The 56,476-nt window shown below is 62.2% G+C and carries 50 protein-coding genes and 2 tRNA genes (2 of these 52 only partly in view); 32 read left to right on the top strand and 20 right to left on the bottom strand.

The window, feature by feature from the left end; all coding sequences use genetic code 11:
• Positions 1-1,510, top strand: partial view of a methyl-accepting chemotaxis protein gene (locus ACFPWW_RS23235; RefSeq protein ID WP_112705600.1) — the 3' portion only. Its footprint begins 335 nt before the window's first position; only the last 1,510 of its 1,845 coding nucleotides appear in the window; the start codon falls outside the window, past its left edge; it ends in the stop codon at positions 1,508-1,510.
• Here the strand turns inward: ACFPWW_RS23235 and ACFPWW_RS23230 are convergent.
• Positions 1,483-1,728: a hypothetical protein gene (locus ACFPWW_RS23230; protein ID WP_377313362.1), complete on the bottom strand. Its 246-nt coding sequence runs from the start codon at positions 1,726-1,728 to the stop codon at positions 1,483-1,485. The two genes, ACFPWW_RS23235 and ACFPWW_RS23230, sit on opposite strands and share 28 nt — an antisense overlap.
• 90 nt (positions 1,729-1,818) lie before the next feature.
• Here ACFPWW_RS23230 and ACFPWW_RS23225 point away from each other — a divergent pair, with 90 nt between their 5' ends.
• A complete protein-coding gene (locus ACFPWW_RS23225; RefSeq protein WP_112705601.1) occupies positions 1,819-2,688 on the top strand; it encodes a LysR family transcriptional regulator in 870 nt (289 codons plus the stop codon).
• An 11-nt stretch (positions 2,689-2,699) separates the two neighbouring features.
• On the opposite strand, the gene ACFPWW_RS23220 is transcribed toward ACFPWW_RS23225, so the two are convergent.
• The 3 genes from ACFPWW_RS23220 to aceA all read right to left on the bottom strand — a co-directional run bounded on the left by ACFPWW_RS23220 (position 2,700) and on the right by aceA (position 5,446).
• Positions 2,700-3,800 (bottom strand): helix-turn-helix transcriptional regulator, encoded by a 1,101-nt coding sequence (locus ACFPWW_RS23220; RefSeq protein WP_377313360.1) that lies wholly within the window; start codon positions 3,798-3,800, stop codon positions 2,700-2,702.
• A gap of 106 nt (positions 3,801-3,906) precedes the next feature.
• The gene (locus ACFPWW_RS23215) at positions 3,907-4,143 is read right to left on the bottom strand and encodes a hypothetical protein (protein WP_112570867.1); all 237 of its coding nucleotides are present in this window, start codon (positions 4,141-4,143) and stop codon (positions 3,907-3,909) included.
• Between the two features lie 13 nt (positions 4,144-4,156).
• A complete protein-coding gene (aceA, locus tag ACFPWW_RS23210) occupies positions 4,157-5,446 on the bottom strand; it encodes an isocitrate lyase (RefSeq protein ID WP_377313358.1) in 1,290 nt (429 codons plus the stop codon).
• A gap of 180 nt (positions 5,447-5,626) precedes the next feature.
• Here aceA and ACFPWW_RS23205 point away from each other — a divergent pair, with 180 nt between their 5' ends.
• The 5 genes from ACFPWW_RS23205 (at position 5,627) to ACFPWW_RS23185 (ending at position 11,217) form a co-directional block, all read left to right on the top strand.
• The gene (locus ACFPWW_RS23205; RefSeq protein WP_377313356.1) at positions 5,627-7,021 is read left to right on the top strand and encodes a helix-turn-helix domain-containing protein; all 1,395 of its coding nucleotides are present in this window, start codon (positions 5,627-5,629) and stop codon (positions 7,019-7,021) included.
• Between the two features lie 127 nt (positions 7,022-7,148).
• On the top strand, positions 7,149-8,246 hold the full coding sequence (locus tag ACFPWW_RS23200; RefSeq protein ID WP_377313354.1) for a polyamine ABC transporter substrate-binding protein: 1,098 nt from the start codon (positions 7,149-7,151) through the stop codon (positions 8,244-8,246).
• Positions 8,247-8,336: 90 nt separating this feature from the next.
• A complete protein-coding gene (locus ACFPWW_RS23195; protein ID WP_112570874.1) occupies positions 8,337-9,479 on the top strand; it encodes an ABC transporter ATP-binding protein in 1,143 nt (380 codons plus the stop codon).
• Positions 9,480-9,483: 4 nt separating this feature from the next.
• Positions 9,484-10,395: an ABC transporter permease subunit gene (locus tag ACFPWW_RS23190; protein ID WP_112570876.1), complete on the top strand. Its 912-nt coding sequence runs from the start codon at positions 9,484-9,486 to the stop codon at positions 10,393-10,395.
• Positions 10,396-10,398: 3 nt separating this feature from the next.
• The gene (locus ACFPWW_RS23185) at positions 10,399-11,217 is read left to right on the top strand and encodes an ABC transporter permease subunit (RefSeq protein ID WP_112570878.1); all 819 of its coding nucleotides are present in this window, start codon (positions 10,399-10,401) and stop codon (positions 11,215-11,217) included.
• Between the two features lie 291 nt (positions 11,218-11,508).
• On the opposite strand, the gene ACFPWW_RS23180 is transcribed toward ACFPWW_RS23185, so the two are convergent.
• Positions 11,509-13,407, bottom strand: a complete 1,899-nt coding sequence (locus ACFPWW_RS23180; RefSeq protein WP_112754810.1) for an AsmA family protein — start codon at positions 13,405-13,407, stop codon at positions 11,509-11,511.
• Positions 13,408-13,568: 161 nt separating this feature from the next.
• Here ACFPWW_RS23180 and ACFPWW_RS23175 point away from each other — a divergent pair, with 161 nt between their 5' ends.
• A complete protein-coding gene (locus ACFPWW_RS23175) occupies positions 13,569-15,521 on the top strand; it encodes an acetoacetate--CoA ligase (protein WP_377313352.1) in 1,953 nt (650 codons plus the stop codon).
• 263 nt (positions 15,522-15,784) lie between these two features.
• Here ACFPWW_RS23175 and ACFPWW_RS23170 read toward each other — a convergent pair whose 3' ends face one another.
• Positions 15,785-19,429, bottom strand: coding sequence for an ATP-binding protein (locus ACFPWW_RS23170; RefSeq protein ID WP_377313350.1), 3,645 nt, complete (start codon positions 19,427-19,429; stop codon positions 15,785-15,787).
• Between the two features lie 214 nt (positions 19,430-19,643).
• On the opposite strand from ACFPWW_RS23170, the gene ACFPWW_RS23165 reads away from it, so the two are divergent.
• From ACFPWW_RS23165 to ACFPWW_RS23155, 3 genes are all read left to right on the top strand, one after another.
• Positions 19,644-20,093, top strand: a complete 450-nt coding sequence (locus ACFPWW_RS23165; RefSeq protein ID WP_112570886.1) for a phasin — start codon at positions 19,644-19,646, stop codon at positions 20,091-20,093.
• 132 nt (positions 20,094-20,225) lie between these two features.
• Positions 20,226-20,302: transfer RNA gene (locus ACFPWW_RS23160), tRNA-His, on the top strand.
• Between the two features lie 223 nt (positions 20,303-20,525).
• Positions 20,526-20,765 carry a helix-turn-helix domain-containing protein gene (locus ACFPWW_RS23155; RefSeq protein ID WP_112570888.1) on the top strand — a complete coding sequence of 80 codons (240 nt, stop codon included), beginning with the start codon at positions 20,526-20,528 and terminating at the stop codon, positions 20,763-20,765.
• A gap of 85 nt (positions 20,766-20,850) precedes the next feature.
• On the opposite strand, the gene ACFPWW_RS23150 is transcribed toward ACFPWW_RS23155, so the two are convergent.
• Positions 20,851-21,732, bottom strand: a complete 882-nt coding sequence (locus tag ACFPWW_RS23150) for a LysR family transcriptional regulator (RefSeq protein ID WP_112570890.1) — start codon at positions 21,730-21,732, stop codon at positions 20,851-20,853.
• A gap of 12 nt (positions 21,733-21,744) precedes the next feature.
• Entirely contained in the window at positions 21,745-22,059 is a 315-nt protein-coding gene (locus ACFPWW_RS23145; protein WP_112754978.1) for a putative quinol monooxygenase, read from the bottom strand.
• A 173-nt stretch (positions 22,060-22,232) separates the two neighbouring features.
• On the opposite strand from ACFPWW_RS23145, the gene ACFPWW_RS23140 reads away from it, so the two are divergent.
• The 10 genes from ACFPWW_RS23140 (at position 22,233) to ACFPWW_RS23095 (ending at position 32,802) form a co-directional block, all read left to right on the top strand.
• Entirely contained in the window at positions 22,233-23,729 is a 1,497-nt protein-coding gene (locus tag ACFPWW_RS23140; protein WP_112570894.1) for a CoA-acylating methylmalonate-semialdehyde dehydrogenase, read from the top strand.
• A gap of 168 nt (positions 23,730-23,897) precedes the next feature.
• Positions 23,898-24,956 carry a YjgN family protein gene (locus tag ACFPWW_RS23135; protein WP_377313347.1) on the top strand — a complete coding sequence of 353 codons (1,059 nt, stop codon included), beginning with the start codon at positions 23,898-23,900 and terminating at the stop codon, positions 24,954-24,956.
• Positions 24,946-26,001, top strand: a complete 1,056-nt coding sequence (locus ACFPWW_RS23130; RefSeq protein WP_377313345.1) for a M48 family metallopeptidase — start codon at positions 24,946-24,948, stop codon at positions 25,999-26,001. The genes ACFPWW_RS23135 and ACFPWW_RS23130 overlap by 11 nt, the downstream gene beginning before the upstream one ends.
• 111 nt (positions 26,002-26,112) lie before the next feature.
• The gene (gene rirA, locus ACFPWW_RS23125) at positions 26,113-26,592 is read left to right on the top strand and encodes an iron-responsive transcriptional regulator RirA (protein WP_112570900.1); all 480 of its coding nucleotides are present in this window, start codon (positions 26,113-26,115) and stop codon (positions 26,590-26,592) included.
• Between the two features lie 349 nt (positions 26,593-26,941).
• Positions 26,942-28,537 (top strand): ABC transporter substrate-binding protein, encoded by a 1,596-nt coding sequence (locus ACFPWW_RS23120; protein ID WP_112570902.1) that lies wholly within the window; start codon positions 26,942-26,944, stop codon positions 28,535-28,537.
• An 87-nt stretch (positions 28,538-28,624) separates the two neighbouring features.
• The gene (locus ACFPWW_RS23115) at positions 28,625-29,629 is read left to right on the top strand and encodes an ABC transporter permease subunit (protein WP_112570904.1); all 1,005 of its coding nucleotides are present in this window, start codon (positions 28,625-28,627) and stop codon (positions 29,627-29,629) included.
• A 9-nt stretch (positions 29,630-29,638) separates the two neighbouring features.
• Positions 29,639-30,529 (top strand): ABC transporter permease subunit, encoded by an 891-nt coding sequence (locus ACFPWW_RS23110; RefSeq protein WP_377313343.1) that lies wholly within the window; start codon positions 29,639-29,641, stop codon positions 30,527-30,529.
• Position 30,530: 1 nt separating this feature from the next.
• Positions 30,531-31,382 (top strand): ABC transporter ATP-binding protein, encoded by an 852-nt coding sequence (locus ACFPWW_RS23105; protein WP_112570908.1) that lies wholly within the window; start codon positions 30,531-30,533, stop codon positions 31,380-31,382.
• Positions 31,382-32,224: a dipeptide ABC transporter ATP-binding protein gene (locus ACFPWW_RS23100; protein WP_112570910.1), complete on the top strand. Its 843-nt coding sequence runs from the start codon at positions 31,382-31,384 to the stop codon at positions 32,222-32,224. Before ACFPWW_RS23105 ends, ACFPWW_RS23100 begins: the two co-directional genes overlap by 1 nt.
• Before the next feature lie 41 nt (positions 32,225-32,265).
• Positions 32,266-32,802, top strand: a complete 537-nt coding sequence (locus ACFPWW_RS23095) for a gluconokinase (RefSeq protein WP_112570912.1) — start codon at positions 32,266-32,268, stop codon at positions 32,800-32,802.
• On the opposite strand, the gene ACFPWW_RS23090 is transcribed toward ACFPWW_RS23095, so the two are convergent.
• From ACFPWW_RS23090 to ACFPWW_RS23080, 3 genes are all read right to left on the bottom strand, one after another.
• Positions 32,792-34,039, bottom strand: coding sequence for an NAD(P)/FAD-dependent oxidoreductase (locus ACFPWW_RS23090; protein ID WP_377313341.1), 1,248 nt, complete (start codon positions 34,037-34,039; stop codon positions 32,792-32,794). The two genes, ACFPWW_RS23095 and ACFPWW_RS23090, sit on opposite strands and share 11 nt — an antisense overlap.
• A gap of 77 nt (positions 34,040-34,116) precedes the next feature.
• A complete protein-coding gene (locus ACFPWW_RS23085; protein WP_377313339.1) occupies positions 34,117-34,620 on the bottom strand; it encodes an isoprenylcysteine carboxyl methyltransferase family protein in 504 nt (167 codons plus the stop codon).
• Positions 34,617-35,669, bottom strand: a complete 1,053-nt coding sequence (locus ACFPWW_RS23080; protein WP_112571051.1) for a type III polyketide synthase — start codon at positions 35,667-35,669, stop codon at positions 34,617-34,619. The genes ACFPWW_RS23085 and ACFPWW_RS23080 overlap by 4 nt, the downstream gene beginning before the upstream one ends.
• 173 nt (positions 35,670-35,842) lie before the next feature.
• On the opposite strand from ACFPWW_RS23080, the gene ACFPWW_RS23075 reads away from it, so the two are divergent.
• From ACFPWW_RS23075 to ACFPWW_RS23065, 3 genes are read left to right on the top strand one after another with little or no spacing between them, the layout of a single operon-like run.
• Positions 35,843-36,379, top strand: coding sequence for a tetratricopeptide repeat protein (locus ACFPWW_RS23075; RefSeq protein WP_112706112.1), 537 nt, complete (start codon positions 35,843-35,845; stop codon positions 36,377-36,379).
• Between the two features lie 49 nt (positions 36,380-36,428).
• Positions 36,429-37,034 (top strand): RNA polymerase sigma factor, encoded by a 606-nt coding sequence (locus ACFPWW_RS23070; protein WP_112754833.1) that lies wholly within the window; start codon positions 36,429-36,431, stop codon positions 37,032-37,034.
• Positions 37,031-37,825, top strand: a complete 795-nt coding sequence (locus ACFPWW_RS23065) for an anti-sigma factor family protein (RefSeq protein WP_377313337.1) — start codon at positions 37,031-37,033, stop codon at positions 37,823-37,825. The genes ACFPWW_RS23070 and ACFPWW_RS23065 overlap by 4 nt, the downstream gene beginning before the upstream one ends.
• A 30-nt stretch (positions 37,826-37,855) precedes the next feature.
• On the opposite strand, the gene ACFPWW_RS23060 is transcribed toward ACFPWW_RS23065, so the two are convergent.
• The 4 genes from ACFPWW_RS23060 to ACFPWW_RS23045 all read right to left on the bottom strand — a co-directional run bounded on the left by ACFPWW_RS23060 (position 37,856) and on the right by ACFPWW_RS23045 (position 43,077).
• Positions 37,856-38,512, bottom strand: a complete 657-nt coding sequence (locus ACFPWW_RS23060) for a hypothetical protein (RefSeq protein WP_377313335.1) — start codon at positions 38,510-38,512, stop codon at positions 37,856-37,858.
• A gap of 292 nt (positions 38,513-38,804) precedes the next feature.
• Positions 38,805-39,362 carry a hypothetical protein gene (locus ACFPWW_RS23055; protein ID WP_112570926.1) on the bottom strand — a complete coding sequence of 186 codons (558 nt, stop codon included), beginning with the start codon at positions 39,360-39,362 and terminating at the stop codon, positions 38,805-38,807.
• A 92-nt stretch (positions 39,363-39,454) separates the two neighbouring features.
• Positions 39,455-42,877, bottom strand: coding sequence for a DEAD/DEAH box helicase (locus ACFPWW_RS23050; protein ID WP_377313333.1), 3,423 nt, complete (start codon positions 42,875-42,877; stop codon positions 39,455-39,457).
• A 126-nt stretch (positions 42,878-43,003) separates the two neighbouring features.
• Positions 43,004-43,077, bottom strand: a tRNA-Gln gene (locus ACFPWW_RS23045).
• A 245-nt stretch (positions 43,078-43,322) separates the two neighbouring features.
• Here ACFPWW_RS23045 and ACFPWW_RS23040 point away from each other — a divergent pair.
• Together ACFPWW_RS23040 and ACFPWW_RS23035 are read left to right on the top strand one after the other, a co-directional pair.
• Positions 43,323-44,876 (top strand): Ppx/GppA phosphatase family protein, encoded by a 1,554-nt coding sequence (locus ACFPWW_RS23040; protein WP_377313331.1) that lies wholly within the window; start codon positions 43,323-43,325, stop codon positions 44,874-44,876.
• Positions 44,877-44,878: 2 nt separating this feature from the next.
• The gene (locus tag ACFPWW_RS23035; RefSeq protein ID WP_112570938.1) at positions 44,879-45,583 is read left to right on the top strand and encodes an RlmE family RNA methyltransferase; all 705 of its coding nucleotides are present in this window, start codon (positions 44,879-44,881) and stop codon (positions 45,581-45,583) included.
• 27 nt (positions 45,584-45,610) lie between these two features.
• Here the strand turns inward: ACFPWW_RS23035 and ACFPWW_RS23030 are convergent, their stop codons facing one another.
• Positions 45,611-47,032 (bottom strand): DHA2 family efflux MFS transporter permease subunit, encoded by a 1,422-nt coding sequence (locus ACFPWW_RS23030; RefSeq protein WP_112759318.1) that lies wholly within the window; start codon positions 47,030-47,032, stop codon positions 45,611-45,613.
• Between the two features lie 558 nt (positions 47,033-47,590).
• Between ACFPWW_RS23030 and guaB the strand changes: the two genes are divergently transcribed.
• The 5 genes from guaB (at position 47,591) to ACFPWW_RS23005 (ending at position 52,184) form a co-directional block, all read left to right on the top strand.
• Positions 47,591-49,075 carry an IMP dehydrogenase gene (gene guaB / locus ACFPWW_RS23025; protein ID WP_112570942.1) on the top strand — a complete coding sequence of 495 codons (1,485 nt, stop codon included), beginning with the start codon at positions 47,591-47,593 and terminating at the stop codon, positions 49,073-49,075.
• 2 nt (positions 49,076-49,077) lie between these two features.
• A complete protein-coding gene (locus ACFPWW_RS23020; RefSeq protein ID WP_112570944.1) occupies positions 49,078-49,626 on the top strand; it encodes a hypothetical protein in 549 nt (182 codons plus the stop codon).
• A gap of 261 nt (positions 49,627-49,887) precedes the next feature.
• Positions 49,888-50,304 (top strand): MAPEG family protein, encoded by a 417-nt coding sequence (locus tag ACFPWW_RS23015; RefSeq protein WP_112570948.1) that lies wholly within the window; start codon positions 49,888-49,890, stop codon positions 50,302-50,304.
• A gap of 104 nt (positions 50,305-50,408) precedes the next feature.
• On the top strand, positions 50,409-51,284 hold the full coding sequence (locus ACFPWW_RS23010; RefSeq protein ID WP_377313328.1) for a dienelactone hydrolase family protein: 876 nt from the start codon (positions 50,409-50,411) through the stop codon (positions 51,282-51,284).
• Between the two features lie 258 nt (positions 51,285-51,542).
• A complete protein-coding gene (locus ACFPWW_RS23005; protein ID WP_377313326.1) occupies positions 51,543-52,184 on the top strand; it encodes a TetR family transcriptional regulator in 642 nt (213 codons plus the stop codon).
• Positions 52,185-52,190: 6 nt separating this feature from the next.
• Here ACFPWW_RS23005 and ACFPWW_RS23000 read toward each other — a convergent pair whose 3' ends face one another.
• Entirely contained in the window at positions 52,191-53,150 is a 960-nt protein-coding gene (locus ACFPWW_RS23000; RefSeq protein ID WP_112571053.1) for a LysR substrate-binding domain-containing protein, read from the bottom strand.
• Positions 53,151-53,356: 206 nt separating this feature from the next.
• On the opposite strand from ACFPWW_RS23000, the gene ACFPWW_RS22995 reads away from it, so the two are divergent.
• Positions 53,357-53,656, top strand: a complete 300-nt coding sequence (locus tag ACFPWW_RS22995; RefSeq protein ID WP_377313324.1) for a DUF1127 domain-containing protein — start codon at positions 53,357-53,359, stop codon at positions 53,654-53,656.
• An 85-nt stretch (positions 53,657-53,741) separates the two neighbouring features.
• On the opposite strand, the gene ACFPWW_RS22990 is transcribed toward ACFPWW_RS22995, so the two are convergent.
• The 3 genes from ACFPWW_RS22990 to ACFPWW_RS22980 form a co-directional block, all read right to left on the bottom strand.
• Positions 53,742-54,617, bottom strand: coding sequence for a DUF937 domain-containing protein (locus tag ACFPWW_RS22990; protein WP_377313322.1), 876 nt, complete (start codon positions 54,615-54,617; stop codon positions 53,742-53,744).
• A gap of 94 nt (positions 54,618-54,711) precedes the next feature.
• On the bottom strand, positions 54,712-56,085 hold the full coding sequence (locus ACFPWW_RS22985) for a glutamate--cysteine ligase (protein WP_112704649.1): 1,374 nt from the start codon (positions 56,083-56,085) through the stop codon (positions 54,712-54,714).
• Between the two features lie 143 nt (positions 56,086-56,228).
• On the bottom strand, positions 56,229-56,476 hold the 3' end of the coding sequence (locus ACFPWW_RS22980; RefSeq protein ID WP_377313320.1) for a 16S rRNA (uracil(1498)-N(3))-methyltransferase. 490 nt of this gene lie beyond the right edge of the window; the window shows 248 of its 738 coding nt (coding positions 491-738); the start codon falls outside the window, past its right edge — the gene reads right to left on this strand; the stop codon is at positions 56,229-56,231.

The raw sequence follows: 56,476 nt of genomic DNA, 5'->3' as shown, positions 1-56,476 counted from the left end.
TTATGTCCGCGTCTCCACCAACCTGAAGAAGGAAAACGGCGATCGCGCCGTCGGCACCAAGCTCGCCGCCGATCATCCCGCCCAGCCCGTGCTGGCGCAGGGCAACGCCTATTACGGTCCGGCAGACCTCTTCGGCCGCAAGTTCATGACGGGCTATTTCCCGGTCAAGAACCCGTCGGGCGCCACGATCGGCATCCTCTTCATCGGCATACCCATGGAAGTCTATTACGAGCGCATGAACCAGCTGCAGACCCTGGTTCTGAGCGTCGGCGCGGTAGTGATGCTGCTCGTCGGTGTGCTCGCCTTCTTTGCGATCCGCCGCTCCGTAAAGCCGATGCAGGCGCTGACGTCGAGCGTGCATGCCATTTCGTCCGGCGATCTCGTCAGCGCCGTCCCCTGCGTCGACAAGAAGAACGAATTCGGCGAGATCGGCCGCGCGCTTGCTCTCTTCCGCGACGGCGCGGCAGCCCGCCAGGAGCTCGAAACGCAGGCCGCCGAACAGCGTGCCCTCAACGATGCCGAGCGAAGCCGCAACGACGCCGAAAAGCGCACGCTGGACGGCCAGATCGATTTCGCCGTCAACCAGCTTGCGGCCGGTCTCGGGCGCCTGTCGCAGGGCGATGTCTCGCAGACCATCGAAACGCCCTTCGTCGGCCGCCTCGAACAGCTGCGGATCGATTTCAACTGTTCGCTCGAGCGCCTTCAGGATACGCTGACCCGCATCCGGGCGAGCGCCGCCTCGATCCAGCGCAACAGCGGCTCGGTCTCGGCCTCGGCGGACGAGCTTTCCAAGCGCACGGAATCCCAGGCCGCAAGCCTGGAGGAAACCGCCGCCGCCGTTGAGGAAATCACCGTCACCGTCCGCTCGTCGGCCGAACGCGCCCATGAGGCAAACAACGTGGTGGCCGCAACCAAGCGCACGGCCGACAGTTCCGGCACTGTCGTCGGTGACGCGGTCGCCGCCATGGGCCGTATCGAAGACGCCTCGCAGCGCATCGAACAGATCATCGTCGTCATCGACGACATTGCCTTCCAGACCAACCTCCTGGCGCTGAATGCCGGTGTCGAAGCGGCCCGCGCCGGTGAAGCCGGCAAGGGCTTTGCCGTCGTTGCCCAGGAAGTCCGTGAGCTTGCCCAGCGCTCGGCCAATGCCGCCAAGGAGATCAAGGCGCTCATCGAACAGTCGACCCGCGAAGTGAATGCCGGTTCCGAACTGGTGCAGAAGACCGGCAGCGTACTCGCCTCGATCAGCCACGAGATCATCGCGATCAGCGGCCATGTCGAAACCATAGCCACCGCAAGCCGCGACCAGTCGGCCGCCCTTCAGGACGTCAACAGCTCCGTCAACGCCATGGACCAGATGACCCAGAAGAACGCGTCGATGGTGGCCGAAGCCACGCAGGCAAGCCGCCAGCTGGCGGAAGAGGCCGACATGCTGATGGCGCTCATCGACCAGTTCCGCCTTGCCGGAACGCCTGCCGCTCAGGGTCGTGCGCGGCAGGCGGCCTGAGCTGCGCATCGGTCTTCGCCGGGCCGCGCCTTCGCGCGGCCGGCGCTCGCGCCTGCCGGCGATGTCAGCCAGGCGACGAAGCGTGTCGGATAGCTGCTGCCGGCCTCGTTGTAGAAGGCGTCTTCTTCCTTCATCCGCTCACGCGCCGTGGACGGCGGGCACAGGCCTGCGCGTTGCATCCGGCTGCCGATCGAGGCGATTATGAAAAAGTCGATCATCACGATGTCCTTTCGTTTCGTGGACATCGATTGATCTACACATCAAAATTCGCTTTCTGAACAGGCAAGATCCCGCTATGTTTTTCACTCATGAAAAACAGCAATTGGGATTCCTATCAGCTTTTCCTGCAGGTTGCCCGCACCGGCGGGCTGACGGGTGCGAGTGCCGCCACTGATTTGAGCCCGGCGACGATCGGCCGGCGCATGCTCGACCTGGAGCAGGAACTCGCTCGCACGCTCTTTCACCGCAGCCAGACCGGCTACCGCCTGACGGCCGATGGGCAGACGCTCGTCGACCATTTGCTGGAAATGGAGGCGGCCGCCCGCAAGGTCGAAGCGTGGCGGCAATCCTCCGAGCGGGGCGTCACCGTCAGGATCACAGCCGGCACATGGATCTCCTGGTTGCTGACCGAGAATTTTTCGGCGATCCGCATGCCGGCCGATACGTTCGCCATCTCCCTGACGATCGGGGAAGCGCGCGCGAATCTGAACTACCGCGAAAGCGACATCGGCATCCGCGCCTTCGAGCCGGAGGAAAGCAATCTCGCCGCCCGCCTGCTCGGCGAAGTCGCCTATGCCGTCTACATCAGGCGCAACGCCGGCCAGGACGACAACAGATGGATCGCCGTCGGTGAGGAGGATGCCATCTCTTCCTATCTGCGCTGGCCCTACAGGCAGGCCGGGTCCGCCATCGTCGCAACCGTCAATCGCCCGCGCTCGCTGCCGGATCTCGTGCGGGCGGGGGCGGGAAAGGCCGTGTTGCCCTGTTTCGTCGGCGACCTCGATCCCGAACTCGAACGCTGCGGCGGCGAGCTGCCGGAACTGCGCCACCGTCAATGGATCGTCATGAATGCCGAGGATCGACACCGCCCGGAAATCCGCACCGTTGCCGACCGGATGACGAAACTCCTGAAAAGCTATACCGACCTCTTTGCCGGCAAACGCGCCAGCCGCGGCTAGCTCGAAAGGCGCTACGGCATCAGCCGGCGCACCAGCCCCACCTGGCTGTTCACGCCGAGCTTCGAATAGATGTTCTTCAGATGCGAGCGCGCGGTTTCGTAGCTCACATCGTTCGTTCGGGCCACTTCGCGCAGCGACAGGCCGGCCGCAATGCCGGCGGCGATCCGCATTTCCGCTGCCGTCAGCTGGTCGATGCGGGGCAGGGCGTCGTTGAGATCGGGGCGCAGCGGCAGGCTTGTCCGCTCGATGATCATCGCCACCGTCGGACCTTCGAGAAATTCGGTGATGAAATCCGACTGCATCTTCACCAGCGTGCATTTGAAACTGGTGTTCTTCGTCCTGATCAGCGTGCTGGCCGGCGAAACTGCCTGCAGGCGATGGCGCAGCAGGGCCGACAGGCGGGAGGCAAGCTCGCCGTCGTCGATCATGATCCGCCCGGTCGACGTCACGCCGATCGCTTCGCCCTCGGCGATCATCCGTTCGGCCGCGCCGTTGATGGAGCGAATGGCCTGATCCTCGCCGATATAGACGATGCCGACGCCGATCGCATCGAAAAGCGCCAGCCCGTTTTCATTGTGGTGCGGATCGCTGTGTTCGCGGCGGATGAAATCGAAGGCGCGACGCAGATGCGGCGCCAGATCGCTGAGAAGTTCGGCGTTGCCGCGATTGAAATCCGGATCGGAAGACGACGTCAGCGTCGAAAGATTGAAGGAGCGCCCGCGCTCGCGCATGATCGTCACGCCGACGCTGCTCTCGCAGCCGATCCAGCGAAGGTAATCGTTGTAGAATTCCGTCTTCTGCAGCTGATCGTGCGGCAGCATCTGGTCGGCGATCACGCCAAGGCCGATCGGCCGGGTGGCGGCGCGGGGCATCCAGGGATTGATGGACGCATAGTAGCGGTTATAGGCCTCGGTTTCCTTTTCCGCCAGACCGGACGACAGGGAGAGACCGCCGGTGCGCGCCACGGCGTCGTGGAAGAACAGCGTCGATTTGGCATCCGGCATCGTCGCGGTGAGGACGTCGAGGAAGGCTTGCCACGTCGTCTCGCCAAAAAGCGCGCCGTAGATAAGATCGGTCAGAACTTCGAGTTTTGCGTGCGGCGAACCGGGCATATGCAGTTCCGTTCGAATATGCACTCAATTATGCCGCGACTCCGCCGTGGTGACAATTGCGTCAAATAGCGTAGGCCCGGTGGAATACACCACCGGGCCTCTACCCTCAGTTTCTGTGGGCGACGATGACAGGGATCAGAAGATCGCCCCAGTTGCCGTCGCCGCCATGATGCCGGGCGGAGCGCACCAGCTCGACCGAAACACCGGAATCGACCGCTTTCATGACCGACTGGTTGAGCCTGTGCAGGTCGTTGGCGAGCATGCGGATCACGCTCTGCTGGTTGTCGGTCATGCTGCTTGCCTGCTCTTCCGTCCGTTCGCGGACGCGTGCGATGGATGCCATATCGGTTCCTCCTCTATTCGGCAGCCGGTTTGAATTGAGCCTGTTCGGTCGATTCCCGCATGGCCGTGGTCGAGGCGCGGCCGCCCGTTATCGCCAGTGACACGGCGTCGAAATAGCCGGTGCCGACTTCACGCTGATGTTTGGTGGCGGTGTAGCCATGCGGCTCGGCGGCGAATTCCGCCTGCTGCAGTTCGCAATAGGCCGCCATCTGCCGCTCGCGATAGCCGCGGGCAAGTTCATACATCCCGTAGTTCAGCTGGTGGAAGCCGGCGAGCGTGATGAACTGGAACTTGTAGCCCATGGCTCCGAGCTCGCGCTGGAACTTCGCGATGGTCGCGTCGTCGAGGTTCTTCTTCCAGTTGAAGGAGGGCGAGCAATTATAGGCGAGAAGCTTGCCGGGATGCGCCCTGTGGACGCCTTCGGCAAAACGCCGCGCCTGTTCCAGGTCCGGTTTCGACGTTTCGCACCAGATGAGGTCGCAATGGCTGGCATAGGCGACGGCGCGTGCGATACAGGGCTCCAGCCCGCTGCGCACCCGGTAGAAGCCTTCGACCGTGCGGCCGGCATCGTAATCGACGAAGGGCTGGTCGCGCTCGTCGATGTCGGACGTCAGAAGTTTCGCCGCCTCCGCATCGGTGCGGGCGATGACGAGCGTCGGCACGCCCATGATATCGGCCGCAAGCCGCGCCGCGTCGAGATTGCGGATATGGGCGGCGGTCGGGATCAGCACCTTGCCGCCGAGATGGCCGCACTTCTTCTCCGCTGCCAGCTGGTCCTCGAAGTGAACCCCGGCCGCCCCCGCCTCGATATAGGCCTTCATGATCTCGAAAGCGTTGAGAGGCCCGCCGAAACCGGCCTCGGCATCGGCGACGATGGGCGCAAACCAGGTTTCGACCGAGAGCCCGCTGCCTTCGGACTTTTCGATCTGGTCGGCGCGCTGCAGCGTTCGGTTGATGCGTCTGGCAAGCTCCGGCCCGGCATTGGCGGGATAGAGCGATTGGTCCGGATACATCGCCGATGCCGTGTTGGCGTCGGCGGCGACCTGCCAGCCCGAGAGGTAGATCGCCTTCAGCCCGGCGCGCACCATCTGCATGGCCTGGTTGCCGGAGAGCGCCCCGAGCGCGTTGACGAACGTCTCCTCGTGCAGAAGCCGCCAGAGCCGCGCGGCCCCCATTTCGGCAAGCGTATGGCTGAGCGTCACCGAGCCGCGCAGCCGCTCGACATCCTCTGCCGAATAGGGCCGCTCGATGCCGTCGAAACGTCCGTCCGGTGCGTTGCGGATGAGTTTGTAAAAATCTGTCATGCCAATCTCCTCTTTGGCGTCCAATGTTTGAGCGCTGATGACAGAGTTTACAAATCCGGGCGAATGATCCAGAAAAACCTTTGATTTCAGGAGAGAAAAGAGGTTAGGATGAGGAGGATTTACAGGCTGGTTCTGTCATTTTGTAAAATATTGTAAATCGCGCGGTGTAAAGGATGTGATATGGCGGAGCGGAAGATATTTGCGGGGCCGAAGGTCAGGCGCATCCGCAATGCGCTGGCGCTGACCCAGACCGCCATGGCGGAAGCACTGGAGATTTCGCCTTCCTATCTCAATCTCATCGAGCGCAATCAGCGGCCGCTGACGGTGCAATTGCTGCTGAAACTCTCCGCCGTCTATCGCATCGACCTCGACGAACTGCAGGGCGAAACTGCCGGCAGCCTCGGCCAGCTGAAGGAAGTGTTCGCCGATCCCCTTCTGTCGGGCGAATTGCCGGGAGATCAGGAACTGGTCGAGGTGGCCGATGCCGCGCCGAATGCGGCCGGCGGCATGATCAAGCTCTACCGCGCCTACAGGGAACAGGCCATGCGGCTTTCCGACCTGACGGCCCTGATGGCAGGCGAGGGGCCTGCGCCTGTCGCTCCCGGCCGCCTGCCGCTGGATGAAGTGCGGGAGGCGCTGGAGCGCCGCTCCGCCTATTTCGCCAATATCGAGGCGGCGGCGGAACGCTTCGCCAGCGGACTTGCCGCCGGCGCCGGCCTGAAGGATTGGCTGAAGAGCGAACGCGGCATCAATGTGAGAGTTCTGCCCGTCCATGTCATGCCGGATCTTCGCCGCCGCTTCGATCGTCATTCGATGCGCCTTTTCCTGTCGGAACGGCTTTCGCCGGCCGACCAGGCGCAGGAAATCGCGATCGAAGTGGCAAGGCTCGCCCTCAGGCCGGAGATCGAAGCCGCGCTTGACGAATTGCCTTTGTCATCGGACGAGGGGCGGCGCCTCGCCCGTTTCGAGCTGACGCGCAATGCGGCGCTGGCCCTGTTGATGCCTTATGGCGCCTTTCTTCTTGCCGCGCAGAATTGCCGCTATGACATCGATCTCATCCGCGCCCGCTTCGCGGTCTCCTTTGCCCAGGCGGGATGGCGCCTTGTCATGCTGCAGCGCCCCGGTGCTTCCGGCATTCCCTTCTTCTGCATGGAGATCGATGCCGCCGGCCATGTCGTCAGGAGGGCAGGTGCTCAGGGTTTTCCGCAGGCGCGTTTCGGCGGAAACTGTCCCAAGCTCAATGTGCACGCAGCCTTTCTCGAACCGGGCAGGGTGCTGGCCGAGACGGTCGCCATGCCTGATGGCGCAACCTTCCTCACGGTTGCGCGCGCTCTCGAAGGCCCGATCGTCGAATTTGGCGAAAGGGCACGGCGCACGGCTCTCCTGCTCGGTTGCGATGCCGCGCTCAGGGACAGCCTGGTCTACGGCCGAAGCGAGCTTTCGCCGGTGGCGATCGGCCCCGCCTGCCGCCTTTGCGAGAGGCGCGGCTGCCTTTCGCGGGCCGAGCCGCCGCTGACGCGCCCGCTTGCGCTGGACGAGGCCGCCGCCGGCCTCGGAGCCTTCGATTTTCAGTGATTGTGAAATGATTGACACTGCAGGATTTTACGCTTGTAGGCTCCGAAATTCCTTTCTAGTCTGCTGTTAAACCAGAGGGAACGAAGAGGTGTCCGGGGGCGCGATACCTTTACAAACAGGAGATACCATGAGGTCAAGAAAAGCCAACCTGACGGCAATCGCCGTCATCGCTCTCCTCGCCGCTGCGCCGGCCTTCGCCCAGGAGCGCGTCGTCAATGTCTACAACTGGTCCGATTATATCGACGACAGCATTCTTGCCGATTTCACCAAGGAAACCGGCATCAAGGTTGTCTATGACACGTTCGACTCGAACGAGACCGTGGAAACCAAGCTGCTTGCCGGTGGCACGGGTTATGACGTCGTTGTCCCGACCGCCGACTTCCTGCAGCGCCAGATCCAGGCCGGCGTCTTCCAGAAGCTCGACAAGTCCAAGCTGCCGAACCTTTCCAACATGTGGGATGTGATCCAGCAGCGCACCGGCGAGTATGATCCGGGCAACGAATATGCCGTCGACTACATGTGGGGCACGGACGGTATCGGCTACAACGTCAAGAAGGTCGCCGAAATCCTCGGCCCCGATGCCAAGCCGGGTCTCGAAGTGATCTTCGATCCGAAAGTCGCCGAAAAGTTCAAGGACTGCGGCATCTACGTGCTCGACACGCCGAAGGACGTGATGACGACCGCACTGCGTTATCTCGGCCTCGACCCCAACTCGACCAAGCCGGAGGATTTCCAGAAGGTCGAGGAACTGCTGACGGCCGTCCGCCCCTATATCCGCAAGTTCCACTCCTCCGAATATATCAATGCGCTCGCCAACGGCGACATCTGCATCGCCTTCGGCTATTCCGGCGACATGCTGCAGGCCCGCGACCGCGCGGCCGAAGCCAATAACGGCGTCGAGGTGAACTACTCGATCCCGGCGCAGGGCGCGCAGATGTGGTTCGACATGATGGCGATCCCCGCCGACGCGCCGCATGTGGCCGAAGCGCATGAATTCCTGAACTACATGATGAAGCCTGAGGTCATCGCCAAGGCGAGCGACTTCACCTTCTACGCCAACGGCAACAAGGCTTCGCAGCAGTTCGTCAGCAAGGATGTGCTGGAAGACCCGGCGATCTATCCGACGGATGAGGTGATGAAGGGCCTCTTCACGGTGCGGCCGTGGGACCCGAAGACCCAGCGCACGGCGACGCGAATCTGGACGAAAGTCGTCACTGGCCAGTAAGTCGATGCCAGGCCCGGACGGAAACGTCCGGGCCTTTTAATTCCCGGCCCGGGTGGAGGCCGGCTGAAACCTTGTCTTTCGGGGAATTATATGAAGTCTCTCGGCAATATCCGCCGCGCATTCGCGCCCTGGACCGATCCGTCTGCGAAACCCTTCATTGCCTTCAGGAACGTCACCAAGCGCTTCGGCGATTTTACCGCCGTCAACGATTTGTCGCTGAACATCTATCACCGCGAATTCTTCGCGCTGCTCGGCGCTTCCGGCTGCGGCAAGTCCACGCTGCTGCGCATGCTTGCCGGCTTCGAACAGCCGACATCGGGCGAGATCGTGCTCGACGGCACCGACCTTGCCGGTACGCCGCCCTACAAGCGGCCCGTCAACATGATGTTCCAGTCCTACGCCCTTTTCCCGCACATGACGGTCGAGAAGAACATCGCCTTCGGCCTCAGGCAGGACGGCATGCCGAAGGACGAGATCACCGAGCGCGTATCGCAGATGCTGAAGCTCGTGAAACTCGAGCAGTTCGCCGCGCGCAAGCCGAACCAGCTTTCCGGCGGCCAGCGCCAGCGCGTGGCGCTCGCCCGTTCGCTCGCCAAGCGTCCGAAAGTCTTGCTGCTCGACGAACCGCTCGGCGCGCTCGACAAGAAGCTGCGCGAGGAAACCCAGTTCGAGCTGATGGACCTGCAGCAGAACCTCGGCCTCACCTTCGTCGTCGTCACCCACGACCAGGAGGAGGCGATGACCATGGCCGACCGCATCGCCGTCATGAGCCACGGCAAGGTGGTGCAGGTCGCGACCCCTGCCGAAATCTACGAAGCGCCGAATTCCCGTTTCGTGGCCGACTTCATCGGCGACGTGAACATTTTCGACGGCAAGGTGGCCGCATCCGGAAACGGCTCGGTCGAGATCGCCGTCGAAAGCGGCTTTTCGATCCGCATCGCCACCTCCGAAACGCCTGCCGTCGGCAGCAGCGTCGGTTTTGCCATTCGCCCGGAAAAGATCCGCGTGACGCGCGCCGCCCCTGCCAACGCATCGGCCAATGCCGCCAAGGGCGAGATCTGGGATATCGCCTATCTCGGCGATATGACCGTCTTCCATATCAGGCTGCCGAGCGGCAAGTTCGTCAGGGCATCCTCCCTCAACGCCCAGCGTTCCGTCGACGACCCCTTCACCTACGATCAGGAAGTCTGGGTCTCCTTCGACGAAGATGGCGGCGTGCTGCTGAAGGATTGAGTCTATGGAAACTGTCGCTTCCCGCTTCTACAGCCGTCTCGTCATCATCGTTCCCTATGCCTGGCTGCTGCTCTTTTTCCTGGCGCCCTTCTTCATCGTCTTTCGCATTTCGCTGTCGACGACGGCGATCGCCATTCCGCCCTATGAGCCGGTCTTCTCGCTTGCCGACGGCTGGAGCGGCTTCTGGGCCAAGGTGGCGACCTTCTCCTTCGACAATTACGGCTACCTGACCGACGACCCGCTCTACTTCAACGCCTATGTCTCGAGCGTCGTCATCGCGGCGATTTCCACCTTCCTGATGCTCTTGATCGCCTATCCGATCGCCTACGGCATGGCGCAGGCGCCGCGCACCATCCGCCCGACGCTGTTGATGCTCGTCATCCTGCCCTTCTGGACGAGCTTCCTGATCCGCGTCTATTCGTGGATCGCCATCCTGAAGCCGGAAGGGCTCTTGAACCAGCTTCTCCTGTCGCTGCATGTCATCGACAGCCCGCTGATCATCCTCAACACCACGACGGCCGTCTATATCGGCATCGTCTATTCCTATCTTCCCTTCATGGTGCTGCCGCTCTATTCGGCGCTCGAAAAGATGGACGGCACGCTGATCGAGGCCGCGCAGGATCTCGGCTGCACGCCGATCCAGGCCTTCTGGCGCGTCACCTTCCCGCTGTCGATCCCCGGTGTGATTGCCGGCTGCATGCTGGTGTTCATTCCCGCCGTCGGCGAATTCGTCATCCCCGACCTGCTCGGCGGTTCGCAGACGCTGATGATCGGCAAGACGCTCTGGAACGAATTCAACGCCAACCGCGACTGGCCGGTCTCCTCGGCGGTGGCAACCATCCTGCTGCTGATCCTGGTGATCCCGATCGTCTTCTTCCAGAACGCGCAGGCCAAGGCCGAAGAGCGGGGGAAATAAGTCATGCTGAGATGGACCCGCTTCAACATCATTTCCGTCGTGCTCGGCTTTGCCTTCCTCTATCTGCCGATCGTGCTTCTGGTGGTCTTCTCCTTCAACGAATCGAAGCTCGTCACCGTCTGGGGCGGCTTCTCCACCAAGTGGTATGTCTCGCTTCTGTCGAACCAGGCGCTGCTCGATGCCGCCTGGGTGACGATCCGTGTCGGCCTGCTGTCGGCCACGTTCGCGACCATCCTCGGCACGATGGCGGCGCTGACGCTGGTGCGCTACACACGCTTCCGCGGCCGCATGCTGTTTTCGGGCATGGTCTATGCGCCGCTTGTCATGCCTGACGTCATCACCGGCCTGTCGCTGCTGCTGCTCTTCGTGGCAATCGGCCTCGATCGCGGTTTCTGGACGATCACGCTCGCGCATACGACGCTGACCATGTGTTTCGTCGCCGTCGTCGTGCAGTCGCGGCTCCTGAGCTTCGACCAGTCGATCGAGGAAGCGGCGCAGGATCTCGGTGCACCACCGGTGCGCACCTTCTTCGAAATCACCCTGCCGATCATTTCGCCGGCCGTCTTTTCAGGCTGGATCCTGGCCTTCACCCTGTCGCTGGACGATCTCGTGATTGCGAGCTTCACCTCGGGGCCGGGTGCCACCACGCTGCCGATGAAGATCTACAGCCAGGTGCGCCTTGGCGTAACGCCTGAAATCAACGCCGTCTGCACCATCCTCATCGCCATCGTCACCGTCGGCGTCATCTGCGCATCCATCATCACCAAGCGCCGGGAACTGCAGCGCGAGCGTGACGAACGGGCTGCCGCGGCAACGGCTTAAAAGCAAGTTCCAGCAAAAGTGCGCAGCGGTTTTGCGTCCGGAATTGCGCCAGACAAAGAGAGCAAGTTCCAGCAAAAGTGCGCAGCGGTTTTGCGCCCGGAATTGCGCCAGACAAAGAGAGCAAGTTCCAGCAAAAGTGCGCAGCGGTTTTGCGTCCGGAATTGCGCCAGACAAAGAAAGCAAGTTCCAGCAAAAGTGCGCAGCGGTTTTGCGTCCGGAATTGCGCCAGACAAAGAGAGCAAGTTCCAGCAAAAGTGCGCAGCGGTTTTGCGTCCGGAATTGCGCGGAAGCCTATGGCTGGCTTTTCGTTGGCGCGTTCAGGAGCGGCACCGGCGAAATCACCGGGTTCGGCCAGGAGCCGCCGATGAAGAAGGGCAGGAGCGGCAGATCGGCCGCTTTCGCGGGATCGGTCGCTTCCAGCGAGCCGGAAAGCGCAAGACCGTTCGATTCGTAGGTGATGACGCCTGAGAGCGAGAGCGTCTGATCGGAGCCGGTAAAGCGCGCGTCATGGATTTCGGCGGTGCCATCGGCAAAGTCGGCCTGGAGATCCAGCCTGTTGAAGGCGAAGGTGCCGTTTGAGGCCGCACTCAGCGAGAAGAACGGCTTCTGGGCGGCCTGTGTGCGGACCTCGGAGACGTTGATGCCCGGAATGGAGCCGGCACTCGTCCAGAATTTCAGCTTGCCCGTTACGTCCGCAAGCCCCGTCGTCCAGATTGCTTTCGGCGTCTGCAGCGAAAGGTCGAGCGAGCCGGTCGCATGCGGCAGCGGCCCCTTGAGCTGCAGCTTTTCCGCAAGCGCGTTGAAATCGGCGTCGCGGATCGAAAGCTGCATCTTGCCGCCGCCATCGAAGTCGCGCCGGGTGGCTTCCAGGTGGACGGTCATCTCGCCGCCCTCGAACTGGCTGTCGCCGATATCGAATTTTGCCTCTTCGCCGGCCACGATCACGCTGGCGCCGACATCGGCAAGCGAAAAGATGCCCATCTGCGCCTGTCGCGCCGACAGCCGCACGTCGAGATCGAGAAGTTGCAGCGGTCCGAGCGGGCTCGGCAGCACAAGGTCGCCGATGCCGCCCGCGGCAAGCCGCAAGGCAAAGGCATCGAGGAACGGCTTGAGGTTCATCTGATCGAAGGCAAGCGTCCCGCCGATCTTCGGCCGCTTGCCGGGCGCCACGGTGAAATCCATCACCCCGGTGGCGCTCGCATCGTTCAGCGTCATGCTGAGATTGTTGAAGCGGAAACCGCCGGACGACGACGTGACATCCGAGGTCATCGACGCGCTCTTCAGCGACTCGATCCCCGGCATCGATTTGCCGGACCATTTCAGCAGGGCAGGCACATCCGGAAAGCTCGCGTTGATATTGCCCGATACGGCAGAAAGGCTCACCATGCTGCCGACGCCCTGGAAGCGTGCCGTCATGAGATTGGAGGTGATCGAGGCCTTCATCTCGGCGTTCTTGCCGCCGAAGACGAGCAGGGGCGCGGCCGAAGAGAAGTCGACCTTCAGATCCTGGCCGTTGAAGCGGGCAATGAGCACGGCCGAAATCGGCCTCGACAGCTTCGCCCAGGCAATATCCGCCGCGACGCCGTCGAAATGATAGACATTGCCCGTCAGCGTGTCGCTGACCGTCAGCGCGCCGTCCTCGACGGTCACGGCGCCGATATCGGCATCAAGTTTCGCAGGAAGAACCTCGGTGCCGTTGTTGTCCTGCGCGCCGGCGATGGCGCGTGCCAGAAGGCCGGCATAGCTCCAGTCGATCAGGCCGTTCTCGTCGCGCGTCAGCGCAAGGTTCGGGCGCAGCAGATGAAATTCGTGGAAGCGGGTGCGCCCGCGCAGCGCGTCGATCAGGCTGAAATCGGCCGAAAGGCTCTCGATGCGGCCAAGCAGCTTGTCACCGCTCCCGCGCGGCTGGCGAATGGTGACGTCGTTGAGCGTGATGCGCGGCGTCGGCCAGAATTCGAGAACCGGCGTGCCCTTGATCTCGGCATGATAGCCCGTCCATTTCGACAGGGCATCCTCGATGCCCGAACGCACGAAGCCGGTGGAGATCAGATAGGGCGCCGCGATGCGGAGCGAGACGAAGAAGGCAAGGCCGGCCAGCAGCACGATGGTGGAGACGCGGGCAAAGGCCGGCAGCCAGCGCGAGGCGGGGCCGATCTTTCTTCGCCATCTGCGGTGTCTTGACGTACCCATGAGCTCTGCCGGAAATTCAGTCGGTTACCCGTTATTCTCTGATTTTGCCGGATATATGAAATGCGGGGTATATGCAAATGCCGCGCATGGTGAAACGCATGGTTGCACACTTTATAATGCAATGCAGCATGATATAACTCCCGCATTGGGAGGAGGATTGAATGCAGGAAAACCAGCCGCTTTGGACACCCACGCAAGACGGGATCGAGAACAGCCCGATTCATGCCTTCATGCAGCGCTGCAACGCGGATTTCGGCCTTGCTTTGAAAGGCTTTGAGGATCTGCATGCCTGGTCGATCGCCGACCGGGAAAATTTCTGGTCGGCCCTCTGGGATTTCTGCGGCGTGAAGGGAGAGCGCGGCGCCGATGTCCTGGTCAATGGCGACCGTATGCTGGAAGCGCGCTTCTTCCCCGGGGCGCGGCTGAACTTTGCGGAAAACCTCTTGAGCGGAAGCGGGGCGGGCGACGCCATTATCTTCCGCGGCGAGGACAAGGTGAGCGATCGCTGGTCGTGGGATCGTCTGCGCGCGCTCGTGTCGCAGCTCCAGCAGGGTTTTCGCGCGCTCGGCGTCGGTGAGGGCGACCGAATTGCCGCCATGATGCCGAACATGCCGGAAACGGTGGCTGCCATGCTGGCGGCAACCTCGATCGGCGCCATCTGGTCGTCCTGCTCGCCCGACTTCGGCGAACAGGGCGTGCTGGACCGTTTCGGCCAGATCACGCCGAAGCTTTTCATCGCCTGCGACGGCTATTGGTATAATGGCAAGCTGCAGGACGTGAAGGCCAAGGTGGCGGCCGTCGCAAGCAGCCTTGGCGTGCCGACCATCGTCGTTCCCTATGCGGGTGACGCCGAAACCGTGGCGCGCGAGACCGAAGGCGGCAAGACGCTTGCCGATTTCGTCGCGCCCTACGCGGCCAAGCCGGTTGAATTCGTGCAGCTGCCCTTTTCCCACCCGGCCTATATCCTGTTTTCCTCGGGGACGACGGGTGTGCCGAAATGCATCGTGCATTCGGCCGGCGGCACGCTGCTCCAGCATCTGAAGGAGCACCGTCTCCATTGCAGCCTGCGGCCGGGAGACAGGCTTTTCTATTTCACCACCTGCGGCTGGATGATGTGGAACTGGCTGGCAAGCGGCCTTGCCTCCGGCGCCACGCTCTGCCTGTTCGACGGCTCGCCCTTTGCGCCCGATGGCAACGTGCTCTTCGACTATGCGGCTCAGGAGAAGTTCGCGATCTTCGGAACCTCGGCCAAATATATCGACGCGGTGCGCAAAAGCGGACTGGCGCCGCGCCTCAGCCATGACCTGTCGAGCCTGCGGCTGATTACCTCCACCGGTTCGCCGCTGTCGCCGGAAGGCTTCAGCTTTGTCTACGAAGGTATCAAGCAAGACGTCCAGCTCGCCTCGATATCGGGTGGCACGGATATCGTCTCCTGCTTCGTGCTCGGCAATCCGCTGCAACCGGTCTGGCGTGGCGAGATCCAGGGGCCGGGGCTCGGCCTTGCCGTGGATGTCTGGAACGACGAGGGCAATTCTGTCCGCCAGGAAAAGGGCGAACTCGTCTGCACCAGGGCCTTTCCGTCGATGCCCGTGATGTTCTGGAACGATCCCGATGGCGCCAAGTATCGCGCCGCCTATTTCGAGCGCTTCGACAATATCTGGTGCCATGGCGATTTCGCCGAATGGACCGAACATGGCGGCCTCATCATCCACGGCCGCTCCGACGCCACGCTCAATCCCGGCGGCGTGCGCATCGGCACGGCGGAAATCTACAATCAGGTCGAGCAGATGGAAGAGGTGGCCGAGGCGCTCTGCATCGGCCAGGATTGGGAGGACGACGTGCGCGTCGTGCTCTTCGTCCGGCTGGCGCCCGGCGTTACCCTGAGCGAGGATCTGGTCAAGGCGATCAAGACCCGCATCCGGGTCGGCGCCTCGCCGCGCCATGTGCCCGCCAAGGTCATTGCGGTCGCCGATATCCCGCGCACCAAATCCGGCAAGATCGTCGAACTTGCCGTGCGCGAAGTCGTCCACGGCCGGCCGGTGAAAAACCAGGAGGCGCTTGCCAATCCCGAGGCGCTCAGGCTTTTTGCCGGTCTGGACGAGCTAAAGGTTTGAAAGAGCTTGCTAAACTACAAACTTTCGCCGTTGATCAATTCTTTGTGCCGGAAACCTTTCGTTAAGAAAGGTTTGTCAAAGGTGAAGCCAACTTGGAGGCCGTACATGAAGAGATGGCCTGGAACCGCGGTTCCCGAAACATGACGTTCTCAGGCTAAGCTCTTGTTTTACCAGCACTAACTCTCGAAGGCAGCCAATGGCTGCCTTTTCTTTGGTGAGCAGAAGAGCGGCTTTGCGTCCGAAACCGCGCGACAATAAGCGTTTCAGCCGGCAAGCACGCGCTGCGACGGGAAGGTGATTTCCACCAGCGTTCCCTCGTTCGGCGCCGAATTGATCGAGAAAATCGCCCTGTTGGCATCGACCATCGCCTTGGTGAGCGGCAGGCCGAGACCGGTGCCGTCGCCGCGATGGCGCGATTGCGTGGAGGGCACCTGCCGGAACGGCTTCATCGCCTGATCGAGCTCGCTGCGCGTCATGCCGATGCCGGTATCGCGCACCCTGAGCACCACGCTGCCGTTCGCCTCATAGGAGGTCGAAACGACGATCTGCCCGCCCGATGGCGTGAAACGGATGGCGTTCGACAGGATGTTGAGCGCGATCTGCTTGATCGAGCGCAGGTCGGCCACGACGTCGGGCACGGATTGCGACAGTGCCGTGCGGATGATGACGCGCTGGCTGTTGGCCTGCGGCTGCACCAGCGCCACGGCCTCCGAGATCGCCTCGTTGAGGCCGACGGAGGCAAAGTCGAGATCCATCTCGCCTGCCTCGATCTTGGAAATGTCGAGCAGGTCGTTGACGATATCGAGAACATGCCGGCCCGAGCGGCCGATATCGTTGGCATATTCGATATAGCGCGGATGGCCGATCGGCCCGAAGCGCTCGCTCGCCATCATGTCGGAAAAGCCGATGATGGCGTTGAGCGGCGTGCGGATTTCATGGCTGACGCGCGCCAGGAAATCCGTCTTGTGGGCGTTTGCCGTTTCGGCCGCCCCCTTGGCGTTGCGCAGCTCGTCTTCGGTGCGCTTCCACTGGGTAATGTCACGGATGACGGCGCAATAGCCGCTGGAGGAAGTGAGCCGCCCCATCGTCATGAACAGCGGCACGAAGCCGCCGGCTGCCTCGCGCCCGATCACCTCGCGTCCGTCGTTCAGCACGCTCGCCACACCGTGGCCCGAAAGCCCATGCAGATAATCGAGCACCGCCTTCTGGCTTTCATGCGCAAACAGCATGACGAAAGGCTTGCCGCGCGTTTCCTGCTCATCATAGTTGAAGAGCGCGCTTGCCGAGCGGTTCATCGAGCGGATTTCACCTTCCGCGCCGATCACGACCACACCGTCGGTTGCCGTTTCCAGGATCGAGCGCAGTTCCTCCACCTCGACCTGCAGCTTGGCGACCTTCTCGACCATGCGGTCCGAGCGCTGGTCGAGGCGGATCACCTCGCCCTTGCCTTCCTCCCGGCTCTCGACCGGCATCAGCGCCAGCATCAGTGCATTGGAATCTTCCCAGCGCACCGACTGCAGGCGCGCCGTAACCGGCACCAGCCTGTCATCGGCCCTGACCAGCATCATCGCACCGGCGCCGGTCTCAAGATCGTGACGCTGCAGCAGCGCATCGATGCCGCCCACTTCGGCGAGCGCATCGACAGACGCATAGCCGGTCAGCCGCAGGAATTCCGGGTTGCCGTGGATCAGCTGGTCGCCGGCATGGATCAGCACGGCAACGGGCAGCAGGTCGACGGTCGCAGCCGAGAGCCCGTCCGTCATCTTCACGCGCGGCGGAATAAAGCTGGTCAGCACTTCGATCTGGCTGACCGTTTCCTGCAGGCCTTCGGTCACGTCATCTTCGGCTTCGGGGGCGGAGGTCTCGTCGCCGGCCGGCTCTTGCGTCAGCGGTTCGGCGGCGGCTTCGAAAATCGCCTCCTGCGGCGCTGCCTGCCCGACCGTCGCCGTCTCGTCCTCGATGGCCGGTGCTTCGGCCGCGTCAGGTTCCGGCTGGGCTGCCGCGACCGGCTCGTCGCGCCGGGCACCGAAGGCTTCGAGGCGCTTGGCGATTTCGCGGAAGTTGGCTTGCTCGGCGGCCGTCAGGCCACCCGTGGCGTTATGAAGCTGCACGATCTTGTCGGTGAAACGGCGGTTCGGCGTCTCCGAAATACGCAGCGCCGGCGGTTCCTCCTCTGCATCGCGAACCTGCTGTTCTTCCGGCTGCCCGGCACTATCAGGCGCCGAGGCGGCCTGCTCGGCTTCTGCGAGTTCCGGCTCTGCCGTCTCATCCCGGACGGCGGCCTCTGTCCCGGCTGCCTGCGGCGCTGCTTCTTCTTCGTCCGCCTCTTGCGCTGCGGTTTCGTTGACCGGGCCGAGCGAGGAGGCGTCATGGCCGATGCCGTCAGGTCCAAGCGTCAGGCCAAGCGCAAGGGGATCTTCCTGGGCATCCGACAGACGCACGACGCCGAAGCCGCGGAAACCGTCGAAGTCGCGGTTGCGCGTATAGGTCGGCAAGGCGGCGAGATCGACGGGAACGACCAGGCTCGAGCCTTCGATCGGCCAGTAGATCGTCTTGCCGGACCAGGTATCGCGTCGCGCCAGGGCTTCGGAAAGCTTGGCTTCCGGATCGAGGTTGAAAAGCGCGGCGACATCGGAAAACGCGCTGCCGATAATGTTGCTGGCATGCGGTCCGACAGCCTCGGCGAACTCGTGCGAGACTTCGCTGAAGCGGCCCTCCGCGTCGATCTTCCAGACGAAGCGGGTCGCGCGGCTGTTGGGCTTGAAGACGAAGCTGCTCGTCCTGGCGGCGGCCGCTGCTTCCGGAACGACGGGTGCGGCGGCAAAATTTTCGGCGACGGAAATGGGCGCTTCCGGCTCCACGTCGGCCGCAACGGGGGAGGGCGCCTCTGCGCTTTCCGCAACGGCCGCTTCTGCCGCAGCATCCGCCTCGACCGGCTGCTCGCCGGCTCCATCGGCGGCAACCGTTTCAGGCGCGGAATCGATATCGTCTGCCGCCGGCCGCGACCGGGCCTCGACCTTCCCCGGCTGGCTCGTGTCGGTCAGGTGTTCCGTCTCGCCGGTAATATCCTCCAGCGTATCCTCGACCTCCTCGATGCCGGAAACCGCCTCGATCGCCTCGGCTTCGGTGAAACCGGCCGCCGGTGCGGCGACAACGGCAACTTCATCCGCCGGCGCTTGCGCCGATGCAATATCCTCGGCCTCTTCGGCCCCGCGCTCCGGTTCGATCGGATCGAGATGGCCGATTGCCGTTTCGACCGCAAACAGAAGGTGGAGCGCCGGGTTGTCGTTGAGCTTGCCGAACGCAGCCGGCAGATAGCCACGTCCTGTGGCGACCGGACGCTTGACCATGCGGTCCGGATGGGCGCCGGCAAGGGTGATGAGCGTCCTGGCTGCCTGCTGGGTGATGCCGAGCGAGGCAAAACCAGGCGAGGCCGCAATCACTTCGCCTTCCGCGCCGATAACGGCCATATGCGTATCCGGATCGTCGAGCCCCTGCAGCATCTGCGCGGCGCTGGCACCCGCCGTCAGCGGCCGCGTGGAGACGGGAACCGAAAACAGGATGGCCTTCTCGCCGGAGGCAAGGCGGATGAGCTCCGCCGTCGCCGGAGCTTGAACGCGCTGGAAGCCCTTGGCGATCCGGATGACGAGGCCTTTCTGGTCGCCGACCGCGCCGAGCTGGCGGGCGGTCGCTTCCAGCTGCCGGAAGGTAATGTCGGCATGGCTGACGCCCTGGTCGAGCAGGTCATAGACCGCCGTATGGCCGAAAAGCGCAGCACCCGCGCCGTTTGCCCACAGCAGGCGCGCAAGATCGGCAGAGAACAGCACCATGGCTTCGCCACGCGAGAATCGCTCACGCACCCGCGCATGCACGGCAATGTCGATGAACGGATACTGGACTGCGGGCATGATCGAACCTGTCGCTTTCGCCTCTTTAGAATTAACTGCTTATTAATAACTGCAGGTCTGCGACCGGTCCAGAAGAGCGGGGAGCTTTCGGCCGGGAAGGTTAACGTATTGTGCGACGCACAATGATGTTGCAATGCACAATAAAATGCCCTATATAAGATTTATCCAATTTATCGAGGGCACGAGATCTGCCCGCCCCAAAGGACGCTATCCCATGGCTACCATAAAGACCGACGACGTTTTTTCAATTGCCTCTTTCGACCCGAGCAAGCTGGCCGAGTCCTTCCGTGACTTCGCTGAAAAAGGTGCTCAGCAGTCCAAGGAAGCCTATGCCAAGCTGAAGTCTGCAGGCGAGGAAGCCGGCAAGACGCTGGAAGCGACCGTGCAGACCGCACAGGCCGGCGGCGTCGAGATCGGCCTCAAGGCGATCGACGCGCTGCGCGTCAATGCCGAAAGCTCGCTCTCCCACCTGGAAGCGCTTCTCAACGTCAAGTCCGTCGCCGAATTCTTCGAGCTGCAGACCTCTTTCCTGCGCAAGCAGGCGGAAGTGACCGTCGAGCAGGCGAAGGCGCTGCAGGAAACCACCAAGCAGGTGGCCGAGAAGGTCGCAAAGCCTTCGAAGGAAGCCGCTGAAAAGGTCATGGCATCCTTCAAGGCTGCCTGATCGGCTGCTCTCGATAGCCAATAAAAGGCTGGACCTTGCGTTCAGCCTTTTTGTATATTGAGTGCAAATCGGGACTTGAATTAAAGTTCAAGTCCTCGTATGTGACCCCCGTCGCGCCGAGCGTGACATTGTGCGGTTGTAGCTCAGTTGGTTAGAGCGCAGGTTTGTGGCACCTGAGGTCAGTGGTTCGACCCCACTCAACCGTACCATCTCCCCCATAAGTAGGTTTGATCTGACGACAATACACGGCATGGACGCTTTTTGACGTCAAAATGATGCCTGCTCGCATTTTGCTATTGCCGTTAATATTCGTTTACCTATTTATGGGCGGTGCGATGCAGCAATTGCCCGATGTTTTCGTTGCGTCGCGAAATGCTGGCGGCTTGCCGCCTGGGGGTAGGGACAGTCCACCGAGGCATTAAGGAGAATTTGATGTCCATTTCTGTTCAGAATATTGAGGAATCGACCGCTGTTTCCCCGATTGACGTGGCTGCGGCAGTCAAGGGCGCACGCAGTGCGGTTGGCTACAGTATCGAAGACCTCGCAGTGACCTGCGGTCTGGCCAACGGCGAAATCCTCGAAATTGAGAATGGCGAAAGTGCCGATCCGGCAAAGCTGAAGCGCATTGCTGCAGCGCTGCAGGTTCCGGTTTCCGCCTTTTTGCATATCTGACGTTGCGACAGGGCCGATCAGCCTTCTCTGATCGGCCGTCGTCGGCCTTCAACGGCCAAGTTATCTCCGGAGAAACAAGCCATCTCTAGAGAAAGATGTGTTTCTCCGCATCGATCAGCTCCTGCAGAAAATCGATGACGCAGCGTACGCGCAAGAGATCGCGCGCGCTCTCGTGATAGGTCGTCCAATAGGCCCGCCGGATGGAGACCTGCGGCAGGATACGCTCCAGTTCCGCGTATTGCCGGGCAATATAGTCGTGCAGGATGCCGATGCCCGCTCCCGTGCGCACCGCCTCAGTCTGGCCGATCGCCGTTGAGATTTCGAACCCCGCATCCCAGCTGCGCATGACTTCGCCCGAGAAATTCAATGAGGCGGTGAAGATCAGGTCCTCGACATAGCCGATGCGCGGATGCGCCTTCAGCGCCTCGATATCGTCAGGCCTGCCGTGCAGCGCCAGGTAATCCCGCGACGCATAGAGGCCGAGCGTGTAGTCGGTCAATTTGGAGGAAACGAGCCGGCCCTGTTCCGGCCGTTCCAGCGTGATGGCGATATCCGCCTCGCGCTGCGACAGCGAGAAGGACCGCGGCACCGGCACGAGCTGGATCTTCAGGGCCGGATGGCGCTCGATCAGCCTGCCCATGCGCGGCGCGAGAAAGGAAACGCCGAACCCGTCCGGCGCGCCGACGCGCACCGTCCCGGCGATGGCCGTGTCGGTGTGGCCGAGATTGGCCTGCGCGGCGAGCATTTCCGTCTCCATCCGCTCCGCCGAGCCGAGGAAGACCTCGCCTTCGGCCGTCAGCTCGCAGCCGTTCGTACGGCGGATGAAAAGCCGCGTCTTCAGCGCCTCCTCCAGCGAGGTCAGCCGGCGCGAGAGCGTGGCGTGATTGAGCCCCAGCCGTTTCGACGCGGCAAGGATCTGCCCGGTGCGGGCGACGGCAAGGAAAATGCGAACGTCATCCCAGTTCATGATCGGGCCAGTTCATGCTTTAGACCGCATCGCGATCGGATCGACGTCGATCAGCGTCAGTGACGTCACCATGCCCGCCGTCTCGCGCTTGTATTTGAGGAAATGCGGTGTCTGCAGATGCGCCTCGTAGGCCTCCCTGCTGGCATAGACCTCGAGAATGCGGATGCTGTTCGGCCGGTCCCGGACGGAAACGGCATTCAGCGCAAGCACGCCATCCTCCAGCGCCACGGACGTTTCTATTTCTTCGGCGAGCAGCACCCGATAGGCCTCGAGCCTTTCGGGATCGATCTCCAGTTCCGCCATTCTGACGACAGGTTTTCCACGCATCTCTTGACCTTCCCTTTGACTTGCCCGCGCGCCGTGCCAAGTTTTCAGGCAGGAGCGCCGGTCATCGCAGATAGAGCTATAATATGCGCACAACGGTTGCTAATTCCAGCGCATTGATTTGTGCAAATTGAAGTGCGATTGTTGCGTCATCCAGAAGATCAGGAGGAACACCCATGCGTGAGATTGGTCATTTCATCGGCGGCAAGAAGGTTGCCGGCACCAGCGGCCGCACCAGCGACGTCTTCAACCCGGCGACCGGCGAAGTGCAGGCAAAGGTGGCGCTCGCAAGCGTCGAGGAACTGCGCGCTGCCGTCGCAAACGCCAAGGCCGCACAGCCGAAATGGGCCGCCACCAACCCGCAGCGCCGCGCCCGCGTCTTCTTCAAGTTCGTCGATCTCCTCAACCAGCACATGGATGAGCTTGCGACGCTGCTCTCCAGCGAGCACGGCAAGACGGTCGAGGATTCCAAGGGCGATATCGTCCGCGGCCTCGAGGTCTGCGAATTCGTCTGCGGCATTCCCCATCTTGCCAAGGGTGAGTTTACCGAAGGTGCCGGTCCGGCGATCGACATGTATTCCCTGCGTCAGCCGGTCGGCATCGGCGCCGGCATTACGCCCTTCAATTTCCCGGGCATGATCCCGATGTGGATGTTCGCCCCGGCGATCGCCTGCGGCAACGCCTTCATCCTCAAGCCTTCCGAGCGTGATCCGTCCCTGCCGATCCGCCTCGCCGAACTGATGATCGAAGCCGGCCTGCCGGCCGGCATCCTGAACGTCGTCAACGGCGACAAGACCGCGGTCGACGCAATTCTCACCGATCCCGATATCGGTGCCGTTTCCTTCGTCGGCTCCACGCCGATCGCCCGTTACGTCTATGGAACGGCTGCATCGAACGGCAAGCGTGCCCAGTGCTTCGGCGGCGCCAAGAACCACATGATCATCATGCCGGATGCCGACATGGATCAGGCCGTCAACGCCCTGATGGGCGCGGGTTACGGCTCTGCCGGCGAGCGTTGCATGGCCGTCTCGGTCGCCGTTCCCGTTGGCGAGGAGACGGCAAACCGTCTCGTCGAAAAGCTGGTCCCGAAGATCGAATCCCTGCGCATCGGTCCTTACACCGACGAAAAGGCAGACATGGGGCCGGTCGTCACCAAGGATGCCTATAACCGCATCCAGGGCCTCATCGGCAAGGGCATCGAAGAGGGCGCCAAGCTCGTCGTCGACGGCCGCGACTTCAAGCTGCAGGGCTATGAAAACGGTTATTTCGTCGGCGGTTGCCTGTTCGACAACGTCACGCCGGAGATGGAAATCTACAAGACGGAAATCTTCGGGCCGGTCCTCTCGGTCGTGCGCGCCCACAATTACGAGGAAGCGCTCTCCCTGCCGATGAAGCACGAATACGGCAACGGCGTCGCGATCTTCACGCGTGACGGTGACGCGGCCCGCGATTTCGCCTCCCGCGTCAATATCGGCATGATCGGCATCAACGTTCCGATCCCGGTGCCGCTCGCCTATCATTCCTTCGGCGGCTGGAAGGCCTCGAGCTTCGGCGATCTCAACCAGCACGGCACCGATTCCATCAAGTTCTGGACCCGCACCAAGACCATCACCGCCCGCTGGCCCTCCGGCATCAAGGGCGACGCCGAATTCGTCATGCCGACGATGAAATAACGTGAAAACCACATGAATTTGCAATTTGAGGGCCGGGAGGCCCTCTTTTTGTTCGATTGCAGGTTGTTAATTCCGCTGATTTTTGCTTCTCAAACCATGTTCACGTGCAAGCTGTTCTGCGAGTGATTCCGTTATGCAGCTGCGAATGCCGGGTTTGGGGGAAATGTCATGGACTTTGGAACGGCAAAGCCTGCCGTCAATTCATTTGAGCGCGCGAAATTCAACGGTCGTGCATCGGAATATTTCGGCATCTGGATCGTCAACATTCTTCTGACGGTCATCACGCTAGGCATCTATTCGGCCTGGGCGAAGGTGCGTCGCAATCGGTATTTCTACGGCAATACCGTCCTGCTCGGCAGCAGCTTCGAATATCACGCCACCGGAAAGCAGATCTTCATCGGCCGGCTGATCGTCTTCGGACTTGTCGTGGTTCTCAACATTCTCACTACTCTCCATCCCCTGTTTGCTTTCGTCACCCTGATCCTAGTTCTGATCGCCATGCCGTGGCTGATCATGCGCGGGATCCGCTTCAACGCGCGGGTGACGAGCTACCGCAATGTCCGGTTCGATTTCGTCGGCACGGTCGGCGGCGCCTTCGCTGCCGTAATGGTGGGCGGTTTTCTGGCTGCCATTTCGCTCGGTCTGCTGGCGCCCTTCGCCAGCCGGTGGCTGAACCGTTATGTGTTCAACAATCTTCGTTACGGCGATCGCAAATTCCTTGTCGATCCCCGTATTGGATCGCTCTACCTGGCGCTTGTCATCCCGGCGATCATCACGATCATCGGCTTCGTCATTCTGGGAGTCCTGATCGCCGGAGCCGTCGCTACCCAGTCCTCCGGTAATCTGCCGGGGGCCGTGCTGGTCGGTTCGATCTACCTAGTCACATTCGGCGTCGTGATTGTCTACGCGCTTGCAGGTATCATCTATCGTGCGGCTGTCCATAACATCGTATGGTCGTCCATGGTGATCGATGGCCGTCACCGGCTGAGAAGCGATCTGTCACGTGGCCGTTATGTCTGGATCACATTGTCGAACCTGGTGGTGACGATCTGCACTTTCGGGCTGATGCGTCCGTGGGCGGCAGTGCGACTGACGCGCTATGTCGTGGAGCACACGGCAATAGCCGTCGATGGAGATATCGGCGATGTCGTCACGGCAGTCCAGCAGAGCGGTGGAGCGGTCGGCTCGGAATACATGAGCATGGAAGGCTTCGATTTTGGTTTCTGACGGCCAAACCATCGCCGGCGGCGAATGGTATCCGCCAGGTTCGAGCGGTCGCGTCATCGCGACCCTCGTCTCGTATCCCGATGGTATTTCCGCCGTCTCGGCCGAGGGAACCAGGCTTTCCAGCGGTGCGTTTGCCGGTCTGTCGATCAGCGCAAGGGTCGGCGACATCCCGCGCCGGATCAATTTCGCAGATGGCTCGCTCTTCGAAACGGCCGATAATGCGGCTATCGATGCCTTTTTGAAGAATGCCGGGCGGCGCCATGCCGGCTGGGTTCATCTGCTTGAGGAATTCCATCCGCGCATCTTCGTTTTCGCCGCACTCGTTATCCTTCTTGCCATCGGCATCTACCGCTATGCTCTTCCGCTTCTGGTCGAGATCGCCGTTCTGGTGACGCCGCCCGTCGTGCCGCAGATGATGTCGTCAGGAACGCTCAATACGCTCGATACGACCGTCCTGTCGGTAAGTGACGTGCCGCAAGCGCGCCAGACAGAAATTACCGAGCGCTTCATGCGTATTGCCGGCGCAACGAAGGAGGGGGCTGCAGGCTATGTGCTGAATTTCCGTGACGGCGGTGCGATTGGTCCCAATGCCTTTGCGCTTCCCGACGGTAATATCGTCATCACCGATCAGTTGATCGAACTCGCCGATGGCGATGATGAAATGATTTCGGGCGTTCTCGCCCACGAGATAGGCCATGTCGAATACAAGCACAGCCTTCGGCAGCTTTATCGCGCCGCCGGCATGGCGGCTCTCGTCATGTTGACCGCGGGCGACGTCGGTTCCGGGGTCGAAGACATCATGACTCAGGGCGGCGGCCTGCTGGCGCTCTCCTATTCCCGCAGCGCCGAAAGCCAGGCCGACCGGCGCTCGGTTGAGCTGATGCGGGCAAGCGGGATGGATCCGCTTGCGATCGCCCGGTTTTTCGAAGAGCTCGAGGACAGGCTTGGAGATCACTCCGGGACGAGCATGCTGTCGACCCACCCGGGAACGCCTGAGCGCCGGCAGGCTATCATCGACTACGCCAAGAGCCTGGAAGGCCGGTAAGCCAGCGGCAATCGGCCTCAGTTAAGCTGAATGTGAATTTCATATTTTGGAATTGTTCAAAACTACGAAAGCCACTATATACGCTTTGTAAAGACGATTCAGGAGATTGGCATGCGGTTGACGAAGCAGACCAACTATGCGGTTCGCATGTTGATGTATTGTGCAGCCAATGAAGGGCAGTTGAGCCGCATTCCCGAAATTGCCAGGGCATACGGCGTTTCCGAGCTCTTTCTCTTCAAGATTCTGCAGCCGCTCAACAAGGCGGGCCTGGTCGAGACGGTGCGCGGCCGCAACGGCGGCGTGCGCCTCGGCAAGCCGGCGACTGAGATCAGCCTCTTCGATGTGGTCAAGGTCACGGAAGACAGTTTCGCCATGGCGGAATGCTTTGAGGACGGCGCGATCGAATGCCCGCTGGTCGATAGCTGCGGCTTGAATTCGGCGCTGCGCAAGGCGCTGAATGCCTTTTTCGACGTGCTGACCGAATATTCGATCGACGACCTGGTCAAAGCCCGGCCGCAGATCAACTTCCTGCTCGGCCTCACCGGTGAACACGACTATCGCAAGCCTGCCGTTCCGGCGCCGGCCGCCTGAGATTGGAATATTCTGATACCGTCACGAACCATGGCCATTTTCAGTGGCCGTGGTTTTTTGTTGGTGGCTCACGGACTGTTGATATATCAGAGTGACTTGAAACCGCTTTCAGAGCCGTTTCGCGACGCGAAATTATACCAAAAGCGACGGGAATCGGATTAAATCTGCCTCAATCTTGCAAATTTTGGCCTATTTTTGACCGAAAATTTCTAAAATTGCTTTTCTGGAAAAATTTTCTGCGGATGCCGTTGCTTTCAGCAAATAAATATCGTTCCATCGGCCCGCTGATCGGGGTAATGAGCCCCCGATCTCCAAAGATCAAAAAAGAACAAACCTGGGAAACGACATCATGAAAAAGTTCTCTGTCCTGCTCGCAGCGACAGCCCTGGCTTCGGTCATGGCCACCGCCGCGTATTCCAAGACGCTTGTCTATTGCTCCGAAGGATCGCCGGAAGGCTTCGATCCGAGCCTCTACACGGCGGGCACGACCTTCGACGCTTCTTCGCGTACGGTCTTCAGCCGCCTCGTTGAATTCAAGCATGGCGGTACGGAGATCGAGCCCGGCGTCGCCGACAGCTGGACGGTTTCCCCCGACGGCACCGAATATACGTTCAAGCTGCATCCCGGCGTGAAGTTCCAGACGACCGATTTCTTCACCCCGTCGCGTGATCTCACCGCCGACGACGTCGTCTTCTCCTTCGAGCGCCAGATCAAGTCCGACAATCCGTGGAACAAGTATGTCGAAGGCGGTTCCTACGAATACGCTGCCGGCATGGGCTTCCCGGATCTCATCAAGTCGGTCGAGAAGGTCGACGACCTGACGGTCAAGTTCACGCTCAACCATCCGGAAGCACCGTTCCTGGCCGATCTCGCCATGGACTTCGCATCCATCGTTTCCAAGGAATATGCCGACAAGCTCGCTGCTGACGGCAAGATGGCCCAGTTCAACCAGCAGCCGGTCGGCACGGGCGCCTTTACCTTCGTCGCCTATCAGCCGGATGCCGTCATCCGCTACAAGGCCAATGAAAGCTACTTCAAGGGCAAGGAAAAGATCGACGATCTCGTCTTCGCGATCACCCCTGACGCTGCCGTGCGCGCCCAGAAGCTGAAGGCCGGCGAGTGCCACCTGATTCCGTATCCGAACGCAGCCGACGTTGCCGAGCTGAAGAAGGACGCAAACCTCACGGTCATGGAACAGCCGGGCCTGAACGTCGGCTTCCTCGCCTACAACACCCAGCAGGCTCCGTTCGACAAGCCGGAAGTCCGCCGCGCGCTGAACATGGCGATCAACAAGCAGGCGATCATCGACGCCGTCTTCCAGGGCGCTGCCCAGGTTGCCAAGAACCCGATCCCGCCGACCATGTGGTCCTATAACGACAAGGTCGAGGACGACAAGTACGATCCGGAAGGCGCCAAGAAGGCTCTCGAAGCTGCCGGCGTCAAGGGCCTTTCCATGAAGGTCTGGGCAATGCCGGTTTCGCGTCCGTACATGCTGAACGCGCGTCGCGCCGCCGAACTGATCCAGGCGGACTTTGCCAAGATCGGCGTCAATGTCGAGATCGTCACCCATGAATGGGCCGAATACCTGAAGCTCTCCTCCGACACGAAGCGCGATGGCGCCGTCATCCTCGGCTGGACCGGCGACAACGGCGACCCGGACAACTTCATGGATACGCTGCTCGGCTGCGACGCTGTCGGCGGCAACAACCGCGCCCAGTGGTGCAACAAGGACTACGACGCTCTGATGACGAAGGCCAAGGAAACGGCTGACGTTGCCGAGCGCACGAAGCTCTACGAAGAAGCCCAGCTGATCTTCAAGAAGGAAGCCCCCTGGGCTCCGCTCGATCACTCGCTGGTCTTCGTTCCCGTGAGCAAGAAGGTGTCGGGCTTCCACATGGACCCGCTCGGCATCCACCGCTTCGACGGCGTTGATATCGCCGAATAAGAAAAATGATAAACTGCCCGGCTAAAACCGGGCTTGACCGGCGGTCAGGTTTCCACCTGACCGCCGGAAACTATTGGACAACCTGCTATGTTGCGATTTCTCATCGGGCGCCTCGCAGTCCTGATACCGACCTTCCTAGGCGTTTCGCTCATTGCCTTCTCGTTCATCCGCCTGCTTCCTGGCGACCCCGTCATGCTGTTGTCGGGCGAACGAACCATGGCACCCGAACGTCACGCCCAGATCATGCACGATCTCGGTTTTGACCGGCCCATGTATGTGCAGTATTTCGACTATCTCGGAAAAGTGCTGCACGGCGACCTCGGCACCTCGATCGTCACCAAGCGCCCGGTTCTCGGCGAGTTCTTCACGCTCTTCCCGGCCACGCTCGAACTTTCGATCTGCGCCATCCTTGTCGCAATCCTCCTCGGTGTTCCCGCCGGCGTCTTTGCCGCGGTCAAGCGCGGGACCTGGTTCGACCAGAGCGTGATGGGTGTCGCCCTCATCGGCTATTCGATGCCGATCTTCTGGTGGGGCCTGCTGCTCATCATCTTCTTCTCCGGCTATCTTGGCTGGACGCCGGTCTCCGGCCGCATCTCGCTGATGTATTTCTTCAAGCCTGTCACCGGCTTCATGCTGATCGACAGTCTTCTCTCCGGCCAGAAGGGCGCCTTCGCCTCGGCCGTCAGCTATCTCATCCTGCCGACCGTGGTGCTTGCCACCATCCCGCTTGCCGTTATCGCCCGTCAGACGCGTTCGGCGATGCTCGAAGTGCTGGGCGAGGATTATGTGCGCACGGCCCGTTCGAAAGGTCTGGCGCCCTTGCGTGTCGTCGGCATCCATGCGCTCAGAAACGCCATGATCCCTGTCATCACCACGATCGGCCTGCAGGTCGGCGTGCTGCTTGCCGGCGCCATCCTGACCGAAACGATCTTCTCCTGGCCGGGCATCGGCAAGTGGATGGTCGATGCCGTCTTCAAGCGCGACTACGCGGTCGTCCAGGGCGGCCTTCTCCTGATCGCCGGCATCATCATGCTGGTGAATCTGCTCGTCGACCTGGCCTATGGCTTCGTCAATCCGCGTATCAGGCACTAGGAGCGGTCCATGAGCACGGTTACTGCAAAATCCGACCAGCCCTCCGCTCTCACGGAATTCTGGTATTATTTCTCGCGAAACAAGGGCGCCGTCATCGGCCTCTTCGTTTTCGTCCTCATCCTTCTGATGGCGATCTTCGCCCCGCTCGTTTCGCCGCATGCGCCGAACGAGCAGAACCGCCAGCTTCTGCTCTCCGTCCCCTTCTGGATGGATGGCGGCAGCATCTCCTATCCGCTCGGAACCGATGCCGTCGGCCGCGATATCCTGTCGCGCCTGATCTTCGGCGCCCGTTTTTCCCTGTTCATCGGTGTCGTGGTCGTCACGCTGTCGGTGGTGGCGGGCGTGCTGATCGGCCTCGTCGCCGGCTATTTCCGCGGCCGCGTCGATATCGTCATCATGCGCCTGATGGATATCATCCTGGCCTTCCCGTCGCTGCTTCTGGCCCTCGTGCTCGTTGCCGTTCTCGGTCCTGGCCTGCTGAACGCGATGATCGCGATCTCGATCGTCAACCAGCCGCATTTCGTGCGCCTGACGCGCGCCGCCGTCATGAGCGAGCGTGAAAAGGAATATGTCATTGCCTCCCGCGTGGCCGGCGCCGGCACCTTCCGGCTGATGTTCAAGACGATCCTGCCCAACTGCCTCGGTCCGCTGATCGTTCAGGCAACGCTCGCCTTCTCCGCCGCGATCCTCGATGCAGCCGCCCTCGGCTTCCTCGGCCAGGGCGCGCAGCCGCCGACACCCGAATGGGGCACGATGCTCGCCGAAGCGCGCGAGTTCATCTCGCGCGCCTGGTGGGTCGTTACATTTCCGGGCCTTGCCATCCTCATCACCGTTCTCGCCATCAACCTGATGGGCGATGGCCTGCGTGATGCGCTCGATCCCAAGATGAAGAGGTCCTGATATGGCGCTTCTCGAAATCGAAAATCTCGTCGTCGAATTCCAGACCTCGACCGGACCTTTCCGGGCCGTCGACGGCGTTTCGCTGAAGGTCGATGCCGGCGAAGTCCTGGCGATCGTCGGCGAATCCGGTTCCGGCAAGTCGGTCTCGATGCTGGCCGCCATGGGCCTTCTGCCCTGGACGGCGAAGGTGACGGCCGACAAGATGGTCTTCGACGGGCAGAACCTGCTCGGCATGTCCGGCGCCAAGCGGCGCGAAATCATCGGCAAGGATATGTCGATGATCTTCCAGGAGCCGATTGCCAGCCTCAACCCCTGCTTCACCGTCGGCTTCCAGATCGAGGAAGTGTTGAGGATCCATCTCGGCCTCGGCAAGGCGGAACGCCGCAAGCGCGCGATCGAGCTCTTTCAGGCGGTCGGCATTCCCGATCCCGCCGAACGGCTCAACCACTTCCCGCACCAGATGTCGGGCGGCCAGTGCCAGCGCGTCATGATCGCCATTGCGATCGCCTGCAATCCGAAGCTCCTCATCGCCGACGAGCCGACCACCGCGCTCGACGTGACCATCCAGAAGCAGATCCTCGATCTTCTGATGCGCCTGCAGACCGAACATCGCATGGGCCTGATCATGATCACCCACAATATGGGCGTGGTTGCCGAAACGGCCGACCGCGTGATCGTGCAGTACAAGGGTCGTAAGATGGAAGAGGCCGACGTTCTCTCCCTGTTCGAATCCCCGAAGAGCGATTATACGCGCGCCCTGCTCGCCGCGCTTCCGGAAAACGCGACGGGCGACCGGCTGCCGACCATCGGCGAACTTTTCAATCCGAACAAGACCGTGGAGGGAGCGGCCTGATGACGCCAGTCCTCGAAGCAAAGAACATCGTTCGCGACTATTACCTGCCGGGCGGCATGTTCAAGAAGGCGAGAACGGTCCATGCCGTCAAGGGCGTGAGTTTCTCCGTCGAACAGGGCAAGACGCTCGCAATCGTCGGTGAAAGCGGCTGCGGCAAGTCGACGCTTGCCCGCATCGTCACGATGATCGACCCGGCCACCTCGGGCGATCTCCTGATCGACGGCAACAAGGTCGACATCTTCAAGGGCGACCTGACGCCGGAAATCCGCCGCAAGGTGCAGATCGTTTTCCAGAATCCCTATGGATCGCTGAACCCGCGCAAGAAGATCGGCGATATCCTGATGGAGCCGCTGGTCATCAACACCAATACGCCCGCCTCCGAGCGGCGCGACCTCGCCATGGCGATGCTGCGCAAGGTCGGCCTGCAGGACGTGCATTTCAATCGTTTCCCGCACATGTTCTCGGGCGGCCAGCGCCAGCGCATCGCCATTGCCCGCGCGCTGATGCTCAAGCCCCGGCTTCTGGTTCTCGACGAACCGGTCTCCGCGCTCGACCTTTCGGTGCAGGCCCAGGTTCTGAACCTGCTCGCCGATCTGCAGGACGAACTGAACCTGACCTATGTCTTCATCAGCCACGACCTTTCGGTCGTCCGCTACATGGCAGACGACGTGATGGTGATGTATTTCGGCGAGGCGGTCGAATACGGCACGCGCGATCAGGTCTTCAACGATCCGCAGCACAACTACACCAAGACCCTGTTTGCAGCGACGCCGCGCGCGGATGTCGATACGATCAAGGCGCGCCTCGCGCGCAAGAATGCCGTCCTGTCTGCGGCCTCGTAAACCGCAGATCGTCCACGCAGCCAATATGAGCGAGATGAGCAATGACCGAGGATAGCCGAACTCTCCATGCGATCATCGTCATGGGGGTCAGCGGTTCCGGCAAATCCTCGATCGGCGAAAAGATAGCGGCAGGCCTCGGCCTGCCGTTCGCGGAAGGCGACGCCCTTCACCCGGCCTCCAACGTCGAGAAAATGTCCAAGGGCATTCCGCTCACCGACGAGGACCGCATGCCCTGGCTCGACCGCATCGGCGAGACGATGAAGGCATCGCTTGCCAGGGGCGAGGGCATCGTTGTCTCGTGTTCGGCGCTGAAGCGCATCTATCGCGACCGCCTGCGGGCGGCAGCCGGCGGCAATCTCTATTTCGTCTATCTCGAAGGCTCCAGGGCGCTGCTGACGGAGCGCATGGCCCATCGCAAGGGCCACTTCATGCCGGCCTCGCTTCTGGAAAGCCAGTTGCAGACGCTGGAAGTGCCGACAGGCGAAAAGGGCGTTGTGACGGTCGGGATCGACGACACGGTCGAGGCAATCGCGGCGCAGGCCCTGAAGGCTCTTGCCGCCCTGGCCGTTACGGATTGAACCGGTTGGGCGAATAGGCCGAGATATTGATGAACGGCGTCTCGCCGGTCATCAGCTCCGCCAGCACGCGTCCCGTCACCGGCCCGAGCGTCAGCCCGTGATGGGCATGACCGAAGGCGAACCACAGTCCCTGATGGCGTGGCGCTTTGCCGATGATCGGCATCATGTCGGGCGTGCAGGGCCGCGCACCCATCCACGGCTCCGCATCGAGCCTTTCACCCAGCGGAAATATCGTGCGCGCCACGGCTTCGGCCCGGTCCAGTTGCACCGGCGTTTTCGGTGCCTCCAGCGTTGCGAATTCGGCCCCCGTCGTCAGGCGCACGCCACGGTTCATCGGCGCCAGGAAATAGCCGCGCTCGGAATCGAGCGTCCAGTTGTTGAGCACCGCATTGCCCTCGACGCCGTAATGCATGTGATAGCCGCGCTTGACGCCGAGCGGGAAGGAATAGCCGAGACGGCGCGTCGCAACCGCTGCCCAGGGGCCGAGCGCCAGCACCACGTCATCGGCCTCCATCGAGCCTTCCGCCGTCATGATCCTCCAGCCGGAGCCGGCCTGCCCGAGCGAAGCCGCATCCCCGGTCACGAAGCGGCCGCCGAGGCTTTCGAAATAGGTGCGGTAGGCGCGCGTCAGCGCATGCGGGTCGAGCACGGACCAGGGGTCGATCCAGCGCAACCCGCCCACGAATTTCCCCATGATGTTCGGTTCGAGACGGGCGACATCGGCGGAATCCAGTCTTTCGTAGCCGACGCCGAACTGGTCCTTCCACTGGGCGGCTTCCGCAAAGGCTTCGTCGCGCTTGGCCTCGGTGCGGAAGATCTTCATCCAGCCGTCCCTGCGGATCAGCGCTTGCGCCTGCGAGGCCTCGATGAGGTCCTTGTGCTCGATAATCGAGTTTTCGATCAGCGGCGCATAGGCCCTGGTGATCATCGCATGCCGTTTCGGATTGGAGTTCCACCAGTAGCGGGCCAGAAACGCCAGCTGGCTCGGCAGCGCCTTCAGGTGATAATGCGCATCGATGCGGTTGTTCAGCGCATAGCGCAGCAGAAGGCCGAGCTGCTGGGGAAAGCCGTAGGGCATGACGCCTTCGCGCTGGATCAGGCCGGCATTGCCGAAGGAGGTTTCGTTGCCCGGCTCCTTGCGGTCGACCAGTGTCACCTGCCGGCCGCGGCGTTGAAGATGGATGGCCGTCGAAACCCCAACGATACCGGCGCCGAGCACGATTGCGTTTTTCGTCATTTTCCCCTGCATTCCGCTGTGTTTTTAAAGCCTAAAATGCCCATCTGAATGCTGCGGCGCAAACGAAAAATCGCATTTCATTTCAAAATCATTGCGCTCTTCAGTGCGGCATTTTCAACCCTGATGCGGATCGTCAGGATGACGACGTTGAGCAGCGAAAACACGAGCGCGTAGAGCGGCATGCCGAAGGCGAGCGGCAGGGCCGCGATCTCTCCGATCACGATCATGTAATTCGGATGTTTGAGGAAGCGGTAGGGGCCGTTTTTGACAAGCGGCGCGCCGGGCAGGATGATGATGCGTGTCGTCCAGCGCTCGCCAAGCGTGAACAGCACCCATAGCCGCAGCACCTGCAGCAGCATGAACAGGCCGAACCAGACGGGCTGGATCGGTTGCCCCGCCGCCAGCATCCAGAGCCCGGCGAGCCAGCCCGTATGCAGCGCCACCATATAGGGATAGTGTTCGGGCGCGATCTCGCGCGCCCCCTTGGCAAAAAGCGCCATCGTGTTGCGGCGCGCGATCGCGAGTTCCGAGAGCCGCTGGGCGGTCACGAAGGTCAGCAGTGCCATGGACGGCCACATCATGCGACCCTCCGCAGCGTCACGCAGCTTGCCGTGAAGCCCGGCCCCATGGCGACCATTGCTGCCCGGTCCGGCAGGCCGGCACGGATGGCCCGCTCCAGGACGAAGAGCACGGTCGGCGAGGACATATTGCCGTAGTCGGCAAGCACCGACCGCTCGATGTCGAGCGTGTCCGATTCCATGGAAAGTGCGCTCTCCATCGCCGCCAGCACCTTGGTGCCGCCGGGATGGCAGATGAACCGGCCGATATCGCTGCGCTTGAGCCCGCTGCGCGCCAGAATGCCGTCGATTGCCGGCCCGAGTTCCCTTTCCGCAAAGGGGGGCAGCGATTGCGCCAGCAGGATGCCGAGGCCGGTATCATCGATTTTCCAGCCCATGATGTCGAGCGTGTCGGGAAACAGGTGATCGCCGGCCGATTCCACCGCCGCCATGCCCCCGTCGCCCGATCGCAGCACGCAGGCTGCGGCCCCGTCGCCGAAAAGCGCCGTCGCGATGATGTTCGGTTTCGTCAGTTCGTCCAGACGGAAGGCGAGCGTGCAGAGTTCGATCGCGACGAAGAGCACGACAGCGCCGGGGCGGCTGCGTGCCAGCCGCGAGGCGATGCCGAAGCCGGATACGCCGGCAGCGCAGCCGAGCCCGAAGACCGGCACGCGCTCGATATCGGCGCGAAAACCGAGCCGCCCCGCCAGCCGTGCGTCGAGGCTCGGCGTGGTGATGCCGGTGGAGGAGACGCTGACGATGCAATCGACCTCGCCGGCCGTCAGCCCCGCCTGTTCGAGCGCGCGGGTTGCGGCCGTCGCGAACAGCGAACCGGCGACTTCCTCAAACGCCTCCATCCTGTCCTGCCAGCCATGCGTCTCCTCGAACCACGAGAGGGGACGGGCGCTATGACGCTTTTCGATGCCGGCATTGGCAAAGACGCGCGCGAGGTGGCGGAATTCCTTGTAGCGGTCGGCAAAAAGGCGGGCAGAGGCTTCGGCCGCCTCGGTCTGGGGAATGATATGTTCGGGCACTGCGGTGACGAGACTTAAGAGTCTGACGGATTGCAACACGATATTCTCCTTGTCGTTCCCGGCGGAACGAACGGAAAACACGCTGGCTGAAGGGTTTATTCGGTGCGGCTCTCTTCAAGAAGACGTGATCGCAAAAAAGCACAACGCCGCCGAATAAAGCCCGATGCAGCGGTGTTCACTCCTCGCAACGTCATTTTCTGAGGAGTTTTCCAATGACGACCAAGACTGTCCGCATCGCTACCCTCGTGCTCGGCAGCTGCCTTGCCGCCTCCGTCTTTTCCGGCCCTGTCTTCGCAATCGGCGATGATAGCAGCACCATGCCGGTCTGCAAGAAGGGCGAAATCTACGACAAGAAGGCCAAGAAATGCGTCAAGCAGCAGAGCGCCAACGTGACGGATGAAAACCGCACCGACTACGCCTATTCGCTTGCCAAGGCCGGCCGCTTTGAAGAAGCGCTCGCCATGCTCGACACCGTCAAGGACAGGAACAATGCCGAATGGCTGAATTATCGCGGTTACGCCACCCGCAAGCTTGGCCGCACGGATGAGGGCATCTCCTACTATCTGCAGTCGGTGAAGCTCGATCCGCACTATGCCAAGGTTCGCGAATATCTCGGCGAAGCCTATGTCGTCAAAGGTGAGCTCACCCTCGCCAAGGAGCAGCTGACGACGATCAAGGCGATCTGCGGCACCGGCTGCGAGGAATACCAGGACCTCAACGCCGCCATCCTCGATCCGTCGAAGATCTGAGTTGGCAGCCGGCAGGAGAGAGGCAGGGTTGATTGAAGGATATTTCCGGATGTCGGTCGCACACACCGCATTTCCTGCCTATAGTCACGCCCGAACGGAATCGCCGGCGCCGCCGGCGGTTCCCAGGCAGCAGATACGCGCGGAGGCGGCCATCGCGAGCGAGGCGGATATCAGGAGAGGCCTGACGGAACATCTGTCCCGTCTCTGGCGCTACGGCCTCGTCCTTTCGCACCAGCGCGATGTGGCCGACGATCTTGTGCAGGCGACATGCCTTCGCGCGCTGGAAAGGGCCGAGCAGTTCGTGGCCGGCACCAGGCTCGACCGCTGGCTGTTTTCGATCCTGCATTCGATCTGGCTGAACGAGATCCGTGCGCGGCGCGTGCGCCAGGGCCAGGGCTTCGTCGATGCGGATGAAACGCTGACCTTCGACGGCGCCCGCGACACCGAAACGCATGTCATGGCCAACCAGGTCTTGAAACAGGTGAACGCGCTGCCGGAGGCGCAGCGTTCGGCGGTTTTCCTCGCCTATGTGGAAGGGCTTTCCTATCGCGAGGTCGCCGCCATACTGGATGTTCCGATCGGCACCGTGATGAGCCGGCTGGCAGCCGCCCGCGCGAAGCTCTCCGAGACCGTATCGGCAGGGGGATTTGAATGAGCACGAAGCACATAATGCCCTCCGACGAGGAACTGACCGCCTTCATCGACGGTGAGCTTGGCCCCGAAGACACAGCCCGCATCGAGGCGCTGATCGGCACTGACGAAGCCGTGGCCGAGCGGCTGGAATTCCTGGCCCGCGCCGACCTGCCGTACAGGGAAGCCTTTGCGCCGCTGCTTGACGCCGCCCCGCAGGCGAAGCTCGAATTCATGCTGTCGGCCATTCCGGTCCCGCAGCCGGCAAGGCCGGCGGTCTTTGCCAGCCGCCGCGGTTTCCTCGGCGCGCTTGCCGCTTCGCTCGTTGTCGGCATTGCCGTCGATCGCGCCGTGATCGGCCTCGGCACCAGGCTTTCGGGCAGGGACGAAAACGGCGAATGGCGCGCCGTCGTCGCCGAATATATCTCGCTCTATACGCCGGAAACCTTGGCCGGTCCCGTACCATCGGCTGAAGTGCAGGCAACCCAGCTTGCCCGCCTCGACACCACCCTCGGCCTGCAGCTCTCGCCGGAACAGGTCGCCTTGCCGGATGTCGATTTCAAGCGCGCGCAGATCCTGCAATATGACGGCAAGCCGCTTGCCCAGATCGCCTATCTCGACCCGGAGACCGGCCCCATGGCGCTCTGCATCGTCGCCTCCGGTGCCGGTCCCAAGGCGCCCGATATAGAGGGCCGCAAGGGCATGAATGTCGTCTACTGGTCGAGCGCCACCCACGCCTTCATGCTCATCGGCCACGCGCCCGTCGACCGGATGACTGAGATCGCCGACGCGGTACGAAGCAAGATTTCCGTCTAGGCATGACGAGAGGGGCCATGCCCCGATCCGTCAGTTCACGGCGCTCGCAAGCCGAAAGCCTGCCTGCGACACGCTTCCGGTTGCGGCCGGCGGCTCGGCATTCACCTGGATAATGCCGGATGCTCTCGGCTTGAAGGCCGGGTGAGGCGTCTTCGCGGGCAGAGGCGCACTCGCCGCCTTGCCTGGCGAGCAATTGCCTGACGTGCTGCTCTCGACATGCGGCTTGCCGTTACCGGTGCTGAAGTAGCGGAGGCTGCGCGTGCACACGCCGTCGCCGGATATGGTCGAGACCATCGAATAGCCCTGCACGCCGGCAGGAAGCCCGGTGAGCCCGATCGTTGCCGGATCGCGAGGCGGGGCCTGCATCATCGTGTCGGCCTGCTGCAGCATGGCGGCAGCCTCGCGATCCATCGCCGCGGATATGCGGTCCAGATCGGCAAAGGGCGCCGCAGGCCAGAACGGATCGAAGAGGCCGGGCGCCGGATCCGGCTCGCCGTCGATACGGATCTGCGGCACCTGGTTGCCGGCATAGCGGATGCGCTCGAGCGAGCCATCGGGCAGGCGCACGACGAGCATATGGGTATCGGTGGATTTGTGGGAGACGGTCTGGGCTGCCGAGGGGCCGGCAAAGCCTGCGGCGGCAATGACGGCAGCGCCCATGAGAGATGCGATACGACGTTTTTGCACAATGACCTCCTGAAAGGGGAAGAACACCATCCAACAGCCCGCCTCTCGATAAGGACGGCGGGCGAAATGGATGATCATTGCGGCGGAGGCCGAATTTGTGGCGCGCTGCTGCGGCGTGGCGACGCAGAATGCGGGGTTTGCAAGCAGGTCGCGCAAAAGTGTTCAGCGGTTTTGCGGCAAAGACCTGCGTGGAATGAGAGCAGGTCGCGCAAAAGTGTTCGGCGGTCTTGCGGCAAGGACCCACGTGAGAAAGCGAAGACGTGCCGACCGATCCGGGGGATCGCGACAGGATTCAGAACGGCTGGGTCTTGTCGGAAACCGGTCTGGCCTGATTGGCAGGCACGAGCCGGTTCAGGCAATTGACATAGGTCGTATACATCTGCTGGAGCCGCGACAGCGGCACCACCCACTTCTCTTCATTTCCCGAAAAATCGAGCTCCATGTCCGGCGTGCCGACAAAGGAGTTCTTGAGGATCTTTTTGATCTGCGCGACACCGGTCTTGCCGTCGGCCGGCAGAATGCGAAGCGTCTTGCCGTCGAAGGCTTCGGCGGCAACCGCCTTGGTGCCGGAATAGCCGACGAGCGTTACCTTGGTCGCAGTACCTGCCGGGATATCCCAGCCGTCTTTCGAGACCAGCCACATGACGTTGTCGAGGCTCTGCCGGAATTCGACCGTCTTTCCAAGCTCGTCGTCCCAGACCAGCCGGCAATAGGACGGCTTCTCGCCGACAAACCCGACCGCCCATTGCCGGGCTTCGCCCATCCATTCCGTCTCGCCCGGCACCGCTTCGCTCCGGGCCGCCACCGGGACGAGAAGTGCCGCCAGCAATATCGCAGAAAAGGTCTTCATGGCTCGAATCGCCTCCAGGAGTTGGGCCGATTCTAGCGGCGGAAAGTTGAGGTTTTGCTACTGGGCGGCCGCCGGCACGGGTTGCCGGCACGCTAAAATGATCCATCTCGCCGCGCGCTCGTTTCGACGACCGGCGGTGCCGATCGCAGCGCGTGCAGAAAATCCTGCGCACTGACGGGCTCGAGAGCGCCGGCAACCTCTCTGAAATACCGCATCGTTTCCCAAAAGCCTCTGTCCCCGACGATATGAAAACGTCGCTGGGCGCGTGTCAGGGCCACGTTCAGCAGGTTGGGCTTCGAAGAAGCCCAGGCGGCAGCGCCGGCATGCTCCCTGTCGGCGCCGAGCACCATGAAGACGGTGTCCCTTTCCTTGCCCTGGAAAGTATGAACAGTCCCGATCCTGTCCTTCAGCCACTTCTTCAGTTGCGGAGGCGAGGTGCGGGAGCCGGCCGCATCGATCCACACAGCCCTTTCCAGCGCCGTCTTCAGCGCATTCTTGATCTCCTTGAACGGGGAAATGACGTAGAGGTCCGGCAGCACCCCGTCCCGGCGGTAGGTTGCGGTCAGGACATCGACGACGAAGTCGATCTGTTCGGGAACACGCTGCCGGCCGACAACCTTGCCCCTGACGTCGATCCAGACGCTGTCGCCATAAAAGGGCGAAGCGTCACCGGCCGGCTGCCGCTCCTTCAATCCGAATACCATCTTGTCCCGATAGGCGATCCGATTGGCGATGGAGAACATCGGGTCGATGCAGCGGCGATGCACTCGGAGCGGGCTGCCGATCCAAAGCCCGTTGCCATCCTCCGACGGCAAGGCCGTTCCATAGCGGTTTGCCGCGTCGGCAAGTGTTTGCACGGATGCATGGTTGGGCGAATAGGTCTCCGTCCTTGTGTGCGGCGACAGGCGGCAGAGTGACCGAATGAGGGCGCCGGGCAGGGTGAAGACCGGCTCGATCTGCAGGGGGTCGCCGATCGCCATCAGGCGGCGTGCGCGCATCAGGGCGCCGACGGCAGCCTGCGGCACGGCCTGGCCGGCCTCATCGACGAAGACCCAGCCGATCGAAGCCGGTCCGAGGCCGACGAACTGACGGGCAAGCGAGGCAAACGTCGTCGAAATGACGGGAACGATCATGAAGAGGCTCTGCCATATGGGCAGGACGCCGGCTGCGTCGTCAGGAACATTTCCCGAAAGCAGCTTCGTGATCGCCACGATATTTCCGCCGAAACCTCCGCCCGGCTTGCTGACCTCCGCCAGCCATGCCTCATGCAGTGTCAATGCCTCTTCCAGCAAGGTGGAGCGCAGGTCGGCCAGCCTGTCGGAGTGCCAGAGCCCCTCGATCTGCAAACGGTCGGTTTCCAGATCGTCAAGGTCTACGGGCAGGGCCGGCCCGCCCAACCTCTGCCGCAGCTCTTCGAACCTTGCGGATTTTTCATCCCAGGCTTTCTGTCTGGCGTTCAGGTCCCTTTTGGCCCGCTCGCGCTCCTGCAGAGCCTTCTCCAGGGCGGGCCGGTGCTTACCCGCAAGATCTCGTTCGCAGCCGCCGAGCGTCCGGCGCAGCGCGATCTGCTCCCGGGCATTCGACTTGATATTTTTCCTGTGCTCCTGGTTGTCGCTGCTGGGCAGCATCCTTTTCCACCAGGCCGGCGTCGAACGGTCGAGAAGCCGCTCCTCTTCCTTGAGCCGGGCCAATTCGGCGCGGATGGCAAGGAGTTGAGACTCGGCTGCGGCATACCGATCCTGAGCCAGCAGAACTGCGGCCTCCGCAGTCTCCACGGCTTTACGCGCCGGGCCACAGAAGGCATCGGGGGACGTCGTGGCGATTTCACCATGGAGATCGGCAAGCTGCCCGTATTCGTCGATCATCGAGCGAACCGCCTCGTCGGCGTCGCGAAAACGACGGCCTGCTTCGGCAAATGTCGGTCCGCTGTAACTGGTCCGCCACTCCCAGATCGTCTGCGGCATGTCCGGGCCGGACCAGCCGGGCTTCGCCTTGTCCTTGTCTTTGGCCGGCATGAAGGCGAAGCGCTCCTTGAACGCGCGCCGGTTCCCGCTCTTTCCGAGCGCGCAGGCGATCAGTCCCCATGGGCGGGTTTCATCGTCAAGGGCGGTGAAGCTGCCATTGTCTTTCTGTGCGGCGATCTTGTGGGCAACGCTCTGCAAATAGCCGAACGACTTGCCTTTCGTGATCGAGCTTTGCTTCGGAAGGTCGCGCGATATGTTCTCGACCGCCGTGTTGTTGGAGGAAGCAACGACCATTTCGAAGCCGGTAAGGCTGGTATCCAGGTTCGATATCGACGCCTCGCTGCCATCCCTGAAACGGATCTTTCGCGATGCGTCGTCAAAGGCATCCCGCGCCGTTCTCAAAGCGGCGAGGGCGCGCGCCCGCCGCACGATATTGTCCGCGAATATGTCGCGCAGCAGCGTGGTTTTGCCGGTCCCAGGAGGGCCGTTGACCGAAAATAGCCCCGTGTCCGAGAGGGTTTCCAGGGCGGTATTGATTGCGAATTGCTGCATCAGGCTCATGGCATGATGGGTTTCCGCGAGCCAGCGTCCGGTATTGAGGTTCCGCGGATGCAGCGACCGGATGAGGGCGCGGCGGCCCGCTTCCGTGTAGAGGTCGATCCGGGCACCGGGCGCAAGCGGCGTCAAGTATCGCCTCAGCGGTTCGGGCACGGCGCCGCTGCGAACGCAGTCCATCGCCCGCTCGATATCCTCGATGAAGAAACTGTTCAAAATCCCGATTTCCTGGTCGGGCGTGATGTCTTCTTCGTCATGGTCGTCGTCGCCGGCCGCGCCGTGCTCCGGCGGCGCAGGCAGGAGCTTTACCGTCGGTTTCGACGGCTTGTCCCTATAGCGGATTTCGACAAGCGCGATCGGCTTGCCGCTATCGGGCACGAAGCCGGCCCATTCGCACAGCAAAGCATGAAGGGCAAGGATCTCAGCCGGCGCGAGCGGCTGGTTGTCGCCTTCCTCGGAAGGCTGATGGGACAGGCGGCGCTGGGCCTGGAAATTTCCAAGCAATTCCTGCAGGCGCTTTTTGCCGTCGGCGAATGCTTCCGAACTGAGGGCCGCAAGCCCATGTTCGCGGATTTGCCCAAGTGCCCAGGGCAGAGTCGAGATGGAAAACGTCTGGAAAATCGGATTGCCGTGCGGATCGAGCTCCAGGCTTGCAAAGCAGGTGTCTCCATCCAGGTCGCCTCGCTCCGCATCCTCGAAGTCCGCCATGCCGCCGGCAGGGCTAGCAAAGTTCCTGCTGGCCCTCGTCGTCTCCGATTTGCTGAAAACGCCAAGGAATAGCGTAAGCCCGGTGATCTCCTTGTGCTCGGGGACGACAGGCCGTCGCACGGCGGCACTGTCATCCTCGAGCGTTTCGGCATGCAGCCAAAACGCCGTCCTGTTTTCATCGCCCGCCGCCCGCCTGGAGAGATCGTAAGGGATGAAGAATTCGATCTTGTGCCAGAGGTCCAGGATCGCCAGCAGCCGCTCGCCTTCGCTACCTGTGGGAATCTGCATGGCGTCTCTCTGAGCGGATATATTCGCTAGGTTTTCTATCAACGATGACCCGTCCGGAAAAGCCGGCAATGTTGCGGCCTCGGCGTCAGGATCCGGCGAATAGTATCAGCAAGAGAGTTGAGGAGTTGGCTGGGGAACCTGGATTCGAACCAAGATCGACGGAGTCAGAGTCCGCTGTTCTACCATTGAACTATTCCCCAGCAGCTGCGAACCGCACCGGTTCGGCTGGTGTGCGGCGCTTATAAACAAAAGCGGGCGGAATGCAAATACCCGTTTTGAAAAAATTCCATCCTGCCAATCCGGGTGAAAATTGAACGGCTAAAATCCGGAATCAAAAAGAATTTGGTGATTTCGTCGCTCGCTGATATTCTCGCGCCAACGCAAAAATCGAATGAGCGCCTGCTGCATACCTTTCCGGACTTGCGCGGCGCGGTGGAAAACGAACGTGGAAGACCCCGAGGGCGGCGCAAAGCCGCAATTTGACGGGGCGTCGGCGGCAGGGCGCAGGGACGGCAAGAAGTCCAGGCGCCGCAAGGGCAAGCGCGGCGGGCAATCCCGCAGCGCCGCTCATCCCGCTTCGCATGATCTTGCCGGCCATGCCGGCGAGGCTGCGCGCCCGAAGGACGATCCGGAAAGCCCGGCCCGTAAGCGCAAGCGCCGCCGTCGTGGTGGGCGTGGTGCATCTCAATCCGATAGTTCCGCCCCGTCGCAGCCCGTGGTTCAGGCCGCCGGTCACGGTCAAGCTCCGCGCCCGGAGGGTGATTCGTCCTCCAGCCGCCGCAACCGGCGCAAACATCGCAGCAAGCGCGGCCTGCAGGGCCGGCCGCTGGCTCCCGTGCAGGCGCCGCCGTCCGCGCGGCCGGAGCAGCGCGCCGAAGCCCCTTCGCGCGCTCTGCTCCGCGAGGGGCAGGATGCCGATGCGGGCCATCGCCGAAACCGCCAGCCGGGTCATGACGAGGAGCGGGCCGCCGGCGATCATCCCTGGCCGGACGAACTTTATGCCGCGCTCGATCTCGGCACCAACAATTGCCGCCTGCTGATCGCCCAGCCGACGCGCCCCGGCCAGTTTCGCGTCGTCGATGCCTTCTCGCGCATCGTGCGTCTCGGCGAGGGGCTTGCCGCCAGCGGCAGGCTGTCCGACGAGGCGATGGAGCGCGCGATCGATGCGCTTCGCATCTGCGCCTCCAAGCTTCGCAACCGCGAAATCCGCCGCATGCGGCTGATCGCCACCGAAGCCTGCCGGCAGGCGGCCAATGGCGAGGAATTCCTGCAGCGGGTCGTGACCGAGACCGGGCTGGAACTGGAAATCATCGACCGGGAGACCGAGGCGCGGCTGGCCGTTTCCGGCTGCTCGTCGCTGGTCGGGCGCGAGGCGCGCTCCGTCGTGCTGTTCGATATCGGCGGCGGCTCCTCGGAAATCGCCGTCATCCGCATCGGCGACAACCGCTTCGCCCGCCTCGCCAACCACATCACCCACTGGACCTCGCTTCCCGTCGGCGTGGTCACGCTGTCGGAACGCCATGGCGGCCGCGATGTGACGCCCGATGTTTTCGAGGGCATGGTGCGCGAAGTCGCCGGCATGCTGTCGGCGTTCGATTGCCCGGAAATCGAAATTGCCGAGGATGGCGATTTCCATCTGATCGGCACCTCGGGCACGGTGACGACGCTTGCCGGCGTGCATCTTGACCTGCCGCGTTACGATCGCCGCAAGGTCGACGGCATATGGCTGTCGGATGACGAGGTCTCCGCCATGCAGGCGAAGCTTCTTTCCTGGAATTTCGAAAGCCGCGCCGCCAATCCCTGTATCGGGCCGGACCGCGCCGATCTGGTTCTGGCCGGCTGCGCCATTCTGGAGGCGATCCGCCGCCGCTGGCCGAGCCCGCGCATGCGGGTTGCCGATCGCGGCTTGAGGGAAGGGCTGCTCACCGACATGATGGCCGATGACGGTGTGTGGCGGCGGCACCGCAGCCGCCGCGGCCAGCGGGGTAACAAGGGGTAGGCATGACCAAGGCACCGATCGGCCGCAAGCTCGGCCAGCGCGTCAAGAAGAAGAAGCTGAAGGCTTCCTCCCGCCAGTGGCTGCAGCGCCATATCAACGATCCCTATGTGCAGCGCGCGCAGCTCGAAGGCTATCGCGCCCGCGCGGCTTTCAAGCTGCTGGAGATCGACGAGAAATACAACATCCTGAAGGGCGCCAAGCGCATCATCGACCTGGGCGCCGCGCCCGGCAGCTGGTCGCAGATCGCCGCCAAGGTGACGGGGTCGACGGACGAGGATATCCGCGTGGCCGCGATCGACTTTCTGGAAATGGCGCAGCTTCCGGGCGTGAAGATCCTCCAGCTCGATTTTCTCGATCCTACCGCACCCGAAAAGCTGATGGAGGCCGTCGGCGGCACGCCCGATCTGGTGATTTCCGATATGGCCGCCCCCACGACCGGCCACCACCGCACAGACCATCTGCGCACCATGCATCTTTGCGAGGTCGCCGCCCATTTCGCGATCGAAGTGCTGGGCGAGGGCGGGCATTTCCTCGCCAAGACCTTTCAGGGCGGCACCGAGCGCGATCTGCTCGCCATGCTGAAACAGCATTTCCGCCAGGTCGTGCATGTCAAGCCGGCCTCGTCGCGCGCCGAATCGGTGGAAATGTTCCTGCTGGCGAAAGGCTTCAAGGGCCGCAAGGCCGAAGCGGCGCCCGAGAGCGCCTGATCTGTTCGCAAGGCAGAAGAGCGGCCTTTATTTGACCGGTTGCTGTTCGGCATTGATCGCCGGCGGCACCTGCTTGGCGCGGTGGCCGGAAACGGAGGCCCCGGCATCCTTGGCCATGCGCACAAAGGGGATGGTGGCAAGCACCGTCAGGCCGGCAATGACGAAGAAGGCGATGTGGAAATCGACGATCTGCAGCTCGGCGCCGCGCAGATAGATCGACGTTTCCAGGATCGAGGCGGCAACGGCAACGCCGAGCGCGAGGCTCACCTGCTGCATGACGGAGGCCATGGAGGTCGCCTGGCTTGCCTGTGCATCGTCGATATCGGCAAAGGCCAGCGCGTTGACGCCGGTGAACATGAAGGAGCGCGAGAAGCCGCCGAGCAGCAGCACGCCGATGATGAGCAGATGTGGCGTGTCCGGCGTGAAGAGGCCGGTAACGGCTGTGACGACCGTCGTCACCGCGCCGGCGCACAGAAGCGTGGTGCGGAACCCGATCGCCTTGTAGACGCGGCGCGCGATGAACTTTGTGGTAATGGCGCCGATCGCGCCGGAAAAGGTGATCAGGCCGGACTGGAAGGGCGTCAGCCCGAAGCCGAGCTGCAGCATCAGCGGCGTCAGGAAAGGCATGGCGCCGACGCAGATGCGAAACAGCGTGCCGCCGCTGGTCGAGGCGCGGAAGGTCGAATTCTTGAACAGGTTCAGGTCGAGAATCGGCGTCGGATAGCGCCTGGCATGGCGCACGTAAAGCACGCCGCAGATGATGCCGATGGCCGTGGCCGAGATGCCGATGATCGGCGGCAGCGCCGGAAGGCTGACGACCGACAGGCCGAAGACGACGCCGGCAGCGGCAAGGCTGGTCAGGATGAAACCGTTGAAATCGAGCTTCGGCGGTGCTGTGGCCTCGATTTCCGGCAGGAAGATGGTCGCCAGCCACACGCCGATGACGCCGACCGGCACGTTGATCAGGAAGATCCAGTGCCAGCTGAAATAGGTGGTGATGAAGCCGCCGAGCGGCGGGCCGGCAAGCGGGCCGACAAGGGCGGGAATCGTCAAGAGCGCCATGGCCGAAACCAGTTCGCTCTTCTGCGTGGTGCGCACCAGCACGAGGCGCCCGACCGGCGTCATCATCGCGCCGCCCATGCCCTGCAGGAAGCGCGCGAAGACGAATTCGACGAGGCTGGAGGAGAAGGCGCAGAAGATGGAGCCGACGACGAAGACGCAGATCGCTAGGCGGAAGATTTTCTTGGCGCCGAAACGGTCGGCCATCCAGCCGCTGATGGGAATGAACACCGCCAGCGCCACCATATAGGACGTGAGCGCCAGTTTCAGGGTGATTGGCCCGACATGCAGATCGGCCGCGATGGCCGGCAGGGCCGTCGAGATCACGGTCGAATCCATCTGTTCCATGAAAAGGGCAACAGCAAGGATCAGGGGGACAATGCGGTTCATAGGCGATCGCCTTGATGGGGGCGGAAAGGGCGCGGAAGGCCCGTGCTGTGTAGTCCCAGTTGTCGGCTGTGCCAATCCCCCAATCGGGTTCCATTACAAGTTTGAATCACGACTGCGTGAGACGGCTTGCTCGACACTTTCGCCTCTCATGATTGACATATGCTTACCTGGCCGGGGCCAGAAATCGACCGGATCCTATCGGTGGGCGTGCTGCGACGCACCGCACAGGGTCGAGCATGGATATGCCGTTCCCTTCGGTCGGTTTCGTCGAGAAGCAGGGGACCGGTTATCGCTTCGTGCCGAAGACCTGTCAGTTCGACATTTGAACCAGGCATGTCGCGCAAAACTGCGCAGCGGTTTTGCGGCAACGATATGCGGCACGTTCAATCTGCATAGCTGCCATACCGAGCCCGGCGGCCAGCCGGGCTATTTTGCTATTTCCTTCCTGTCATAGACGTGTTACCAGCCCTCGCCAACTTCCATAAACTCATGCACACCGCCGGTGCGGACGATTCGTACCGGGTGGGGCGCATTTTTCTTTCTTGAAGGAATTTGGCCATGGCTCGCATCATAGAAACGCCGACCGGACTGGACGCACTCACCTTCGACGACGTGCTGCTGCAACCCGGTCATTCCGAAGTCCTCCCCGGCCAGACGAGTGTCGCAACCCGCATCGCCCCCGACTTCGAACTGAATATCCCGATCATCTCGGCCGCGATGGATACCGTCACCGAAGGCCGGCTGGCGATCGCCATGGCCCAGGCCGGCGGCCTCGGCGTCATCCACAAGAACCTGACGCCGGCCGAACAGGCCGAGCAGGTTCGCCAGGTCAAGAAGTTCGAAAGCGGCATGGTCGTCAATCCCGTGACGATCGGCCCGGACGCCACCCTTGCCGATGCGCTGGCGCTGATGAAGATGCACGGCATATCCGGCATCCCGGTCGTCGAGAAGTCCGGCCGCCTCGTCGGCATCCTGACCAATCGCGACGTGCGCTTTGCTTCCGATCCCAAGCAGAAGATCTACGAACTCATGACCCGCGAAAATCTCGTGACGGTCAAGGAAAGCGTCGATCAGCAGGAGGCCAAGCGGCTGCTGCACGCCCACCGCATCGAGAAGCTGCTGGTGGTGGATGGCGAAGGCCGTTGCGTCGGTCTCATCACCGTCAAGGACATCGAAAAGGCGCAGCTGAACCCGAACGCCTCCAAGGATGCGCAGGGCCGCCTGCGGGCCGCCGCTGCCGTCGGCGTCGGTGAGGATGGTTTCGAGCGTGCCGAGCGTCTGATCGATGCCGGCGTCGACCTGCTCGTCGTCGATACCGCCCACGGTCATTCGGCCCGCGTTCTCGAAGCGGTCGGCCGCGTCAAGAAGCTTTCCAATTCCGTTCGCATCATGGCCGGCAATGTCGCGACTTATGACGGCACCAAGGCGCTGATCGATGCCGGCGCCGACGCCGTCAAGGTCGGTATCGGACCGGGCTCGATCTGCACGACGCGCGTCGTTGCCGGCGTCGGCGTTCCCCAGCTTGCCGCCATCATGTCGGCGGTCGAGGCCGCGAAGGCGCAGGACATTCCTGTCATCGCCGATGGCGGCATCAAGTTCTCGGGCGACGTGGCCAAGGCCATCGCTTCGGGCGCCTCCGCCGTCATGGTCGGCTCGCTGCTTGCCGGCACGGACGAAAGCCCGGGTGAGGTCTATCTCTACCAGGGCCGCTCCTTCAAGGCCTATCGCGGCATGGGCTCCGTCGGCGCCATGGCGCGCGGCTCGGCGGACCGTTACTTCCAGGCGGAAGTGCGCGACACGCTGAAGCTGGTGCCGGAAGGCATCGAAGGCCAGGTTCCCTACAAGGGTCCGGTTTCCGGCGTGCTGCATCAGCTCGCCGGCGGCCTCAAGGCGGCCATGGGCTATGTCGGCGGCAAGGACATCAAGGAGTTCCAGGACCGCGCCACCTTCGTGCGCATCTCCAGCGCCGGCCTGCGCGAAAGCCATCCGCATGACGTGACGATCACCCGCGAAAGCCCGAACTATCCGGGCGTCGGCGTCTGACCATGAAGGCGGGCAGCGCAATTCCGTTGTGGATCATCGCGCTGCTCGCCGCCCTCTGCCTCGTCGTCCTCGGCTGGACGACCTTCGGCTTCACCATGCCCTTCGAGCATGAGACGGGCCAGGCGGTACTCGACACCTATTTCGCCGGTTACGACGAATCCGCCGTCTTCGATATGCAGGCGCTGCTCGATCAGAACGAGACGGCCAGCCGCATTCTCCGGGCCATGTATTTCGGTCCGGAACTCGTCTTTCCCGCCCTTTTGACGGCACTTCTGTTTCTGATTTTCCTGCGGCTCGGGCCGATCGAGACATGGCGCGGCCGCCAGGCGCCCCGCCTGCTCGGGCGCATCACCTATCTCCTGCCTTTCATCTACGGCTTTGCGGATTACAGCGAAAACATCTCGAGCCTCCTTGCCTTCAGCGACAGCGGTGCTGCAGGCATTGCGGCGCAAATCCTGCCGTGGATGACCAAGCTGAAATTCGCAAGCCTTGCCGTCTGCGCCATTCTGATCGTGCGCGGCGCGCTTCTTGGCGGTTCGCGCGAAGGCTGATCGGTTGCTGCATTTTCCTTTTGCGCAATTGCCGGCGCAGGGCCGCTGCACATCTTTGCCGGAATGGCTCTGCTGTGGCCAGCGCCACGCCGGCTGCGAGAGCCGTGCCGCAAGGAAATCCCCGCCTGCGAACATTCGAGCTTCATCGCCGGCGCCGAAATCTTCGCCGCTGGTGGCATCGCCGCAGGCCGCCTTGGCTCTGGCATCGGTCCGGTCTTTCCGCTACTGCTCCCCGCTGTCGCCAAAGGAGAGGAATGATCGATGACCGGCTATGAGATGTTCTGGCCTCTGCTTGCCCATGTCCTGCTGGTCTATATCCTTTACGGCCTGCTCGGCCTGCGCCGAGGCAAGGACGTCCGCGAGGGGCGGATGCAGAAATCCGGTTACCGCGAAAACCGCGACGAGCCGGTCGAAAGTCTCTTCGTCAAGAACAGCCTGGCCAACCAGTTCGAGCTGCCGGTGCTTTTCTATGCCTGCAGCATTCTTCTTTATATTACCGAGGCCGATAATCTCGTCGCCGTCCTGCTTGCCTGGCTGTTCGTCGCTCTGCGCTATGCGCATGCCTATGTGCATGTCACCAGCAACGACCTGCGCTACCGCAGCCCGCTTTTCGCCGCCGGTTTCGTCGTGCTCGCCGCCATGTGGGCCTGGCTTGCCGGCTGGATGCTGTTCTCCTGATCCGAACGCGTCCGGTAACGGAGTTTTGTTCCTGCGTTATCGGCCGCTGACCTATGTTCTCCCATGCCGATTGGGCATGGGGTAGGGAACAGAGGAGGTCTGTCATGGAAAAGCCCGTCATTACACAGGCGATGATCAACGCCTATGATGAATATACGCATCTGACGCTCGATCGCCGCAGTTTCATGGACAAGCTCACCAAGCTTGCCGGTTCGGCAACCGCGGCTGCGGCAATCGCGCCGCTGCTTGCCGCCAACAAGGCCGCCGCCGAGGTCGTCGCCGAAAACGACGATCGTCTGACCGGGCAGGATATTATCTACCCCGGCAGCGGCGGGGACATGAAAGGCTATCTGGTGCAGCCGAAGGACGCGTCCGGCAAGCTCGGCGCCGTCATCGTTATCCATGAAAACCGCGGCCTCAACCCGCATATCCGCGATGTCGCCCGCCGCATGGCGCTTGAAGGCTTCGTGGCACTTGCTCCCGATTTCCTGTCGCCGCAGGGCGGCACGCCTCAGAATGAGGATCAGGCGCGCGAAATGTTCAGCAAGCTCGATGCGGCCACGGTTGCCGCCAATGGCGAGGCGACGGTCGCCTACCTTTCCAAACTCGATGCGGCCAACGGTAATGTCGGCGCGATCGGCTTCTGCTGGGGCGGCGGTGCGGTCAACAATCTCGCCACCAAGTCGCCGGAACTGAGAGCGGGCGTTGCCTACTACGGCGCCCAGCCGCCGGCTGCGGAGGTCCCCAATATCAAGGCGGCGCTCTTGCTCCACTATGCCGGCCTCGACGACCGCATCAATGCCGGCATCGATGCCTTCCGGAAGGCGCTGGAGGAGAATGGTAAAAAATTCGAGATCTACGTCTATGACGGCGTCAACCACGCCTTCAACAACGATACGTCGGCTGCCCGCTACGACAAGGCGGCAGCCGAACTCGCCTGGAGCCGCACGGTCGCGTTTCTGAAACAGAACCTTGCCTGAGCCGGGCTTTCGCCCTGCGCAGCAAGGCGGCGGACCCGGCCGACAGGTACCGGGCCGCCTTGCTGAACAAAGTGCTAAGAGCAGTTTTCACACAGACCAAAACGGGGTGTAACGCCCCGTTTTCCATGGGCTCTTGCCATTGCCTAAAATCCGACCATTTCCATTTACGACGGATGAAGACCTGCATGTCATATCGGCCCGACGCGCCGGTATGACACATTGCCTCCGTCGCTCAATAACAAGACAGATGGGAACCACATGGACGCGGACATTTCGGATCGCATTGCTCTTCGCAGGAAGCCGAAACAGGAGCGGAGCATCCAGCGGCTGGATCTGATCCTCAACGCCGCCGCCGCCATCATCGCGGAAAAGGGCGTCAGCGCCATGCGGATGACCGAGCTTGCGGTCGCCGCAAAAGTTCCGATCGGTTCGGTCTATCAATATTTCCCGGAGAAGGCGGCGATCGTCAAAGCGCTGTTCGACCGTCATGCCCAGGCGATCCAGCAGAAGACGGCGGAAATGTTCGCCGACGTCCAGTCCTTCGACGAAGCGCTCGACCTGATCTCCGCAATGATCGACTGGTACTATGCCGAATACCGCAACGATGCCGCCTATCTCGGCGTCTGGATGGGCACGGAGACGGATCAGGATCTCCTGCGCCTGAATATCGAGCACAGCGGCCATGTCGCCGAGATATTCCAGGAAGCCGTGCGCCGCCTGGCGCCGGAATTCTGCGACGAACAAATGAAAGCGCGCACCTACCTGTTCAGTCACCTGATCGGTGCGGCCGTCCGTCTTGCGGTATTGAGCGAAAACGGCTTCGGCGAGAATATTCTCAAGGAATGGAAGCGCGTGATCCGCGCTTCCCTCTTTGCTCCAACGTCCGTTTCGGCGGCTTGAAACCGCCTACCAGCTCGGCATCATACTCGCCGCAGCCTTGAGCCGCGGATAGTGGCGGGCGTAACCCGTCTTCATATCGTGCTCCAGCCCGTCCTCGATGACGGTCGGCGTGATATTGTCGAGGCAGGCGGTGATATGCGCCGTAATCGCATTCATCAGCGACAGCGAAACGCCGGGCCGCTTCATGATGCCGATCTGGACCGGCGGCAGCGCCGGGAAACCGTCTGCCTGGCTCAAGACCTTCATGCCCGTGCGCAGCGCCGATTCCGGCATGACCGAAACCGCCATGCCGGCAAGTACGGCCGAGGCGACCACGGTGCAGGACCAGCTCGTGAACAGGACCTGATACTCGCGGCCGACCGCATCGAGCGCGGAGCAGGCAAGCTGGCGCCACTGGCAGTCGCGCCGGCCGACGGCCAGCGGCACCGGAGCGTCGTCCCGGATCGGATGGTTGGCGGAACTGACCCAGCAGAGCGGCTCCGTGCGCACCACATCCGAAATGCGCTCGCGCGGATTGTGCGTCACAAGCGCGATATCGAGCTCGCCCTTGTGCATGCGTTCGGCCAGATCCACCGAAGGCTCGCAGACGATGTAGAGCTCGACGTTCGGATGCGTCTTGGCAAATCGCCCGATGATCTCGGGCATATAACGATCGGCGTAATCGTCTGGCGTGCCGATGCGCAGCGTGCCTTCCAGCCGGTTGTCATCGAAGGCGGCAATCGCCTCGTTGTTCAGGCGGATGATGCGGCGCGCATAGTTGAGCAGCTTCTCGCCCTCCACCGTCAGCCGGTTGCCGCGGCCGTCCTTGATGAAGAGCTGCTTGCCGATGCGCTCTTCCAGCCGCCGCATCTGCATGGAGACGGCGGACTGTGTCTTGTAGACCTTGTCGGCGGCCTTGGTGAAGCTGCCGGAGTCCACGATTGCGATGAAGGTCTGCAACTGGTCGATATCAAGAGGCGCCGACATGATCTTGTCCATCCATAAAGATCGCTGATGCTAATCATTAGAAACATTCGTTGGACTGATCAATACTCCTTTGGCATCTTCGGGATGCAAATCAAGCAAAGTGAAGGACAGACACCCTGCCTGTCCGCCCTGTGACCGGCTTGACCCTTCCTGCACGACCTCGCAGGCGGGGTGGGCTGTTCTGCGCCCGAAGAAAGGAGAGTTCGATGCGCACTCATGAACAGACACTAGAACTCGACTGCGGCAAGCTCGCCCCGACGTTCACCCGGCGTCTCATGGCCGCTTTCGCGCCGCTGGCAACCGCTCTTCGCATTCTGCGCAATCGTTCGCAGGTGAACGGGCTGCACGAGCTCGATGATTATCAGTTGCGCGATATCGGCCTGACGCGGGCCGACGTCACCTCCGCATTCCTGGCTTCGACCTTCTTTGAAGATCCGTCGGAGCATCTGACGCAGGCGGCCAAGCGCCGCTGGCGTATCGCGCTCACGCGCCCCTACAGGGGCTGAGCGCACGCGTTTCCCCGCAGGGTGATAGCCAATAGCCCTGCCGCTTGACCCGGTGATCGGCTTTCCCAGCCATCTCCGGGTTTTTTTATTTCCTGGCCGTGGAAGAGGGGGCTTCGGGGGAGGGCGTGGATTTCGGCCGGTAGGCCTCGAAAATCGCTTCGAGGCTCTTCTGATAGCCCTTCTGCACTTCGAGACCGCTGTCGAACATCGTATTCAGCATCTGCGCATAACTGTCGTTTTCGGCCTTGCGCTCTTCCTTCGGCGGCTCGGCAGCCTTGGCCGCGGGCTGCTGAAGGTTTGCCATCATGTCCTGGAATGCCCTGGCGAAGGGATTGTCGAGGAAGGGATTGGCCGGCTCAGGCTGAGGCTCCGGCTTCGGCACGCTGAACATCAGCTGCATGGCCTGCGTGAACGGATTATCGAAGATGCTGGGTTCGGGTGCCGCCTTCGGCTTCGGCGCAAAGCCGGTGCTCTCCAGCCATTTCTGGATCGTCTCGCCCATGGCGGTATTGACGAACGGGTTGACCGGCGAGGCCATCTGTCCCGTCGACTGCTTGAAAAGCCCGCCCATCAGCGTGCCGGCCATGACCGGCAGCATCTGCTTGTAGATCTCCTGGCCGATGCCGGTCATCTGCGCGGCCTGCGCGGCGACGGCGCGCGAGACCTCCTTGGAACCGAAGACCTGGGAAAGAATGGTGTTGCCGTCGGAAATGCCCTCGGGCGTGAAGGCCTTGCTCATGTCCTCGAAATATTTGGCATAATTGCCGGAGGCCACCGCCTGCATCAGGCCCGCGAAATCGTAAGGGTTGGCCGTGCTGCGCTTGAGGCCGGCGGAAAAAGCCGGCATCAGTGCCGCCATCGCCTTCGTCGCCTGTTCCTGGGCGAGGTTGAACTGTTTGGCGATGGCATCCATCGCCGCCCCGTTCTGCGCCTGCATCATCATGTCGAAAAGCGGCAGCATAAGAGTCCCTTTCCCGAGTCGTGGCGCATGTTCGCGCCACTATAGCTCGAAAAGGCAATGCGCAAACGGCTTTTTGGAAAGGGCCTGTTGCCTCTTAATATTGATATTCCTGGAAAACCGGCTCGACCGAGCCGTTCCAGCGGCCGTGATAGAGCGCCAGCAGATCCTCGGCAAGCGTCGCCTTCTTGGCGAGAACCTCGTCGAGCGGCGCCAGGAAGACGCTCTCGTCGACACCCTCGCCGTTCAGCCTGTTGCGCGCCTTGAGGCCGGCGCGGGAAATATTGACGACCTCGCGCGCCGTCTCGATCAGCTGGTGGCCGCGGAAGCTGGCTTTCAGGCCTTCTTCCGGCACGGCGTTGCGCAGCGCGTTGACCTCGTCGAAACGCCAGTCCTTCGTCAGCAAATCGGCCGCTTCGAGGGCGGCGTCGTCATAGAGCAGGCCGACCCAGAAGGCCGGCAGCGCACAGATGCGCCGCCACGGACCGCCGTCCGCACCGCGCATTTCCAGGAAACGTTTCAGGCGCACATCCGGAAAGAGCGTCGAAAGATGGTTCGTCCAGTCGCCCATCGTCGGCTCGTAAGCGGCGATCTCGCCCTTCAGCGCGCCGTTCATGAATTGCCGGAAGGTGACATGGGTCGCCTTGTGATAGTGGCCGTCGCGCATGACGAAATACATGGGCACGTCGAGCGCCCATTCGGCATAGTCCTTGAAGCCGAAATCGTCGCGGAAGGTGAAGTCCAGGAGGCCGCTGCGCTGGTTGTCCACGTCGCGCCAGACATCGCCGCGCCAGGAGAACATGCCGTTCGGCCTGCCTTCGGTGAAGGGAGAGGACGCGAAAAGCGCTGTTGCCAGCGACTGCAGTTTCATCGAGACGCGCATCTTGCGGCGCATGTCGTCTTCCGAGGAGAAATCGAGATTCACTTGGATCGTGCAGGTGCGGTACATCATGTCGAGGCCGCGTGTGCCGACCTCGGGCATGTAGTTGGTCATGATCTCGTAGCGGGATTTCGGCATATGCGGGGTTTCCGCATAGGTCCATTTCGGGCTGCCGCCGATGCCGAGGAAGCCGATGCCCATCGGCTCGGCGATCTCGCGCACCTGCGCCAGGTGCAGGTTGGATTCCTTGCAGGTCTGGTGAATGTTTTCGAGCGGCGCGCCCGAGAGTTCGAACTGGCCGCCGGGCTCGATCGAGATGGCGCCCATGCCGTTCTGCTCGCCGAGACCGATGATGTTGTCGCCGTCCATGATCGGCTCCCAGCCGCTCCTGGCCTGCAGGCCCTTGAGGAGCGCCGAAATGCTGGCCTCGCCGAAATAGGGAACCGGGCTGTTGTCCTTGCGGAAGAAGACGAACTTCTCATGCTCGGTGCCAATGCGGAACCGTTCCTTCGGCTTGTTGCCGGCGGCAAGATAGTCGGTCAGCTCCTGAACCGAAGAGAGCGGCGTCTGGTCGGTAGTGTCGCGAGCCATGAAATTACCTGTATTCGGAAAGCGCCGGGGCCGGGGCAATTGGAAGGGTGATTAGTGCCCAAGTCAGCTAAGTTGCAAGTGAAATTGTTTCAACAGGTCATCAAAAAAATAGCAGCACTTTCCGCGCTATCGGCGTGCGGTAGTCAATTCCAGTCGCCGATGGCAGCCTGTATCACTGCCAGAGCCGCCACAGCCGCCGTATCGGCGCGCAGGATGCGCGGCCCGAGCGGAATGGCGGTCACGAAATCGAGGCTGCGCAGCCGCGCCCGTTCCTCTTCGGAGAAGCCGCCTTCCGGGCCGACGAGCAGCGCGAGCTTCCGTTCGCTCACCTTTGAAAGCAGCGGCAGCGGGTTCTGCCCGGCATCGCCTTCGTCGCAATAGATGATGCGCC

It is taken from the genome of Rhizobium sp. GCM10022189 (genome assembly GCF_042656325.1).
Taxonomy (GTDB): domain Bacteria; phylum Pseudomonadota; class Alphaproteobacteria; order Rhizobiales; family Rhizobiaceae; genus Rhizobium.
Note: the sequence above shows the minus strand (reverse complement) of the source record. Positions and strands in the feature narration are given on the sequence as shown.

Excerpts from the sequence above, each read along its gene's own strand:
- ACFPWW_RS23190 (WP_112570876.1), top strand. The coding sequence starts at position 9,484 with ATGGAAACTGTCGCTTCCCGCTTCTACAGCCGTCTCGTCATCATCGTT.
- ACFPWW_RS23185 (WP_112570878.1), top strand. The coding sequence starts at position 10,399 with ATGCTGAGATGGACCCGCTTCAACATCATTTCCGTCGTGCTCGGCTTT.
- ACFPWW_RS23035 (WP_112570938.1), top strand. The coding sequence starts at position 44,879 with ATGACCAAGGCACCGATCGGCCGCAAGCTCGGCCAGCGCGTCAAGAAG.
- ACFPWW_RS23105 (WP_112570908.1), top strand. The coding sequence starts at position 30,531 with ATGGCGCTTCTCGAAATCGAAAATCTCGTCGTCGAATTCCAGACCTCG.
- ACFPWW_RS23150 (WP_112570890.1), bottom strand. The coding sequence starts at position 21,732 with ATGAACTGGGATGACGTTCGCATTTTCCTTGCCGTCGCCCGCACCGGG.
- ACFPWW_RS23005 (WP_377313326.1), top strand. The coding sequence starts at position 51,543 with ATGGACGCGGACATTTCGGATCGCATTGCTCTTCGCAGGAAGCCGAAA.
- ACFPWW_RS23165 (WP_112570886.1), top strand. The coding sequence starts at position 19,644 with ATGGCTACCATAAAGACCGACGACGTTTTTTCAATTGCCTCTTTCGAC.
- ACFPWW_RS23010 (WP_377313328.1), top strand. The coding sequence starts at position 50,409 with ATGGAAAAGCCCGTCATTACACAGGCGATGATCAACGCCTATGATGAA.
- ACFPWW_RS23000 (WP_112571053.1), bottom strand. The coding sequence starts at position 53,150 with ATGTCGGCGCCTCTTGATATCGACCAGTTGCAGACCTTCATCGCAATC.
- ACFPWW_RS23050 (WP_377313333.1), bottom strand. The coding sequence starts at position 42,877 with ATGCAGATTCCCACAGGTAGCGAAGGCGAGCGGCTGCTGGCGATCCTG.
- ACFPWW_RS23145 (WP_112754978.1), bottom strand. The coding sequence starts at position 22,059 with ATGCGTGGAAAACCTGTCGTCAGAATGGCGGAACTGGAGATCGATCCC.
- ACFPWW_RS23115 (WP_112570904.1), top strand. The coding sequence starts at position 28,625 with ATGTTGCGATTTCTCATCGGGCGCCTCGCAGTCCTGATACCGACCTTC.
- aceA (WP_377313358.1), bottom strand. The coding sequence starts at position 5,446 with ATGACAGATTTTTACAAACTCATCCGCAACGCACCGGACGGACGTTTC.
- ACFPWW_RS23120 (WP_112570902.1), top strand. The coding sequence starts at position 26,942 with ATGAAAAAGTTCTCTGTCCTGCTCGCAGCGACAGCCCTGGCTTCGGTC.
- ACFPWW_RS22990 (WP_377313322.1), bottom strand. The coding sequence starts at position 54,617 with ATGCTGCCGCTTTTCGACATGATGATGCAGGCGCAGAACGGGGCGGCG.
- ACFPWW_RS23020 (WP_112570944.1), top strand. The coding sequence starts at position 49,078 with ATGAAGGCGGGCAGCGCAATTCCGTTGTGGATCATCGCGCTGCTCGCC.
- ACFPWW_RS23195 (WP_112570874.1), top strand. The coding sequence starts at position 8,337 with ATGAAGTCTCTCGGCAATATCCGCCGCGCATTCGCGCCCTGGACCGAT.
- ACFPWW_RS23225 (WP_112705601.1), top strand. The coding sequence starts at position 1,819 with ATGAAAAACAGCAATTGGGATTCCTATCAGCTTTTCCTGCAGGTTGCC.
- guaB (WP_112570942.1), top strand. The coding sequence starts at position 47,591 with ATGGCTCGCATCATAGAAACGCCGACCGGACTGGACGCACTCACCTTC.
- ACFPWW_RS23135 (WP_377313347.1), top strand. The coding sequence starts at position 23,898 with ATGGACTTTGGAACGGCAAAGCCTGCCGTCAATTCATTTGAGCGCGCG.
- ACFPWW_RS23100 (WP_112570910.1), top strand. The coding sequence starts at position 31,382 with ATGACGCCAGTCCTCGAAGCAAAGAACATCGTTCGCGACTATTACCTG.
- ACFPWW_RS22995 (WP_377313324.1), top strand. The coding sequence starts at position 53,357 with ATGCGCACTCATGAACAGACACTAGAACTCGACTGCGGCAAGCTCGCC.
- ACFPWW_RS23215 (WP_112570867.1), bottom strand. The coding sequence starts at position 4,143 with ATGGCATCCATCGCACGCGTCCGCGAACGGACGGAAGAGCAGGCAAGC.
- ACFPWW_RS23140 (WP_112570894.1), top strand. The coding sequence starts at position 22,233 with ATGCGTGAGATTGGTCATTTCATCGGCGGCAAGAAGGTTGCCGGCACC.
- ACFPWW_RS23030 (WP_112759318.1), bottom strand. The coding sequence starts at position 47,032 with ATGAACCGCATTGTCCCCCTGATCCTTGCTGTTGCCCTTTTCATGGAA.
- ACFPWW_RS23175 (WP_377313352.1), top strand. The coding sequence starts at position 13,569 with ATGCAGGAAAACCAGCCGCTTTGGACACCCACGCAAGACGGGATCGAG.
- rirA (WP_112570900.1), top strand. The coding sequence starts at position 26,113 with ATGCGGTTGACGAAGCAGACCAACTATGCGGTTCGCATGTTGATGTAT.
- ACFPWW_RS23085 (WP_377313339.1), bottom strand. The coding sequence starts at position 34,620 with ATGATGTGGCCGTCCATGGCACTGCTGACCTTCGTGACCGCCCAGCGG.
- ACFPWW_RS23200 (WP_377313354.1), top strand. The coding sequence starts at position 7,149 with ATGAGGTCAAGAAAAGCCAACCTGACGGCAATCGCCGTCATCGCTCTC.
- ACFPWW_RS23205 (WP_377313356.1), top strand. The coding sequence starts at position 5,627 with ATGGCGGAGCGGAAGATATTTGCGGGGCCGAAGGTCAGGCGCATCCGC.
- ACFPWW_RS23090 (WP_377313341.1), bottom strand. The coding sequence starts at position 34,039 with ATGACGAAAAACGCAATCGTGCTCGGCGCCGGTATCGTTGGGGTTTCG.
- ACFPWW_RS23055 (WP_112570926.1), bottom strand. The coding sequence starts at position 39,362 with ATGAAGACCTTTTCTGCGATATTGCTGGCGGCACTTCTCGTCCCGGTG.
- ACFPWW_RS23095 (WP_112570912.1), top strand. The coding sequence starts at position 32,266 with ATGACCGAGGATAGCCGAACTCTCCATGCGATCATCGTCATGGGGGTC.
- ACFPWW_RS23170 (WP_377313350.1), bottom strand. The coding sequence starts at position 19,429 with ATGCCCGCAGTCCAGTATCCGTTCATCGACATTGCCGTGCATGCGCGG.
- ACFPWW_RS23070 (WP_112754833.1), top strand. The coding sequence starts at position 36,429 with ATGTCGGTCGCACACACCGCATTTCCTGCCTATAGTCACGCCCGAACG.
- ACFPWW_RS22985 (WP_112704649.1), bottom strand. The coding sequence starts at position 56,085 with ATGGCTCGCGACACTACCGACCAGACGCCGCTCTCTTCGGTTCAGGAG.
- ACFPWW_RS23180 (WP_112754810.1), bottom strand. The coding sequence starts at position 13,407 with ATGGGTACGTCAAGACACCGCAGATGGCGAAGAAAGATCGGCCCCGCC.
- ACFPWW_RS23155 (WP_112570888.1), top strand. The coding sequence starts at position 20,526 with ATGTCCATTTCTGTTCAGAATATTGAGGAATCGACCGCTGTTTCCCCG.
- ACFPWW_RS23015 (WP_112570948.1), top strand. The coding sequence starts at position 49,888 with ATGACCGGCTATGAGATGTTCTGGCCTCTGCTTGCCCATGTCCTGCTG.
- ACFPWW_RS23220 (WP_377313360.1), bottom strand. The coding sequence starts at position 3,800 with ATGCCCGGTTCGCCGCACGCAAAACTCGAAGTTCTGACCGATCTTATC.
- ACFPWW_RS23065 (WP_377313337.1), top strand. The coding sequence starts at position 37,031 with ATGAGCACGAAGCACATAATGCCCTCCGACGAGGAACTGACCGCCTTC.
- ACFPWW_RS23230 (WP_377313362.1), bottom strand. The coding sequence starts at position 1,728 with ATGATCGACTTTTTCATAATCGCCTCGATCGGCAGCCGGATGCAACGC.
- ACFPWW_RS23075 (WP_112706112.1), top strand. The coding sequence starts at position 35,843 with ATGACGACCAAGACTGTCCGCATCGCTACCCTCGTGCTCGGCAGCTGC.
- ACFPWW_RS23110 (WP_377313343.1), top strand. The coding sequence starts at position 29,639 with ATGAGCACGGTTACTGCAAAATCCGACCAGCCCTCCGCTCTCACGGAA.